This is a genomic window from Candidatus Binatia bacterium, assembly GCA_036563615.1.
Classification (GTDB): Bacteria; Desulfobacterota; Binatia; order UBA12015; family UBA12015; genus DATCMB01.
The window spans coordinates 400,427-458,097 of record DATCMB010000006.1; the positions used below are offsets into that span (position 1 = coordinate 400,427).

A 57,671-nucleotide genomic window follows, 5' to 3' on the forward strand; every position below is an offset into this window, starting at 1 on the left:
AGGAGGTCGCGTACCCGCTGCGCTCGCCCGCGCCCGGACGTCAAGAGCAGGATCCGGAGAGAATCGCGGCGGACGCGCGGCGGGCGCTCGCGGCGTGCGTGCGCGCGACCGACGGCGCGCGCGTCGCGGCGCTCGGCGTCTGCAGCGCGATGCACGGCCTCATCGGGCTCGACGCCGCGTGCCGTCCGCTGACCCCGCTCGTCACCTGGGCCGACGGACGCGCGGCCCAAGAGGCCGGCGAGCTGCGTGCCGCCGGCGTCGCGCAATCCGTGCACCGCGAGAGCGGGACGCCGGTGCACCCGATGTCGCCGCTCGTCAAGCTCCTCTGGTTCGCGCGCAACGAGCCCGAGCTGTGGCGGCGCGTCCGCTTCTGGATCGATCTCAAGGCGCACCTGCTCCTCGACCTGACCGGTCGGCTCGCGACCGAGCTCTCGTCCGCGTCGGGCAGCGGGCTTCTGTCGCTCGCGACGCGGAGCTGGAGCACGACGGCCCTCGACGTCTGCGGCGTGGCGGCGGATCAGCTGCCCGAGATCCTGCCGACGACCGCGCAGCTTCGGCTCCGCCCCGAGGTGGCGCGCGAGGTCGGTCTGCCCGAGGGCACACCGATCGTCGTCGGCGCAGGCGACGGTCCGCTCGGCAACCTCGGCACCGGCGCGATGCGTCCGGGCGAGGTCGGGCTGTCGCTCGGCACGAGCGGGGCGGCGCGCATGATCGTGCGCGCGCCGTACGTCGACGAGCGCGGCGCGCTCTTCTGCTACGCGCTCACGGACACGCACTGGGCGGTCGGCGGCGCGGTGAGCAACGGCGGCAACGTCGCGCGCTGGATCGCGGACGCGGTCGCGCCGGACCTCGCGGGCGACACCGACGCGCTGCTCGCGCTCGCCGCGAGCGCGCCGCCCGGCTGCGACGGCCTCGTCATGCTGCCCTACCTGCTGCCCGAGCGCGCGCCGCTCTGGGATCCCGATCTGCCGGGCGCGTACCTCGGGCTACGCACCGAGCACGGCCGCGCGCACCTCGTGCGCGCGGCGCTCGAGGGCGTCTGCTTCCAGCTCGCGGCGAGCGTCCGCCTGCTCGACGCGATCGAGCCGGTGCGCGCGCTGCACGCGACCGGCGGCGCGTTTCGCGCGCCGCTCTGGCGCGAGATGATGGCCGCGGTGATGAACCGGCCGCTGCGCGTCGTGTCGTCGGCCGGCGGCACGGCGCTCGGCGCCGCGGCGCTCGCGCTGTACGCGCTCGGGCGGGTCGGCGATCTGACGGACGCGCCGACGCTGCTCGGAGCGCACGCGCAAGAAGCCGCGACCGTGACGCCCGATCCGGCGCTTGCTGCGCGCTATGCCGAAGTACTTGCGCAGCTCCCCGAGCGCATCGAGGCGCTGCAGCGCGTGGCCGCGTTCCTGCGCGGCTGACGCGCGTCTGCCGAGCGAGAGAGCGCGGTAGCGCGTTCGCGACCGCGTCTTATTCGTCGCATGAAGAAAATTCCCGCGACGCTTCGTCGCGGGCGAGTGATCGGGAGTCGGTCAAGTCGAAGCGCGTTTCGGCCGATCAATGGCTCAGTGTTTCCTCTGAGCGCCCGAAACGCGTTCCACCTCCGAGCCCTGCGATGACCGACTTCCTGTCAGCGTTCGGGCTCGGCACGCAGACGATGCTCGTGGTCACCGTCGTGCTGTTCACCCTGAGCGGCATCGACGACCTGATCTTCGACGTCTACTACGTCTGCCGGCAGCTCTACGTGCTGCTCTACGTGCGGCCGCGCTGGCCGCGCCTCAAGGAAGAGCAGCTTCTCAGCGCGGTCGAGAAGCCGATCGCGATCATCGTTCCCGCATGGCAGGAGTCGCCGGTCATCGGGAAGATGATCGACAACACCGTCCGCACGCTGCGCTACAGCAAGTACGTCATCTTCGTCGGCACGTACCCGAACGATCCCGACACCCAGCTCGAGGTCGAGCGCGCGCGCGAGCGCTACCAGAACGTCGAGCGCATCGTCTGCCCGAAGGACGGTCCGACCAACAAGGCCGACTGCCTGAACTGGATCATCCAGGGCGTCCGCCACTACGAGAACCGCACCGGGACGCGCTTCGAGATCTTCGTGATGCACGATGCCGAGGACATCGTGCACCCGCTGTCGCTGAAGCTCTTCAACTACTTGATGCCGCGCTTCGCGATGATCCAGATCCCGGTCTTCTCGCTGCCGCGGCGCTGGTACGAGTTCACCGCCGGCGTCTACATGGACGAGTTCGCCGAGCTGCACTCGAAGGATCTGATCGTGCGCGAGCGCCTCGGCCACAACGTGCCGAGCGCCGGCGTCGGCACCGCGTTCACGCACGAGGCGGTCGAGGCGCTGGGCATGGCGAACGACAACCAGCTCTTCAGCCTCGACTCGCTGACCGAGGACTACGACTTCGGCTTCCGCCTGCGCTCGGTCGGCTTGAAGTCGATCTTCGTGCGCTTTCCGTGCGAGCGCGAGGCCGTGCGCAAGAGCCGGTGGACCGGCCGCGAGCGCAAGGTGGTCGTCAAGGACTGGATCGCGACGCGCGAGTTCTTCCCGAGCGAGTTCTGGCTCGCGGTGCGTCAGAAGACGCGCTGGATCATCGGCATCGCGCTGTAGGGCTGGGCGAACCTCGGCTGGAAGGGCAGCTGGCGCACCAAGTACGTGCTGTTCCGCGACCGCAAGACGCTGTTCACGACGCAGCTCAACGTCATCGGCTACATCCTCGTGCTGCTCGTGCTGGGCTTCTGGATCGGCGAGAAGCTCGATCCGGACGGGCACCGCTACGTCTCGCTCTCCGAGCTGCAGCCGTGGGTCAAGCAGCTGCTCTGGCTGAACGGCGGCTTCCTCGTCCTGCGGCTCGTGCAGCGCTTCATCGCCGTGACCCGCATCTACGGCCCGCTGCAGGGACTGCTCAGCGCGCCGCGCCTGGTGTGGGGCAACCTGATCAATTTCTGCGCTTGCTGGCGCGCGCTCAAGCAGTACGCGACCTACCTGCGCACGGGCAAGCTCATCAAGTGGGACAAGACCGACCACGTCTATCCCAACGAGGAAGATCTGGTCGCGTACCGGCGTCGGCTCGGCGACCTGCTGCTGGAGCGCCGCCTGATCACCGTCGAGGCGTTGAACCGCGCGCTCGAGCAGCAGAAGCAGGAGCACCGTCCGCTCGGACGCATCCTCGTCGAGTCGGGTCTCGTGCGCGAGGAGGAGATCGTCCAGGTGCTCGGGGCGCAGCTGCAGCTCGCGGTGCGCGAGGTCGACCCGTACGCCGTTCCGCAAGAGGTGCTGCGCCTCGTCCCGCGCGACGTGGCGCGCGAGTTCGGCATCGTGCCGGTTGCGGTGAACCCCGGCGGCCGCATCGAGATCGCGTCGAGCAACCTTCTCACCCGCGCGCAGCTCGACGAGATCGAGGCGCGTCTCGGTCATCCCGTCGACCTATGCTTGACGACGGCGAGCGACATCGCGTTCGCGATCAACCGCTGCTACCCGCCGGAGTCCGAGGGGCCCAAGACGAAGCAGTCGCGACCGCTCGGCCAGAAGCTGATCGACGCGGGCCTGCTGACCCGCGAGCAGCTCGACGCGCTCCTGCGCGAGCAGCGGCGGGGCTACCGTCGCCTCGGCGACGTCCTGCTCGACAAGGGCTGGCTCACGCGCGAGCAGCTCGACGAGGCCGTGCGCGAGGCGGCCCGCAAGGGTCGCTACATCGGCGACTGCCTGATCGACCGCGGCTGGATCACGCGCGAGCAGCTCGACGAGGCGCTGCGCGAGCAGCGCGCGAGCAACCGCCACCTCGGCGAGCTGCTCCTCGAGCGCAACCTCGTGTCGGCGAAGGCGCTCGACGAAGCGCTGGAGCCGCCCGCCGACTGAGCGCAGCGTGCACGCTTTCCGGAAGCATTGCGTCGCCGCGCTGGCGGCGTTCGGGGTCGTTCTCGCCGCGGGCGTCGCCTTGCGCACGGCGGACGCGCAACCGTCTGCGCCGTCGCCGACCGTGCCCCCGCCTTCCACGCCGTCGTACGCCGACCTGCTGACGGTCGACCGCTCCGGCGAGGGCTTCGTCGCGCGTCAGCTGCGCGAGAGCCGGACGTACCCCTACCTCGACCGCGGCAACCGCCTGCTCGCGCAGGGCCGCAACGCGGAGGCGCGCGTCGAGCTCGAGGCCTACCTCGAGCGCGACCCGGTGGACGTCAAGGTGCGCTACCAGTACGGCGTGCTGCTCGCGTCGCTCGGCGACGCTGCGGGCGCGGCGCGCGCGATGACGCAGGTCCTCGAGCAGCGTCCGGGCTTCGCGCCTGCGCTGCTCTATCGTGCCGAGGCACGGCGCAAGCTCGGCGACGACGCGGGCGCGCTCGACGACTTCCTCGCCGCGGCGCGCGGCGGCGAGCTGACGAATGCCGACCGCACGCGGGCGCTCGACTCGGCGGCGGTGGTCGCCGTCCAGCTCGGCAGGAACGACGTCGCGCGGCGCGCGCTCGCGGAGCTCGAGGGCTCGCCGCGCGTTCCGGCGCGCGACCTGATGCACGCGCAGGTCCTCGCGGACGACGGCGACGTCGACGGCGCGCTGGCCCTGCTCGCGCGCGTCGCGCAGAGCGACGCTTCGCTGGAAGAACGGCGCGAGGCGCTGTCGCGCGCTTCGGTGCTGGCCGCGGAGCGCGGCCGGCTCGACGAGGCGCGGAAGGCGGGGGAAGAAGCGCTCGCGCTTCGCCCCGACGATCCGGTGCTGCTCCGCAGGCTCGCCGAGATCGCGAGCCGTCAGGGCGACGACCGCGCGGCGGTCGCGTACCTCGAGCGCGCGGCGCGCGTCGAACCGTCGGACGACGTGCTGCGCGCGGAGGTGTACGCGGCGCAGCGCGCCGGCGAGACCGCGCGCGCGGCCGAGCTGCTGCGCGACGTCGTCACGCGCGAGCCCGCGGGCACCGAGCAGGCGGCGCGCGACCGCGCGAGCCTCGCGATGCTCGAGGCGCAGCTCGGCCGGCACGGCGCCGCCGCGGATCTCTACCTCGCGGCCTACCGCGACGGCGGAGGCAAGGACGTGAGCCTGCTCGCGAGCGCCGCACGGGAGGCCGCCGCGAGCGGCGCGACCGCACGCGCGATCGATCTCTACGAGCAGGCGATCGCGGCGCGCTCGCTGCCGGTGCGCGAGCGCGCGCGCCTCGCCGAGGAGCTCGCGTACTTGAAGCTCAAGGCGGGCCAGCGCGCGGGGGCGCTGCAGAGCTTGGACCTCGCGCGACGGCTCGGCCGCGATGATTGGGGCATCGAGCAGACGCGCGGCGACCTGCTGCTCGCCGAGGGCGACGCGGCGGGCGCGCTCGCCGCGTTCCGCGCGGCGCAGGCGCGGCGCGACGAGCCGCGCAGCGCGCTGGGTGCCGCGTACGCGCTGGTCGCGCTGGGCAAGCCGGGGCTCGCGGTCGGCGAGGTCGAGCGCGCGCTCGACGGCACGCCGCCGCTGTCACCGTCTGCGCGCCGCGCCGCGCTGCGGACCCTCGGCTACCTCCGCGCGCAGCTCGACCAGCCGGCGAAGGCGGCGGAGGCGTGGGCCGCGGTGCTGCGCGAGGAGCACGATCCGGAGCTCGCGCTGAAGCTCGCGCGCGAGCAGCGTCTCGCGGGCGAGCTCGCGGATGCGAGCGCGACGCTCGCGTCCATCGACGCGGGCGCGCTGCCCGCGTCGTCGCGCGCCGAGCTGCTCGACGAGCGCGCGGCGCTCGCGCGCGCCGAAGCCGCGCGTCTGCCGGACGACGACGCGCGCGCAGACGAGCGCACGCGCCTCTTGCGCGCCGCGGCCTCCGACCTCGAGCAGGCGAACGCGCTCGCGCCCACCGCCGACCGCGAGTACCGTCTCGGTCTCGCGTACCTGGATCTCGGCGAGCCGGAGCGCGCGATCCCGCCGCTCGAGCGCTCGCTCAAGCAGGGCTTCGTCGCGAGCCACGCGGCGACGCTCGGCTACGCCTACCAGGACGTCGGCCGCATCGACGACGCGGGCAACGAGTTCGCGCGCGCGCTCGAGGCCGATCCCGACCTGCTGCCGCTCTACGAGGACCTGGGCAACATCCGCGTCAAGCAAGCGCGCAACGCCGACGCGATCCGGCTCTACGAGCAGGCGATCGACGCGGCGCCGCTCTATCCGTCGGGCGACGCCGCCGAGCGCGAGGACGTCGAGCAGCGCCGGCTGCGCATGCGACGTCAGGTGAGCGAGCTCTCGCGGCAGTTCTCGCTGCTCGCCTACACCTCGATCTGCTTCGGGACGAACAACTGCGAGATCGGCTCCACCGCGCCGCTGTCGGCGGGCGCCAGCAAGTCGCAGGGCGGCGTCGAGCTCGCCGTGCGGCCACCGGTCGTCGGCTACCGCGACGGACGCGTCTTCGAGGTGATCTCGCGCCTGCTCTTCGAGCAGGAGGTGAACTCGATCGAGCCGCGCTGGGACACGTCGGTGGTGACGCTCGGCGTGCGCTACAAGCCGCTGCGCACCGTCGACGGGTACTTGAGCGCCGAGCGCCTGTTCGGCGTCGGCGACGACGCGCGCGACAACGTCCTGCTGCGCGGCACCTGGGGCTGGCAGCGCGGCTACGCGATGCAGCCCGGCGTGCCGCACTGGTGGTACACGACGCTCTACGCCGACGTTGCGCGCACCATGGAGAGCCCGCAGGACTGGTTCTTCTACACCGAGGCGCGCCACGGCATGACCTTCAACCCGGGCGCGAACGACACCATGCTGACGCCGCACCTCTACGCGCGCGGACGCTTCCAGACCGGCGACGGCGAGGACTTCAACGAGGTCGACCTGGGTCTCGGCGTCGTGCTGCGCTGGCTGTTCCGCGAGGACCGCTACCACGACTTCCAGTCGAGCGCGGAGCTGCTGCCGCGCATCGGCTACGACGTCGTCAACTCCGACGGACGCGATCTGACGGTGTCGCTCACCGCGATCGTGCGCTTCTGACGACGATGCGTGCTGTGAAGAAAGGGATCGTGCTCGTCGCGCTGATGCTCGCGTCGGCGTTGCTGTCGTTGCTTGACGTACTCGACGCGCCGGCGGCGGCGCTCGCGGCGGAACGCGAAGCCCGCGCGGGGGCGAGCGAGACGGCGCGCTGCGCCGACGTCGCCGCGCTCGACGGCACCTTCGTGCAGCTCACCACCGCGGCGGCGACGCGTCCGCGCGAGGAGTGGGAGCGGCTGTTCGCGGATCTCGCCGCGCTCGGCATCGAGGAGATCTTCCTGCAGTGGACGAGCGCCGACGGCGTCGCGTTCTACGAGGCGTCGGCCGCGAGCAACGCGTCCGGCGCGGACGACGCCGCCTGCGGCTCCGACGCGCCGAGCACCGGCGGCGCCGCCGGCGCGAGCGACCAGCTCGCTGCGCGACACGCGGTCGGCACGCCCGGCGGCGCCGTCGACCTCGTGCTCGAGCTCGCCGAGCGGCACGGACAGCGCGTCTGGCTCGGGCTCGCGCACGACGCGGGCTGGTGGGCCGGCATCGATCGCGCGCGTCCGGCGAACGAGGTCGAGGTGTTCCTCGCGCGGCGCCGGCTCGCGAACCTGGCGGTCGCGCGCGCGCTCGCCGCGCGCGCGGCGCGGACGCCGGCGTTCGCCGGCTGGTACGTCCCCGACGAGGTCGACGACAAGAACTGGCTCGGCGAGGAGCGCGGGTCGCTGCTCGCGACGTACTTGACGCAGCTCGCGGACGGGCTGCGCGAGCTCGTGCCGGGCGCGCCGGTCGCGGTGTCGGGCTTCGCGCAGGGCTGGGCGACGCCGGAGCAGCTCGCGCACCTGTGGTCGGCGGCGGCGAGCCGCGCCGGTCTGTCGCTGGTGCTGCTGCAGGACGGTGTGGGCGTCCGCAAGCTGACGCTCGAGGACCTCGAGGTCTACCTGCCGCCGCTGCGCGCGGCGCTCGCCGGCACGACGGCGCGCCTCGGCGTCGTCGTCGAGCTCTTCACCGAGCGCACGGGCGAGGGTGGCGCCGAAGCGAAGACGTTCGTCGCGGTGCCGGCGCCGCTCGAGCGCATCGAGCGCCAGCTCGCGGTCGCGCGTCGCTTCGCGACGGGTCCGCTCGTCGCCTTCAGCGCGCCGGACTACATGAGCCCGTTCGGCGGCGCGGAAGCGGAGCGGCTCTTCGAGGACTACCGCGCGCTGCGCGAGCGCTGCGCGTCGTCGCGCTGAGCCGGCGCGCGTGCTGCGTGCCGCCGACGGCACGCGACGCAGCCCTTTCAACGATGGAGAGAAACGCGACCTGAGCCGGCAAAGACGAAAAAAAGGTCCTTGACGGCCGGGTCTGGTGCTCGGATACTGGGCTGCTCGTTGGCAACCGGCATCGTGAGCATTCGCAGGACGGGCTCGGCACGGTCGTGCCGCCGTCCGTTGCCGCGGTGACGCGGCTGGCTGCTGGCGACCGGCAGCCGCATCGCATCGGGAAGGCGCGGCTGCGGCGAGGTTTCCGGGGGAGGCGAGCGAAGATGAGCCAGCCGTTCGAGCGCGCACGTGTCGTGCGCGTCGATGCTTTGCACGGCGTCGCGTACGCCCTTCTCCCGTGTCTGCTGCTGCTCGCCGCGGCGCAGCCATCCCGCGCGCAGGCGCTCGACCCGGACGCGGTGCGTGCCGAGGCGTTCAAACCGAAGGGCGCGGCGGCCGCGGCGGCGCGGGTCGCCTCTGCGACGTGGCCGAGCGCGGCGAATCCCTTCCTGAGCTTCCTGCCCGTCGGCGAGAAGCCGGACTACGCCGCCTGGCAGGCGTGGCTGCGCGAGCAGAGCGCGGCGAAGCGCAGGACCGATCCTGCACCGCGGCCGACGAGCCTGATCGCCGCCAGCGAGTCCGAGCCGAACGACACGCGCGCCGAGGCGGCGCCGATCCCCGGGCTCGGCAGCGGGGTCGGCAAGGACGGCGCGGCGGACCTCACGGGCGTCATCTCGCCGCCGCCGGCGCCGACGATCGTCGGACCGTTCGCCGAGGACGACGGCTCGATCCCGCTCGCGGCGGCGGTCGGCGTGAGCAGCGGGAAGACGGTGCGGGTCAGTGGCACGATCGGCGACGGTCCGCACGGCGGCGGGGGCAGCGCCAAGGGCGACTACGACTTCTTCGCGCTCGGCGTGCTCGCGGCGGGCGACGAGATCCTGGTCGACGTCGACACCGGGGAGCCGTTCTGCTGCTTGGACTCGTGGGTGACGGTCTGGGACGAGGCCGGCAACCTCGTGGCCTTCAACGACGACGATCCGCGCGGCGGGACGTTCGACAGCTACCTGCTCTACACCGTGCTCGCGGCCGGGACGTACTACGTCTCGATCGGCGCCTACCAGTCGCCGTTTCCGAGCGACCCGTTCGATTCGTCGACCGGCAACGGCGTGGCGACCGAGGGGACGTACGAGGTCACGCTCGGGGTCAACGCCATCGACCGCGATCACTTCTTGCTCGAGCTCGAGCGGGGCGACGTCGTCGCGGCAAACCTGCTCGGGGCCACGGGGACGCGAATCAGCCTGATCGATCCGGACGGCGCCGAGCGCGTCGGCACGGTCTTCAACCTCAACTTCATCTCGCCGGGTCCGGTGCCCAACGGCGGGACCGCGGGCTTCGCGTACGTCGTCGAGACCGGCGGAACGTACGCGGTGCGCGTCGGCGGCGTCGAGGGCGCCTACACGCTCGAGCTGCGCGTCCTGCGACCGGCGTTCGAGCGCGCGCTCACCGGCACGGTGCAGAAGCTGTTCATCGACTTCGACGGCGCCACGCTCGATCGATCCATCTTCGGCGTGCCGGGAGGCAGGGTGAAGCTGTCGCCGCTCGCGAGCTTCCTCCCGAGCTTCGGCCTCACGCCCGCCGACGAGGACGCGCTGATCGACGTCATCCTCGCGACCATCGAGGAGAACCTGTCCTCCGACATGCGCGTCCTGAGCGCGAACGGCGACTACGACGCCTCGCAGATTCCCGGCGAGTTCGACGTCGTGCTGCTCAACAGCCGCGACCACGCCGATCCGTTCGGCGAGCCCTACGTGAGCCGCGTGATCGTCGGCGGCACGATGGCCGAGCTCGGGATCTTCACGATCGGCATCGCGCAGTCGATCGATCCCGGGAACTTCGCCGGCGAGGAGACCGGCGTCGTGCTGCTCGACCTGCTGAGCGGGCCGAGCTTCGACCCGAACTCGCTCAACCAGTTCCCGCTGGGACCCGGCGCGAGCAAGATCGAGCTCGTCGGGCGCGGGATCGGCAACGTCGCCGCGCACGAGGCGGGGCACCTGTTCGCGAACTTCCACACCGACCAGTTCAACGACGTCCCCAACATCATGGACCAGGGCGGCAATCTCGCCGGGCTCGTCGGCGTCGGCCCCGACTTCGTCTTCGGCACCGAGGACGACGTCGACGTCGACTTCGGTGCCGACGTCTACGCGCCGAACGAAGGCCTGAGCGGCACGGAGGACACGCTGAACGCGGTCGCCTTCGGTCTCTCGACCGGAACTTTCGATTGTCCGCCGGTACCGCTCGGGAGCTGCCGCGCGGCGGGCGCGACGAGGCTCGTGATCAGCGACAAGCCGAACGACCGGCAAGACGCGCTCACGTTCTCCTGGACGAAGGGCGAGGCCACGTCGTTCGCCGAGCTCGGCGATCCGCTGGGCGGCTCGTTCTACCGCGTCTGCGTGTACGACGCGGGCGGTCTCGTGCGCCGGGCCGCGGCGCCCGCGGGCGATCTGTGCAAGGTCCGCAACTGCTGGAAGCGGACGGGATCGACGAGCAACCCGAACGGCTTCGTGTACCGCGACACGAAGGTGGCGCCGAGCGGCACCAACTCGGTGATGCTGCGCGCCGGCGCGACGAACAAGGCGAGGGTGCAGTGGCGTGCGAGAGGCGTCGAGCTCGAGGACGGACCGCTCGCCGTGGTGCCTCCGGTCGTCGTCGAGGTGAGCGCGAACGACAGCCCGGTCTGCTTCGGGCAGACGTTCGCTGCGAGCGACATCACGCGCAACACGAGCAAGGAGCTGCGGGCCAAGGCCAAGTGAGCCGACGTCGGCGCGCCCCGCGAGTGCGCCGGCGTCGTTGACACGCGCGGTTCGGGATGCGCCAATGCGCGACCGGCGATGAAGGTCGGATGTGCGCTGGTGCTTGCCCTGGTCCTGGTCCTGGCCCTGGTCGGTCCCTCGGTGCCGGGCTCGACCGCGTCGGCCCAGGACAGCCCGTACGCGCTCGACGACACCGGCGCCACGAGCCCGTACGCCGTCGAGCAGAAAAGCCGCTTCTCGCTGCGCGCGCTCGTCGACCTGCGCGTCGCGCGCGGCAGCGAAGCGCCGAGCTGGCAGGAGCGCGGTCCGGGCAAGCTGCGCTACGGCGGCGTCGTGGACGACGGGCGCTTCGAGCGCGTCACGCGCTTCGCGATCTCGCAGCTCGCGCTGCAGCCGTCGCTCGAGCTGCCGTGGGGCTGGCGCGCCGAGGCGCAGGTCAACTGGGACGGCGACCTCGACGACCGCGGCGACACGAGCCCGGACCACGACCCGGTGCGCATCGTCGAGGCCTTCCTGCGCCGCGACTGGAGCCACGAAGACGGCGGCTTCGGCCTCCTCGTCGGCCTCTCGAACCCGCCGTTCTCGCTCGAGCACGTGGGTCCGGCGCGCACGCCGGCGTTCTCGCTGACGCCGTCGGCGCTCAACTCGTGGCTCTGGGAGGAGGGTCGGGTGGTCGGCTTCGAGGGCCACTGGTGGCACGCGGAGCGGGGCGGTCCCGAGGTCGCGGCGTTCGCCGGTGCGGGCTGGGGACCGGATCAGGCGGGCATCCTGCTCGCGCGCCGCGGCTGGGTGCTGAGCGACTTCCTCTCCGGCGCGAACAGCAAGCTGCCGCTGCTCGACGGCGGCGGCTTCACCGAGGTGTTCGACGAGCGCGACGGGCGCCCGGCGATCTACGTCGGCGGCAGCATCACCGATCCGTGGAGGATCGGCAGCGCGCACGCCGGCTACTATGACAACCTCGGCGACCTCGACGTGATGGGGGTGTGGGAGACGCGCTTCGGCGTCGCGGGCGTCTCGCTGCAGCCGCTCCCCGGGCTCGACGTCGTCGTGCAGATGCTCTACGGCAAGACCGCCGTCCGTAGCGCGCCGCTCGGCAGCACGGTGCACGCGTTCTACCCGCTGGTCTCGTACCGCTGGCGCGAGCACCGGATCACGTTCCGCTACGACGACTTCCGCGTGCGCGACGACGACGGCGGCGCCGACACCAACGAGAGCGGCCACGCCTACACCGTCGCCTACCTCTTCGAATTTTGGCTGCGACATCGTCTCGCGTTCGAGTACGTGTGGGTCGACAGCGACCGGCCGCGCACCCGGACGCCGGGCGACGACGGCTGGCAGGTGAGCTACCGCTTTCGCTACTGAGCGACGGGACGATGAGGTCGCGAGCGTCCGGTTCGACGCGGACTACGGGCACGCTGTCCGCGCTCGCCGCACTGCTGCTGATGGCGGCGCCGGGTCCCGCGTGCGCGCTCGAGCTCACGGGAAAGGTCACGGACGCGTCCGGCCAGCCGCTCGACGAGGCGGTGGTGTTCGTCGAGCGCCTTCCGGAGGGCGTCGAGGCGCCCCCCGGTCCGGGCTCGGCCGCGATGGATCAGGTGCAGAAGCAATTCGTGCCGCACGTCCTGCCGGTGGTGGTCGGCACCGCGGTGAGCTTTCCCAACCACGACCAGATCCACCACCACGTCTACTCGTTCTCGCGCACCAAGACCTTCGAGCTGCCGCTCTACAAGGGCGAGGACGCGCCGGCGGTGGTCTTCGACCAGCTCGGCGCCGCCAAGATCGGCTGCAACATCCACGACTGGATGGAGGCCGTGATCCTGGTCGTGCCGAACTCCTTCTACGCCGTGACCGACGCGCAGGGGCTGTTCGTGCTGCGCGATCTGCCTCCGGGCACGTACGACGTGCTGGCCTGGCACGAGCGGCAGAAGGGCGGTCCCGAAGCGACCCGCAAGACGATCGAGCTCACCGAGACGACCGCGCCCGTCACCTTCACCATCGATGCTGCCCCGCCGCGCCCGCGACCCGCTCCGCGTGGCGGCGCGCGCAGCTACGAGTAGAGGCTTCGCCGAACGAGCTTCACCCGAACGATCGGCCGATCCGTGGAGCGCAGCGCGGCGACGCCGCGTGAGCCCCGCAGGGCGGCGAAAGGAAGGACGCCCGAGTGAGGGGCTGGCTACGTCCGAGTCTGCGCGCGCGCATCCTGCTGCCGTACGCCGCGCTGCTGCTCGCCGTCCTGCTCGCGACGCTGTGGGTGCTCGGCGCCGCGGTGAGCGGCTGGGTCGAGGCGAGCCTGCGCCGGCAGTTCGACGCCACCGGCCACGTCTTCCGCGCGCTGCTCGGCGAGCGCGCGCGACGTCTCACCGGCGAGACCGAGCTGCTCGCGGCCGACTTCGCGCTCAAGCGCGCGATCGCGACCTACGACCCCGGCACGATCGCTTCGGTCGCCGTCAATCAACGCGAGCGGCTCGGCGTCGAGCTGCTGTGGATCACCGACGAGCGCGGGCGTCTCCTCGCGGCCGCGGGCGGCGAGGCGGTCGTCGGCAGCGAGGTGCGCGCGATCGAGCCGCTCGCGAGCGTCATGCGCAGCGGAGTGGCGCGTGTCGCGGTCAACGAGCTCGGCGGCGGGCTCAAGCTGCTCGTTGCGACCTCGGTGCTGGCGCCCGATCCGATTGGCTACCTGCTCGCCGGCGTGCCGATCGACGACGCGAGCGCGCGCCGGCTCGCGACCGCGACCGGCACGCAGATCAGCTTCGTCACCGCGCAGCGCGTGCTCGCGTCGTCGCTGCCCGCGGAGCGTCGCACGGCGGCGCTGCCGGCGATCCGCGAAGCGCTCGAGCGGTCCGACGCGCACGCGACGCTCGGTCGTGCGGACGCTCCTGAGGCGCTCGGTCGAGCGGACGCGCTTGCGGAGCCGGCGTCGGCGGCTGCGTCGGACGAAGCGCGCGACACCTTCCTCGTCTCCGTCGACGGCACGCGCCTGCTCTCGATCCTGCTGCCGATCGAGGCCGCGGTGCGCGAGCCGGTCTTCGTCCTCGTGCAGGCGTCCTACGACGGGGCGCTGGGTCCGCTGCGGCGGCTGCCCGCGCACGTGGCCCTGATCGGCGCCGCGGCGCTGCTCGCGGCGCTGGTCGTCGGTGGGCTCATCGCGGGCGGCATCGCGGCGCCACTGCGCTCGCTCGCGGGCGCGATGCGCGCGGTGCTCGCCGGCGACCTCTCGCAGCGCGTGACGCTGCGGCGTGACGACGAGGTCGGCTTCCTCGCGCGCGCGTTCAACGAGATGGCCGAAGGACTCGAGGAGCGCGAGCGGGTCAAGGCGACGTTCGGACGCTTCGTGTCGCGCGACATCGCGGCGGCGGTGCTGAGCGACGCGCCGGCGCTCGCGGGCGAGCGTCGCGAGGTGACGATCCTCTTCCAGGACGTGCGCGGCTTCACCACGATCGCCGAGCGCACGCCGCCCGACGTGCTGATCCGCGTCGTCAACCGGCTGTTCACCGAGATGGTGGCCGCGGTGGAAGAGCAGGGCGGCGTCGTGCGGCAGTTCGTCGGCGACGGCGTGATGGCGCTCTTCGGCGCGCCGGTCGCGCACGCGGACGATCCGGACCGCGCGGTGCGCGCCGCGCTCGCCATGGTGGCGCGCCTGCCGGCGTTGAACGAGGCGATCGCCGCGGACGGCATTCCGCCGATCCGCATCGGGGTCGGGATCCACACCGGAGAGGTGGTCGCCGGGTGCCTCGGACCCGACGAGCGCAGCGAGTACGGCGTCGTCGGCGACGCGGTGAACCTCGCGAGCCGCATCGAGGGTCTGACGCGCGAGCTCGGCGCGACGATCCTCGTCTCCGCCGACACCGCGCGCCGCCTGTCGCCGGGCTTCGTGCTCGGACGGCGAGAGGTGCTCGCCGTGCGCGGCAAGCAGGAGCCCGTCGAGGTGGTCGAGGTGCTCGGCTGAGCGCCGAGCCGGGCGCGATCTTTTACCCTTATTTTACGATCCTCTTATGACTGCCCGCGGCGAGGCGCGCTAACCCCGCCCCCGTGCCGGCGGCCGTGTCGGCCGCTCGGCGACCACCAAGAGGGGGCAGCCATGGACCATGCGTCTCGATCGTTCCGCGCGCGCGCCACGGTGACGCTCGCGGTGTCTCTCGTCGCGCTCACGCTCGCGTGCAAGCCGCCCGCCGAGGTGCGGATCACCTCGCCGGCGCACGGGACCTTCTTCCCGCCGACCACGAGCTCGATCGTCGTCGACGGCTCGATCCACGAGGTCGATCCCGCGAACGTGCAGGTCTCGGTGAACGGCGTCCCGGCGGCGGTCGACGTCGAGAGCAAGACGTTCCGCGCCACCGTCCCGACGGTCGCGGGCGAGGTCTTCCAGCCGCTCGTCGCGGAGATGACGAACCTGAGCTCCGGCAAGGTGTCGCGCAGCCGCGTCGTCGTCGTCACCGGCGACATGCGGCCGGACGCGTTCACCATCGCGAACGGCTTCGGGCTGCGGGTCGTGCAGTCGGGGCTCGACGACATCGCGCCGGTCGCGGCGGCGCTGATCGAGCAGCAGCTCGACCTCGCCGCCTTGCTGCCGTCGAGCTTCGAGGACGACGGCGCGACGATCACCATCGTGCAGAACCCGCCGCCGAGCTTCCGCGGTCTCGCGCTGGTGCTCGACGCCAACACCAACCGCCTCGACGTGACCGGGATCATCGACGACGTGTCGGTCGACCTGCGCATCGACAAGCCGGGGATCTTCGGCGGCGTGCACTGCGACATGCAGCTCGACATCGGCGAGGTGCGCGTGACGACGCACCAGCAGCTCTCGCCGACGTCGGACGGCTCGTCGATCGCCGTGCGTCAGGTGAAGGTGAACGGCAAGGAGGTCACGGTGGCGTTCAGCGGGCTCGCGTCACAGGTCGACTGCTCGGGCTCCGGCCTCTTCGAGAAGAAGAAGGAGAAGCGCGTGCGCGACAAGGTGCAGGAGAGCCTGACGACCGCGCTCGAGCGCTTCCTCGTCGACCCCGACGGCTTCGGTCCGGAAGACGCGCCGATCGCGGCGGCGATCGAGGAGCAGCTCGCGGCGCTCGACATCGGCAGCGTCGAGGTGCCCGGGCTGCGGTCGGAGATCGAGGCCCGCTTCGCGACGGTCGACGAGCTCGCGGTCGGGCTGCAGGCGTTCCTGCACGTCGACGTCAACCCAAGAGTGATCGTGCGGCCCGGGCTGCCCGGCGGCGTGCTCAGCCTTCCCGCACGTCCCGACCCCGACCTGCCGGGCTCGCTGCTCGTCCCGTCGGGCACGCCGACGCTGCACGACATCGTCCTGCACGACGCGGCGTTCGCGGTGTCGCTGTCGGCGATCAACCGGCTGCTGATGAGCGAGACCGAGGCGCGCCGCTTCGCGCTGACGCTCGACGAGGTGAAGGGCGAGCCGCTGACGGCGGCGACCTTCGCCGCCATCCCCGAGTTCGCCGCGCTGCCGCCGGACACGCCGATCCGCGTCAAGACCAAGGCGACGCTGGCGCCGGTCGTCACGGCCGATCCGGGACCGCACGGCGAGATCCTCGATCTGCAGATCGCGCACCTGCTGGTGACGCTCGCGAAGCTCGTCGACGCGAACGGCGCCGTGCGCGAGGAGGAGCTGCTGCGCGTCGCGATCGACGCGCGCGTCGGCGTCGACCTGCTGGCGCGAAACGGTCAGGTCGAGGCCTTGCTCGGCCCGATCGACGCGCAGAGTCTCCGCCTCTTCGTCGTCGACAACCCGATCGGCACGAGCGCGGACCTGATCGAGGCGGTCGGTCCGATCGTGCTCGCGACGCAGATCCCGGACCTGATCGGGACCACGTTGAGCTTCCCGCTGCCGAGCTTCCTCGACCTCGATCTCAAGGCGGCCGCGGTGCGCCGTCAGCCCGGGCACCTGGTGCTCTTCACCCAGCTCGTTCCCGCCACCTGATCCCCGCCTGACTGAGTCCCGCCCCGTGAACGCGCGGCGCCGGACGGAGGTTTCCGTCCGGCGCCGCGCGCGCGTTTCGCGCGCGTGGTGTGTGCGCGGAGTCCGGCTCCGCGCGCCCGTGTGCGCGCAGCCGGGTCCGTGTGCGCGCGGCCTGGCTCAGGTGCCGCTGCGCGACTGGCGGCGCGGGCTCTGCCGCGCGCGCGACGCGGCGCGCGGATCGTCGTCGTTGTCCGGCGCGCGGCGCGTCTGCTCGCGCTGGTTGCGCTGCGCTTGCGCACGCTGGGCCTGCTCGCGCTGTGCGCGCTGGGCCTGGGTGCGCTGCTGCTGGGCACGCTGGGCTTGCTCGCGTCGTGCGCGCTCGGCCTGGGCACGCTGCTGCTGGGCGCGCTGCGCCTGCTCGCGTTGCGCGCGCTGCGCCTGGGCGCGTTGCGCCTGCTCACGCTGGGTGCGCTCGGCCTGCGCGCGTTGCGCTTGCTCGCGTTGTGCGCGCTCACGCTGTGTCCGCTCGGCTTGCGCACGCTGTGCCTGAGCTCGCTGCGCCTGCTCGCGCTGTGCGCGCTCGCGTTGCGCACGCTCGGCCTGTGTGCGCTGCGCCTGCTCGCGTTGACGCCGCTCGACCTGCGCGCGCTCCGCTTGCTGTCGCTGCTGGCTCTCGACCCGGGTGCGCTCGCGCTGCTGCTGCTCGCGCTGCTGGCGCGCCGCGGCGTCGCGCTGACGGCGCTCCGCCTGCTGACGCTGCTGGCGCTCGACCTGCTCGCGCTGCTGGCGCTCGACGGCCTCCTGCTCGCGACGCTGCGTCTGCGCGCGCTCGGTCTGCTGACGCTGCGCCTGCTCGCGCTGCGCGCGCTCGGTCTGCTGACGTTGCGCCTGCTCGCGCTGCGCGCGCTCGACGCGCGTCCTCTCGGCCTGCTGGTTGCGCGTGCGCGCCGCTTGCTCGGCGCGCGTCCGCTCGGCTTGCTCGCGCTGACGGCGCTCGCTCTGCGCGCGGTCGCGCTCGACCGCGGCGCGCTGCTCGCGCGCGGCGCTCTCGCTCCGCGTGCGCGCCGCCTCGCGGTCGGCTCGGCCACGCTCGGCGCTCGACGTGCGGGCATCCGAGGCCGTGCGCGCGTTGGGCGACGTGCGCGCCGCCTCGCGGGTGTCGGCGTCCGGGCGGCTCGCCCGGGCGCTCGGCGCGCCGCGCTCCGGCGTATCGAGCGCCTGGCGCCGCTGCGTCGAATCGGGCTGTCGCCGCTCGGCGGTGACGCTGCCCGGACGATCGCTCTGCCCATCGCGAGTGCCGCGCTCGCGCGTCGTCGAGCGCGCACGCGCGCGCTCGGTCGGCGCGCCTTGCGCGCCGCCCCGTGCGGCTTGCGCGCCGTCGCGGCTCACGTCGCGGTCCGCACCCGTCTCGCGTCGCGGCACCGTCGCGGTGCGCGACTCGCGCTCGGACATCCCGCGCTGCGCGCTCGCACGGCGCTCGATCGGACCGCGCGCCTGCTTCGGCGCCTCCGCCGTGATCGCCGGCCGGACGACGCGCTGGCCGCGCGCCGCCACGGTCTGCACCTGCGACCGCTTGCCGTCCTCGGCGCGAGCCAGACGCCGCAGCTCGCGCGGCTCGACCGGCTGACCCTTCGCCTGCTCGATCAGCGGACGCTTGCTCTCGAACGCGGGACGCGACGCCGGCACCGCACGCGTCGTGACGGCCGCGCGCTGCAGTGCTTCGCGCGGCGGCTCGACGCGCCGACCCTCGCGCAGCTTCGCCGGCCGCGTCGCGAACAGGCTCTCGCGCTGCGGGACGATCTCCGGCGCGCCGCGCAGCGGACGGGCGATCTCGCGGATGCGGTCGTGCGGCAGGTCGAGGCGGCGTAGATCGCCGCGCACGAACGCGTCGCGCTCGACCGCGGTGAAGCCGCGCGGCCGCTCGAGGTTCGCGTAGCGGATGTTCGTCACGTCGATGTTGGTGATGTTGGTCTCCTTGATGATGGTGTTGTTGACGACGCGCGGGCCGCCCCAGCCGCCCCACCACGGACGGCCCGGCACGACGCCGCCGACGCCACGCCACCACGGCAGGATCGGCTCGCCCCAGCCGAGCGGCACCCAGCCGACCGACGGTCCGGAGCCGATGCCGATCGACACCGAGAGGCTCGGCGTGTTGACGCTCACGCCGAGGAAGCCGACCGTCGCCGGCGCGTACACCGGTCGCGCGACGACCGGACCCGGCGCCCACGCCCAGTAGTCCTGCACGTAGACCCAGCGGCCGTAGTGCGACGGCGCCCAGCCCCACGGCTCGTAGTCGACCCAGGTCCAGCCCCACGGGTCCTGCCAGACCCAGCGGCCGTTGCTGAACGGCGCCCAGCCGGACGCGACCTGACGCGGACGCCAGATCGGTCCGTACTCCTCGTGGCGCTGCCAGTCGCCGTAGTGGTCGAGGTCGGCGACGCCGTAGACGTCGTCGTCGACGTACTGGTAGCTCACCGCGTTGCGCACGCGCGCCGCGCGCTCGCTCTCCCACTGGTCCCAGCGATCCGGCTCGACGTAGCTCGCGTCGAAGACCTCGACCGGCTCGTACTCGTCGTCGCCCTCGCCGTAGGCGACGAAGCGCGCGCCGCGGTTCTCGCCCAGACGGTAGCGATCCTCGCCGAGGTACGCGTCGACCTCGCCGTCGCGCACGAGCACCGTGGTGACGCCGTCGGCCTCGACGTCGACGCGGTAGACGCCGCGCGTGCGCGCGACCACCGCGGTCGCCGGCGTCGAGAGCTCGACGTGGTGCCCGACCGGGACGTCGCGCACGCGGAAGGTCGCGGTGCCGAGACCGACGCGGACGTGCACCGCCCGGTCGGAGAGCTCGAGCAGGTCGAGCTCGGTCTCTTCGTCGACGCGCGCGTGGATGCCACCCGGCAGCTCGAGCTCGGCCTTCGCGCCCGGTCCGCTGTAGAAGCGGTCGCCGGTCACGAGCGGCGCATTGATCTCGACGGGCGCCCACTCCTCGGCGTCGGCGTTGAGGTAGGAGACGTCGCCCTCGGTCCAGGCGACGCGCGCGACGCGCGGCTCCCAATCGTCCTCGGCCGCGGTCGCAGCGCCCATCGACAAGAATAAACTCAAGACGAGCGTCAGCGCCGCGCTCGCGGTGCGCCCGAGGCGCTCGAGCCAGGCGGCGCCGCGTGACGCCGAATCTCGTCTGCCGTCTTCGTGAAGATGCACTTCGACCTTCCCTTTCGTCGTCGGGGGCGAGGATCGAAGCGCGCGCTTGCTGCGGGAATCGCGAGAAGCGTGCCAGGCGCGGGTTCAGGGACGCGCTCCGGACGACGGTCCGCGGAGCGCGCGATGCCGGTGTTTCCTCAGCCCATGCAGCTCCAACACGCGGGGCACGAGAAGGTCGCGCGGTCGTGCGCGTGTAGAATCCACAAAAGCGCGCCGGCCGTGCGATTTGCGCTTTTCCTGCGCGCTTCGGGTCACGCGCACGACGGCCCGTCGCATTGCGCCTTGAACCGGGCAAAGAGGCGCTCGTATACAAGCTCACGACGGAACGGATGCACCAACGGAGGGCGTGCCGCGTGTGGATTGCTGACAGATCTCTTCCGGGCCGCGGACGCGGCTCCCGCGCCGTGCGGGTTTCGTTCTCGGCCCTGGCCCTCGCCGTCGCGCTGGTCGCGAGCCTCGGCGTGCCGCGCGCCGTCGCGCACGTCGCGCACGACGGCGTCGACGAGCGCACCGCGCTGGTGAACGGCGTCTGCGAGGGCGGCGACCCGATCACGCCGACGCAGGTGATCGAGGGCTCGTTCCCGCACGAGCTGCAGGGCTCCTACGTGATGGTGCCGTTCGTGGTGCCGCCGGGGACGACCCAGCTGCGCGTCAAGTATTGCTGGGACCGCCCGGAGGGCGACGTCTCGGTCGGACACACGATCGACCTCGGCCTCTGGGAGCCGCGTCCGCCGGGCGGCACGTGGGGCGTCGAGCAGTTCCGCGGCTGGGGCGGCTCGAGCCATCCGGACGTGACGCTGACGCCGCAGGGCTTCTCCACCGAGGAGGAGTACCTCGAGGATCCGAAGGGGCACGTCCCGGGCCGCACGACGCGCGGCTTCCTGCCGGGTCCGATCCCGCCCGGCGAGTGGGCGGCCGAGCTCGGCGTCGCGGCCGTCGTGTCCGCCGAGGAGGGCGACGCGGACGGCCGGGTGCGCTGGCGTCTCGAGATCGAGCTGTCGAGCAACCCGGAGTTCGCGGCCGAGCCGTACCGCCCCGCGCTCTACGACCGCGCGCCGGCGCGTCGCGGTCCCGACTGGTTCGCGGGCGACATGCACGTCCACGCCGAGCACTCGGCGCTCGGCGACGCGACCATGCGCGAGGTGTTCGACTACGCCTTCCGTCCGCTCGCCGAGGGCGGCGCCGGGCTCGACTTCATCACGCTGTCCGACTACGTGACGCCGTCCGCGTGGGGCGAGATCGGCCGCTACCAGGACGACTACCCGGGGAAGCTCGTCATCCGCAGCTCGGAGATCATCACCTACACCGGACACACCAACAACCACGCGAGCCTGACCTACGTCGACCATCGCACGGGTCCGGTCTACGAGTGGCTCGGTGACGACGAGGTCGAGCTGCTGCGGCCCGCGCGTCCGGCGCGCGATCTGTTCCGCGTCGTGCGCCAGCACCGCGGCTGGACGCAGATCAACCATCCGACGATCTTCCCGTCGTCCGACCCGACGCTGCGCCGCTTCTGCCGCGGCTGCCCGTGGGACTTCACGGTCGCGCAGACCGACTTCTCGCTGGTCGACGCGATCGAGATCCAGACCGGTCCGGCCGCGTTCGGCGACGCGCCGAACCCATTCACGCTGACCGCGATCGAGTTCTGGGAGGCGGCGCTCGACCGCGGCCACAAGATCGCCGCGGTGGGCTCGAGCGACTCGCACCACGCCGGGCGCACGCGCGACGTGACGCAGACGCCGATCGGCCGTCCGACGACGGTGGTCTACGCGCGTCACCTCTCGGAGCAGGGCATCCGCGACGGCGTGCGGGCAGGCCACACCTACGTCAAGCTGCTCGGTAACGATGGTCCCGACCTGCGCTTCGAGGCGCGCGCGACCGGCGGCAACCGCGCGATCATGGGCGACACGCTCTACGCGCGCTCGGCGGAGCTCACGGCGCGCGTCTTCAATCTCCCCGAGGACGCGCCGCCGCACACGCTGTACCTCGTGCGCAACGGCAAGGTCGTCGAGTCGTTCCCGGTGGACGCTCCCGACGTAACGTTCACCGTGCGCGCCACCGGACCCGCGCGCTATCGCCTGCAGCTCCAGCGCGGCGAGGTGATCGTCGCGGTGACGAGCCCGATCTGGCTCGAGTCGCCGGGCGCGACCGAGCCGACGCGGCTGCCCAAGCTCGGTCGGTAGACCGACTCTTTCGCGCGGACGTATTGCTCCGCGCTCGCGCGCCGGACTACAGTCGAAGGCACATGAGCGGGGGCGCCACGCGGAGGCTCGACCTCGCATGACCGTGACCGAAGGCGCCGGGCGCGGGCTGCGCGCCGACCTCGAACGCCTTCGGGTGATCACGCAGCTCGCCGGCGTACCGATCGCGCAGTTCGACGCGCGACGGCGCTACGTCTGGGCGAACGAGGAGTACGGCGCGCTGGTCGGACGTCGCGTCGACGACCTCGTCGGGCGCGAGCTCGCCGAGGTCGTGGGCGCGCGCGCGTACGAGGTGATCGAGCCGTTCGTCGCGCGCGTGCTGCGCGGCGAGCGCGTCGAGTACGACGTCGAGCTCGATCTTCGGACCGGACGTCGCGCGGTGCACTCGGTGCTCGCGCCGACGCTCGACGACGACGGCGCGGTCACCGGCTGGATCGGCATCGTCCGCGACCTCACCGAGCGCAGGCGCTTCGAGGAGACGCAGGCGCGTCTCGCGGCGATCGTCGCGAGCTCGGACGACGCGATCGTCGGCAAGACGCTCGACGGCGTCGTCACGAGCTGGAACGAGGGCGCGGAGCGGCTCTTCGGCTTCGCCGCCGACGAGATGATCGGCCAGCCCATCCAGCGCATCATCCCGCCGGACCGCATCGACGACATGGCGCACATCCTGAAGCAGATCCGCGCCGGGCGACGGGTCGACCACTACGAGACCGAGCGGGTGCGCAAGGATGGCCGCCGCATCCACGTGTCCTTGACGGTGTCGCCGATCAAGGACGCGGCCGGCCGGGTCATCGGCGCCTCCAAGATCGCGCGCGACGTCACCGAGCGGAAGCGCAACGAAGCGGAGATCCGCGAAGCGCTCGGGCTGCTCGCGACGCTGCACCGCACGAGCGCGCGGCTCTCCGCGGAGCTCGACCTGCGCAACCTCGTCCAGGTCGCGGTCGACATCGCGACCGAGGTCACGCACGCGCGCTTCGGCGCGTTCTTCTTCGCGGCGCACGACGAGTCCGGCGCGTCGCACGTCCAGGTCGCGCTCTCCGGTAACGCGCACGACGCGTTCGGCGCGCTGCCGATCCCGCGCGAGAGCTCGCTCCTCGGCGCGACCTTTCCCGGCGGCGAGACCATCCGGCTCGCGGACGTACGCCGCGACCCGCGCTACGGGAGCAACGCACCGTACGAGGGCACGCCGCCCGGGCATCCGGCGATCGTGAGCTACCTCGCGACGCCGATCGTCCTGCGCGAGGAGGTGCTCGGCGGTCTCTTCCTCGGCCATCCCGAGCCCGACGTGTTCAGCGAGCGCGACGAGCGCTTCGTCAAGGCGTTCGCCGCGCAGGCGGCGGTCGCGATGGAGAACGCGCGCCTCTACGAGCTCGAGCGCAAGTCACGCGCGCGCGCCGAGGCCGCGAACCGCGCGAAGGACGACTTCCTCTCGATGGTGTCGCACGAGCTGCGCACGCCGCTGCAGTCGATGCTCGGCTGGGTCGCGGTCATGCGCCAGGGGCTCGTGTCGCCGGAGCGCATGGCGCGCGCGATCGACGCGATCGAGCGCAGCGGCCGCGTGCAGGCGAAGCTGATCGACGATCTGCTCGACGTCTCGCGCATGGTCCACGGGACGTTCGAGATCGAGCGTCGGCCGGTCGCGGTGCGCACCGTGTGCGAGGCGGCGGTCGAGGCGATCCGTCCCGAGGCGATCCGCAAGGGGGTCACGCTGGAGGCGACGATCGAGGACGACCTGGTCGTCGTCGGCGACGCCGTGCGCATCGAGCAGATCATCACCAACCTCTTGCGCAACGCCGTGAAGTTCACGCCCGCCGGACGCGGCGTGTACGTGTCGCTGCGGCGTCAAGGCGACAGCGCGTGCGTCGTCGTGCGCGACGAGGGCGAGGGCATCGACGCCGAGTTCCTGCCGCACGTCTTCGAGCGCTTCCGGCAGGCGGAGGAGGTCCGCAAGCGCACGACGAGCGGGCTCGGGCTCGGTCTCGCGATCGTCAAGAGCCTGGTGGAGCACCATCACGGCGAGGTGGAGGCGCAGAGTCCGGGACGCGGCCAGGGTGCGACGTTCACGGTGCGGCTGCCGCTCGCCTCGCAGCACGTCGCCGGCGCGGGCGAGGGGGCCGGCTCGTCCGGCTCCGCGCGCGCGCGGTGAGCGACGGCGAAGAGCGGGGGAGGCGATGTTGCACGGTCTCGGCATCCTGATCGTCGAGGACGAGGACGACATCCGCGAGGCGATGACGGCGTTCCTCGAGGGCGAGGGCTACACCGTCGTGCAGGCGCGCGACGGCGACGAGGCGTTGCGCCTGCTGCGCTCCGAGCAGCGCTTCTGCCTGGTGCTGCTCGACCTCTTCATGCCGGTCAAGGACGGCTGGGAGTTCCGCGCCGAGCAGCTCAGCGACCCCGCGATCGCCGACGTGCCCGTGATCGTCCTCTCGGCCGACCGCAGCGCGCCGCAGAAGGCGCGCATGCTCGGCGCGATCGAGTGCATGGTGAAGCCGATCGACTTCGCGCACCTGCTCGACACGGTCGCGACGCACTGCTGACGCGCCGCGCGCGGTCGGTCGTGCGCCTTCACGCTCCTTCCAGCGGCTCCGACGGTACGCTAGTCAGGACGCTCGGAAGGAGACACCGATGATCGACCTCTACACCGCGCCGACGCCCAACGGGCACAAGGTTTCGATCGCCCTCGAGGAGCTCGGGCTGCCCTACGAGGTGCACACGATCAACCTGATGGCCGGTGAGCAGAAGCGGCCGGAGTACCTGAAGCTCAACCCGAACGGCCGCATTCCGACGATCGTCGACCGCGACGAGGACGACTTCGCCGTCTTCGAGTCGGGCGCGATCCTGATCTACCTCGCGGAGAAGACCGGCAAGCTCATGCCGACGGACCGCAAGGGCCGCTCGCGCGTCATCCAGTGGCTGATGTTTCAGATGGGCGGCATCGGCCCGATGATGGGGCAGGCGAACGTCTTCTTCCGCTACTTCCCGGAGAAGATCCAGCCGGCGATCGACCGCTACCAGAACGAATGCCGGCGGCTGTTCGAGGTGCTGAACACGCGGCTCGGCGAGAGCGAGTACCTCGCCGGCGACTACTCGATCGCCGACATCGCGAACTGGGCCTGGGTGCGCACCTACAAGTGGTCGGGCGTGTCGATCGACGGCCTCGAGCACCTGCAGCGCTGGATGGCGGCGCTCGCCGCGCGACCGGCGTGTCAGCGCGGCATCGAGGTGCCGTTCAAGATGCCCGACCTGACCGGCGACCCGAAGGCGACCGAGGAGTTCGCGAAGGGCGCGCAGACGATCCTCCAGCGCTGACCTCGTGGCGGCCGATCGGACCCACGATCGCGCGCTCGGCCGGGTCACGGTGCTCGGCGCGGAGCGCGGCGGACGCTACCCGTACGGCAACTCGCTGCTCGTCACGGGCAGCGAGGAGTCGCTGCTGGTCGATCCGTCGCTGTCGCTCGTCACGCGCGCCGAGCGCCCGCACGCCGACCGCGTGCTGAACAGCCACTGCCACGAGGACCACGTCGCCGGAAACCATCTCTACCCCGACGTGCCGTGGCTGCTGCACGAGGCCGACGCGCCCGGCATCCGCTCGCTCGACGCGATGCTGGGGATCTACGGCGGCTCGCCGGCGAGCCAGGCTGCGCTGCGCGAGATGCTGGTGCGCACCTTCCACTTCCAGGCGCGCCCGGATCCGACGACGTTCGCGGACGGCGACGTGTTCGATCTGGGCGGCGTCCGCGTGCGCGTCATCCACGCGCCCGGCCACACGCGCGGCCACTGCGTGCTGCACGTCGAGCCGGACGACGTGCTCTACCTCGGGGACATCGAGCTCTCGAGCTTCGGTCCGTACTACGGCGACGTGTGGTCGTCGCTCGCCGACTTCGAGCGCACGCTCGCGATGGTGCGCGATCTGCGCGCGCGCTGGTACGTGACCTTCCACCACGTCGGCGTGCTCGAGGGCTACGACGCGTTCCGCGACCGCCTCGACCGCTTCGCCGCGGTGATCGCGACGCGCGAGGCGCGGCTCCTCGAGTTCCTCGCCACACCGCACACGCTCGACGAGATCGTCGCGCACCGCTTCATCTACCGTCCGCAGGACACGATGGCGTTCGTCGACGACGTCGAGCGCCGCAGCATGTCGCAGCACCTCGAGCGGCTGCTCGCCGCGGGGCGCGTGCGCGAGCTCGAGCCCGGGCGGTACGTCGCCTGCTGAAGCGCGCTACGGCGTCCGCGCCGTCTTCGCCGCGGCCGTCGTGCTCGTCGCCTTGGGCTTGCGCCCGATCTCGTCGAGGAACGGACCCGAGTAGAGGATGCGCCCCGTGCAGCTCCTCGGCTCGCACGTGACGAGCGCCAGCACCGCCTCGGCGAGCCACTCGACCGGCTCGACGAGCTCGGGGTGCTCGTCCAGCAGGCGTCCGACCAGCGCCTCGGCGCCCGGCGTCCGCACCGCCGCGACCGGCGCGACGCTGTTCACCGCGACGTTCTCCTCGTAGAGCTCTGCGGCGAGCCCGGTCGTGATGCGCTCGAGCGCCGCCTTGCTCGCGCCGTAGAGCGTGATCGTGGTCTCGGTCTTCTGCGGCGGCGGCTTCGGGTGCACGCTGCTCGCGCTCGACAGGTGGACGATCCAGCCGCGTCCCTTCGCGCGCATGTCGGGCAGCACCGCCTGCGCGAGGTCGACGGCGGCGTGCACGTTGACCTCGAAGGTGACTTGACGGCGGCGCAGCGGCATCTCCGCGAGCGGCGCGTAGATCGCGGCGGCGGCGTTGTGCACGAGGATGTCGATCGGTCCGAGCGCCGCGCGCACCTCGGGCACGATGCGCGCGCGGTCGGCGGGGCTCGCGAGGTCGGCGACGACCGGCACGGCGCGCGCGCCGCGCGCTTCGACCCGCGCCACCGTCTCGGCGAGCGAGCCCGGCAGGCGCGCGTCGGGCGCGGCGTGCAGCGTGCGCGCGACCAGCCCGAGCGCCGCTCCCTCCTCGGCGAGACGCTCCGCGATCGCGACCCCGATGCCGCGGCTCGCGCCGGTCACGATCGCGACCTTGCCGGCGAGGCTCTTCGTGCCCGTCACGCCCATCGCCGGCCGCGCGCGTGCGTCCTCAGCGGGTGAGGACGCTCTCGCGGAAGCGCGTCGTGCGGTGCTTCGGGTCGCGATCGAACTCCGGGATCACGTGCTTGCCGAAGAGCTCGATGGTCTCGAGCGCTTCCTCCTGCGTCAGGTTGTTCGGGAAGCCGAACACGAGCTGGTCGACGCCGGTGCGCACGTAGTGCTGGAGCTGCTCGCAGACCTCCTCCGGCGTGCCGCACAGCAGCGCGCCGATCTCGATCGCGCGCTCGACCATCTCCTCGTTCAGCACGATCGGCTTCTCCGGCCACACCGGCGCGCCGGGCGGCTTCGGGAAGGTGTCGTGGTAGAGGCAGACGAGCGAGAACAGGTAGCCGCGGTCGGGACGCATCGCCGCGGCGCGCGCGCGCTCGCGATCCTTCAGGCAGACCACCGCGTTGGTGATCATGACGTTGTCGTTGACGTAGTCGCCGAGCGGGTTCGTGCACTTCGCGACCGCTTCCTTGTAGGCGTCGATCAACGGCTTCATGTCGCCGATCGGCGAGAAGTTGAAGCCGAGCGCGCCGATGCCGAGGCTGCCCGCCTTGGTGTAGGTCGCCGGGTTGCCGCACGCGACCCAGAGCGGCGGATGCGACGGTCCGTACGGCTTCGGCAGGATGTTGTGCGGCTTGTCGATCGCGAACGACTTGCCCTGGAAGGTGTACTCGGTCGTCTTCCACATGCGCAGGATTTCTGGCGCGACCTCGTCCCACTCCGCCTTGGTCGACGAGGTGTCGTGGATGTTGAACGTCCCGACCTCGTGCGAGCCGGCGCCGCGTCCGGTGCCGAACTCGAAGCGTCCGCGCGTGAGCTGGTCGAGCATCGCGGCGCGCTCGGCGTTGCGCACCGGGTGATTGACGCGCGGGCTCAGGTTGAAGATGCCCGAGCCGAGGTGCAGGCGCTCGGTGGCGTGCGCGAGGTAGCCGAGGAAGACGTCGCTTGCCGAGATGTGGCTGTACTCGGTGAGCGCATGGTGCTCGGTCACCCAGACGTACTTCCAGTTGTTGCGGTCGGCGTGCACGCACAGCTCGACCTCGTTCATGAACGCGGCGTGCTCGAGACGCGGGTCGTGGGCGTTGCGGCCCGGGCAGAATCCCTGGATGAAGAGTCCGAACTCCATGCGTCCTCCGTCGTGAAGTCCCGGACACTACGAGAGATCGCGCTGGATTTCGAGCGCTCGAGCGCTCCGGACGCTCAGGCGGCGTGGCGGGGCGCCGAGGCCGCCGGACGGGGCGTCGCGCCGGGCAGCGGCGCCCCGTGCCGCGACGGGTCGCGCGGCAGCGTCACCGTGAAGCGCGAGCCCTGGCCGGGCTCGCTCGCGACCGTGATCGAGCCGCCGAGCCGGTGGGTGAGCTGGCGCACGATGTAGAGCCCGAGGCCGCAGCCCTCGAACCGCCGCGTCTCGGAGCTGTCGGCCTGGCGGAACATCTCGAACACCAGCTCCTGGTCCTCGTGGCGGATGCCGATGCCGGTGTCCTCGACGATCAGCGCGACGCGCTCGTCGTCGCCGACCAGGCTCACCACGACGTGCCCGTGGTCGGTGAACTTGAGCGCGTTGCTCAGCAGGTGGCGCACGATGACCAGCAGCTTGCCCGGGTCGGTGCAGATCTCGCCGGGCGGCAGCTGGTCGTTCCAGAACAGCTCGACCTCGCCGCGCGGCAGAAGGTCGCTGCAGCCGTTCTCGAGGTCCGACCACAGCGTCGCGAGATCGATCGGGCGGTGCTCGACCCGCGCGCGGCCGGACTCGAGCTCGCCGGCCTCGAGCGTCCCCTCGATGAGCTCGAGCAGACGAATGCCGGCGCGCTGGATGCGCTCGAGCATGTCGTCGCGCTCCGCGGGGCTGAAGTCGGGGTCGCGCGCCATCTCGGCGAGCCCGAGCATGACGTTGAGCGGCGTGCGCAGCTCGTGCGACATCGTCGACAGGAACTCCGCGCGGATGCGGTTCGCTGCTTCGAGCGCCTCGATCAGACGCCGGTTGGCGTCGACCTCGCGACGCAACCGCGCCTCGCTCTCGCACTTGTCGCCGTAGGTTCGCTCGAAGGCGAAGCGGTGCTTGAACTCGCGCCAGCGCAGGCGCTCGCGCACGCTCGTGCTCACCGCACCGATCACCGCCGCGGCGGAGAACAGCACGACGTTGTTGATGAAGACGCGGAAGTTCCCGACCGGCTCGCTCACCCCGTAGTAGGCGGCGTACGCCGCGACGAGCATCGCGCCGGAGAGCACCGACCACGCGGGCGACCACGGCATCAGCAGCGCCATGCCGAGGATCAAGAGCCCCATGCCGTTGACGTGCGGGCTCGCGTGCCCGCCGGTGAACGCCATCGACGCGAAGATCAGCAGCCCGCCGCACGCGGTCGCGACGAGCGCGATCTCACGTGGACGCTCCGCGCCGATGCGCGATGCGAGCAGCGCGAGCAGCGCGACGTTCGCGCCGACGTAGAGCGTGCGCAGCGCGAGGAGCAGCGGCGCGACGTCCGGAAAGCGCGCGAAGTCGATCAGCACGAACGCCGGCGTCACTGCGATCCACAAGAGACACGCAGTCCGCGCGGCTCGTCGGCAGAGATCCAGGGTTTCCGATCGGTAGGTGGCGCGAAGATCCGATCCCCGCGTGGACGGCACGACCTCGGGGGAAGCCGAGATGGTCGCGACCACGACGGCGACCGGAGCAAGCGACATACCACCGACGCCACGAGCAGTCGGGCGCGATCGTCGCGTTCGATCGTGCAGCGCTGCGAGCCGTTGCAAATGGTTGCAACGCAGTCGGTTCGCTCAAGACACGAGCCGTGGACGCATGACGGGACATGCTCCGTAGCGCTCGAGCAAGGCGTCAAGCGCCTCGAGCACCGGCTCGAGCGGAAGCGACGCGAGCGACTGGTCGGGGCTCGCGAGGCTCCACCCAGGCGCGCCGTAGAGACCCCAGAGCGGCGGCTTGCCGTCGAGGAACATCACCACCGCAGGCTTGCCGAACGCGGACGCGCCGTGACCGATGCTGGTGTCGGGCGTGAACACGAGGTCGGCGGCGGCGAGCAGCGCGAGCGCGTCGCGGATGCCCGGCGTCGCGACGTGCTCGACGCCGGTGCGCAGTGCAATCGCGAGTGTGCGCTCGCGCTCGTCGGGTGCGCCGATCAAGCCGATGCAGGCGTCTGGCGCGCGTCGGCGCAGGTGCTCGATCGCGGCGACGAAGCGCTCGTCCGGCCAGTGCCGCGCGGCCTTGCCCGAGGACACGTTGACCAGGATGCGCAGGCGCGTCGTCTCGGGCGCGAGCGCGCGCCAGCGCTCCTCGCCGGTGCGCAGCTCGTCCTCTGTGAGCACGATGCGCGGCTCGAGCTTCGCGCGTGCGGGCTCGATCCCGAACGCGGCGAGCAGGGCGGAGAGGTGCTCGACGATGTGGCGCGCGTCCGCGCGCGGCGGCAGCGGCACCGTGTAGAAGGAGCGGTTGTCGTCGCGCGCGACGCCGATCCGCTCGCGCGCGCCGCTCGCGAGCATCAGCAGCAGCGTCGTCAGCGACGGCGCGGTCACCATGCAGTCGACCACCGCGTCGTAGCGCGCGCGCCGCAGGCGACGCAGCACCGCGGGATAGGTCCACGGCCGCGTGCGGTCGAGCACCACGACGTCGCCCACCGCCGGCTCGGCGCGCAGGATCGGCGCGTTGATCGGCGACGCGAGGACGTCGAGCGTGAGCTTCGGGTGCGAGCCCGCGATCGCGCGGATCAGGCCGGTCGAGAGGATCATGTCGCCGATCCGGTCGTGGCGCAGGAACAGCACGCGGTGCGGACGCTCGTCCCAGGCGAGCGCGCCCGGCGCCGCGTGGCGCGCGACGAGCCATTCGAGGACGCGCAGCGCGAGCCGCTTGCCCGCGCGCTCGAGTCGCTTCAGCAGACGCCGCACCGCCGCCGCGTGTAGCGTATTCTTCGCCGTTCGCGCTATGTGCGGGCGCGTGCCGATGCGGTCGCGACGCGCGCTCCGCCGCTGGATTTCGATCGCGCTCTGCGCGCTCGCGCTGCCGTCGTGCGCGGACCGCGCCGGCTGTCCGAGCGACACTGTGAGCAACGAGGGCGGGCCGATCCTCGTGCTGGCGGCGTTCCCGGGCGAGCTCGCGGCGCTGCTCGCGCACGCGCAGGTGACCGAGGAAATCCCGCTCGGTGCGTTGGTCCTGCGTCCCGCGACGCTCGGCGGCGTGCCGGTCGTCGTCGGCATGACCGGCATCGGGCTCGCGAACGCGAGTCGCACGACGCGCGAGGCGGTGCGGCTGTTTACGCCGCGCGGGATCGTGATGGCGGGCGTCGCCGGCAGCCCGCACCGCATCGGCGACGTCACGGTGCCGGAAGCCTGGCAGCTCGCAGGCGAGGGCGTCTACCCGGTCGACGCCGCGTGGCTCGAGCTGGCGCGCGCGGTCGCGGCGCCGGGTGGTGTCGTGCTCGAGCGGTGCACCGCGGTGCCGTCGGAGGTGGCGAGCGGGATCGTGTGCATGCCGGAGCCGCTCGCGGTGTGGGTCGGCGGCGTCGGGCAGAGCAGCGATCCGTTCGTCGGTGGCGCGCCCGAGTGCTCGCCGGACGGGCATCCGGTGTTCGGCTGCGACGCCGGTGGTGCGAGCTCGGCCGCGCTGGGCTCGGGGGACGCCCGTGCCGCGTCGAGCGCGAGCGACCGCGCCGCGCTCCGCGTCGCCGCGGACGCCACGCTCCCCGCGCGCCCCGCGCAGGACGACTTCGTCGCCGTCGACATGGAGACCGCGGCGGTGGCGCAGGTCGCGGCCGAGCACGGCCTGCGGTTCATCGCGTTTCGCGCCGTGTCCGACGGCGCCAACGACCCGCTCGGGCTACCGGGCTTCCCGGCGCAGTTCTTCGCGTACTACCCGCTCGCCGCGCGCAACGCCGCGGCGGCGGTGGCGGCGTTCCTCGCGCGCCTCGGCGCGTGCTCGTGAGCGCGCGCGAACGCGCGGCTACTTGCCGTAGCGCACGACGCGCTCGGTCTCGAAGATCTCGTCCGGGATGTCGAGCCACACGTCGGTGTCGGCGACCGGCAGCCCCGACACCGTCGCGCGGTCCTGCTTGATGTTGTTGATGATCGCGACGCCGCCCGAGTAGCTGATGCGCATGTAGCCCGGCGGCCCGTCGATCTTCTGGATGAGCGACTCGGGCACCTGGTAGTTCATCAGCACCTGGCCCTTCCAGTCGTACTTGCCCTTCCAGTAGCCGCGAAAATTTTCCTTGTCGAAGTACATCACCTGCTTGCCGTACAGGTAGTACGGGTTCTTCGGCACCGCCTCGACGATCCACACCGGACGCGGCACGAGCGCGATCTGCCGCGGCGCCCACGCGACGAGCCCGCTGCCGGGCTGCCAGCCTTCCTCCTGCGCGGCGATCAGGTTGGTCTTCGGGTAGCTGAGCCGCCAGCCCATCTCGCTGCCGTCGATCAGCGGCGAGATGCGCGTGTCGGGGGTGAGCTTGATGGGCGTCAGCGGCTCGGTGAGGCCGCGGTCGTCGAAGGTGCCGAGGATCCAGCCCTCGCCGACGAGCTTGGTCTCGAACTCCTCGGGCTTGCCGTCGAAGTAGGGGCCGTCGTCCTGCGACAGGTCCGAGCCGAGGAAGCCGTCGGCGCGGTTCGCGGGATTGATCGGACGCACGCGGCGCAGCGCGGGCACGTAGGTCCAGGCCTGGTCCTGCTTGTCGCCCTCGCGGTAGCGCCAGTTGAGGCTCACGATGCCGTTGACGTCCGCGGGCTCGGTCGCGACGCCCATCGTGCGGTTCAGGATGTTGAGCGGGTTTGGGCCGATGCGCTCCTGGATCTCCGGCGGCTGGCCGTCGTAGTACTTGAAGTGCACGTCGACCGAGATGCGGCGCTGGATGCCGTCGTCGCGCGTCACCCAGTTGAGCGGCGACGTGGTGTGGAACGAGCCCGCCCAGTGCAGCGTGTAGAGGTAGTTCCACAGCACCTTGGCGCCGGCTTTCGGGTCGTTCGGGTCGATCTGCGGGAACGGCCAGCCGATGATCACCGGTGGGCGGGTGCCGGTGCTCTTGTCGACCACCGTGCCCTTGTCGTCGACGTCGAAGCGGCCCGCGTTCTTCTGCGAGATCTCGACGAGCCGCGGGTCGGCGACGGTGCCCTTCTTGCCCTCGAGGTGGCGGATCGGGTTGGCGTAGTCGCCGCGCTTGTAGAGCTCGAGGATCTCGTCGGGCAGGAAGCCCTGCGCGATCTCCCAGTTGTCCTTGGAGAGGATCGTGCCCTCGGGGATCTCGAGCAGCGCCTTGGGCGACGCGCCGGGCTGCACCGCGCCGTACGCGGGCGCCGTCGTCAAGATCAAGAACGCGAGCCAGAACGTCCAGGTTCGCCGTACCGTCTCCATCGCTCCCTCCACGGCGATCGGTGTCGCGCCTCGCTTCTACAACCGTCCGGCGACGGGACGAAACCCAGAATTGCGCGGTCTCGACGCGACGCGCAGGCGCGGGAGCGCCCGCCGCGAGCGCGGGACGGGGAAGGTGGGTCGCGCGCGTGGCGACCGGTCACCGGATGCGTTGTGCAAGACTTCGCGAGGCGATAGCGTGCCTCTGCTTGGTCGCCGACGGAGTGGATCCTCAGCGCTCGCCGTTCGAGGAGGTCGTCGTGGCGGACGACGTCGCGCGTGCGGTCGTGCGACGCGCCCACGCGCACGAGCTCTGCGCCGGCCACTTCCCCGGCGACCCGCTGGTGCCGGGCGCGTACCTGACGGGGCTGATGGCCGAGCTCGCAGCGCTCTACGTGCAGCGCACGCGGCCGCGCGCGCGTCTCGTGGCGATCGATGAAGCCGGCTTCGCCCGCCGGGTCGTGCCCGACGAGCCGATCGTGATCGAGTGCCGCGCGCCGCGCGGGGACGACGACCCGCTGCGCGCCGACGCGGTGGTGTACAGCGCCGGGGTGCGCGCCGCGCGCGCCCGGCTGCGCTTCGGAGAGCCGTCGTGAGCGTGCCCGGCCTCGGCCTGCCGTCGCCCGCAGACCTCCTGCGCCACGCGCCGCCCGCGGTGCTGGTCGACGCCATCGTCGAGCGCGGCGAGGGGACGCTCGTCTGCACGGCGGCGCCGCGTGCCTGGACCTGGCCTCGGATGCTCGAGGCCGCCGCGCAGACCGCGGGGCTCCTCGCCGGGCTCGACGCCGAGGGGCCGCGCAGCGCGGTGATCGCGCAGTACCGCGGCGTCGAGGTGCACGCGCTCGAGCACGACGGCGCGCTGCGCATCCGCGCCACGCTCGAGCGCAAGGTGCTCGGCTTCTGGCGCTGCCGTTTCGAAGTCCGCGACGCCGCCGCGCGTCTCCTGCTCGCGGGCGGCGTCGCGCTCGCATCCGACGTGGGTGAAGGCTCATGAGCGCGTCGACCTCCTTCGAGATCCCACCTCCCGACCCGCGGCTGTTCGAGCTCCTTGGCGACGAGGGCTTCGGCGACGAGCTGTTCAACGAGCGCCAGCACAGAAGCTGCGCGTACGTCGAGATCTACGTCGTGCAGCTCGCCGTGCGCTTGATCACCGAGCTCGGTCTTGCGAGCGCGCTCGAGCAGCCGCGGACGGTGCACGAGCTCGCGCGCGCGCAGGGCTTCGTCGACGCCTTCCGCGCGCCGCTCGCCTGGCTGCTCGCGCTGCTCGCCGACGCGGGCGTGCTCGAGGTCGGTGAGGAGACGGGCAACGGCACGGACGCGGCCGCGCCGACCTACCGTCTCGCCGCGCCGCTGCCCGCGGTGGATCCCGACGCCGTGCGGGCGGCGGCGCTCGAGGTCGACCCGTCGTACGCGGCGACCTACGCGCTGCTCGACCGCGCGGCCGAAGCCTACGCCCGGATCGCGCGCGGCGAGGACAACGCGGAGCACGCGCTCTTCCAGAACGTCTCGCTCTGGATCGGCTACTTCAACAACGCGAACGGCTACTACGCGATCAACAATCGCGTCGCCGCGGCCGCAGCGGCGCCGTGCGTCGGCGACGGCGCGCGCGTGCTCGAGATCGGCGCCGGGCTCGGCAGCGCGACCGAGGCGCTGCTCGAGCGACTCGGTCTGCGCGCGAGCGCGATCGCGTCCTACCGCGCCACCGAGCCGGTCGCGTTCTTCCGCCGTCGCGCGGAGCGCACGCTGCGCGCGCGCTTCCCGGAGCTCGCGCTGCAGGCGGACGCGCTCGACCTCGAGCGTCCGTGGGGCGAGCAGGGCGTGGCGCCGGGGTCGTACGACCTCGTGTGGGGCGTCAACGTGTTCCACCTCGCGCGCCGGCTCGACGACGTCCTCGCCGAGGCGCGCACCGCGCTCGCGCCCGGCGGCGCGCTGGTGGTGGGCGAGGGCATGCGGCCGCGGCCGCACGCGCCGGTCGCCGCGGAGATGCCGTTTCAGCTGCTCGCGGCCTACGTCGGCGTCGAGACCGGACCCGAGCGCTCGCAGCCGGGCTTCCTCACCGCCGCGCAGTGGCGCGCGGCGCTCGAGCGCACGGGCTTCGCGGAGGTCACGCTGGTGCCCGACGTGGAGCGCATGAACGCGATCCGCCCGGGCTTCTACGCGGCCGGCGTCCGCGGCCGGCGCGTCTGAGAGCGCGCGCAGGCGAGCGCACGGACTTACCGCGCGCGTCACCGCCGCGCCGCGCCTCGCTCCGACGCACGGCAGCGCGCAAGTCGCGCGCGCTTCGTCCTCAGGACGCTTCGAGCCGCCGCACGCCGGTCGGACGCTCGGCGGGCGCGCTCGTCTGCTCCTCGCGCAGCATCGGCTGGAACATCAGCCACTGGTGCGGCAGCTCGCGGACCACGGCCTCGTAGGCGCGCACCGCGCCCTCGAGGGCGGCGATGCTCTGCGCGCGCGTCTTCGGGTCGAAGCGCGCGACGACGCGCAGCTCGTGCTTCCGGATGCCGCGCCGGATCGCGAACACGACGAGCACCGGCGCCTGCGCGAGGCGCGCGACCGTGAAGGGGCCGAGCTGGAAGCGCGTCGGGCGGCCGCAGAACTCGACCGTATGGCTGCCCGGCAGCGGGCCCCAGGGCTCGATCTGCATGCCGACGATCTCGCCGCGGCGCAGCGCCTGCACGATCGGCACGCCGGAGAACGCCGTGCCGCCGGAGTAGATGACGTTGAAGCCGTAGCGCGTGCGCTGCTCGTGCACGATCCGGCGCGCCGTCGCGTTGAGCTCCTGCGCCGTCACCATGTTGACCTTGCGTCCGAACTGCCCGAGCGCGCGCGTGGCGACCGCCCACGAGCCGAAGTGCCCGGTGACGATCACCAGCCCGCGCTCCTCGGCGAGCGCCGACTTGAAGATCTCGTCGCCGACGACGTGGATGTCGAGCGGCTTCGGGCGCGGTCCCCACTGCTCCATGGTCTCGGTGATCGAGCGCGCGAACTCGGCGAACACGCGGTAGGCGTCGCGGTGCTCGCGCAGGCGGTCGCGCTCGCCGTGCACCAGACGCTGGTTCGCCTGCACGATCGCGCGCTGCTCGCGGGCAATCGCATAGATGATCCCCGCGATCACCGGCGGTGATCCGCGCTTCCACCACTCGGGGCCGTAGACGCAGCCGAGCTCGGCGAGTCGCCGCCAGAAGGCGCCGTCGAAGCGCAGCGCAGCGCGAAGGGTAGCGAGGCGGCTCATCGGTCGTCGGCTCGGGTCCAACACTAGCGGACGAAGCGACGAATCCGAACCGGATGCGTCGCGGCGCGCAACTTTTCTCGCGAGCCGAGCATCGACCGACGGCACGCTTTGCCGTGTAGAACGTACAGGGTTTGCAAAACGCTCCCGTAGATCCGCGCCCGACGCCTCGCGCGCGCGCTGAGGGGTGGGCCGGGAAGACGGCGATTTGCGGGGGCGCCATCTTCCCGGCCGAGAGGTCGCGGGTGGACGACCTGATGGGTGACGCGGACGTTCCGCAAGACGCATGCCTGCGTTCGCTTGCAGCGGGTTCGCGTCGCGGCAGCGCTCCGCCGCGCGAGCTGGCGCGCCGCTGCGCCCCTCAGACGCCTGGGCAGGCGCGCGTTGCACGCGACGTTTCGCATGCGATGCTGGGGCCCCCGAGGAGGACGCATGAGCGAGCGCAAGGACACCCCCGAGCAGGCGGAATTCCGCGAGTACTGCCGTCGCTGGCTGGCCGAGAACCGGCCGCCGGCGCCGAGCTTCCGCCTACCGCTGTCGCCGATCGAGGTATCGACCGAGGAGCAGCGCGCCTACCTCGCGGCCTGGCAGAAGAAGTGCCACGCCGCGGGCCTGGTCGGCGCCGACTACCCGAAGGAGTACGGTGGCCACGGCCACAAGGGCTTCCAGACCATCGCGTCGCAGGAGATGTCGCGCGCCGGCGTGCCGTTCATGCTCAACGTGATCGGCCTCTCGATGGCGGCCCCGACCATCCTGGTGCATGGCACCGAGGAGCAGAAGCGCCGCTTCCTGCCGCCGCTCCTGTCCTGTGACGAGATCTGGTGCCAGGGCTTCTCCGAGCCCGGCGCCGGCTCCGACCTCGCGAGCGTGCAGACCTCTGCGGTCCGCGAAGGAGACAACTGGATCATCAACGGCCACAAGGTGTGGACGAGCCTCGCGCACTTCGCGAGCTGGATGATCCTGCTCGCGCGCCACTCGCGCGACCACAAGTACGAGGGCCTCACGTACTTCATCGCGCCGATCAAGGGCGCGAAGGGCGTCACCGTGCGGCCGCTCGTCAAGATGACCGGCGAGACCGGCTTCAACGAGGTGCTGTTCGAGGACGTCGTCATCCCCGACGCGCACCGGCTCGACGAGGTCGGCAAGGGCTGGACGGTCGCGATGACGACGCTCACCTACGAGCGCGGCGCCGCCGAGGGCGCGGGCAGCGGCGGTGGCGCGTCGTTCGAGGATCAGATCAAGGCGCTCGTCGCGCTCGCCAAGCGCACGCCGCGCAACGGCGGCACCGCGTGGGACGACGCGGTCGTGCGCGACAAGATCGCGCAGCTCGCGATCCGCGCGGAGGGGCTCAAGCAGAACGCGCGGCGCGCGCGCGTCGCGGGGCTCAACGAGCACCCGATGCGCCTGCCGCTGCAGAGCAAGGTCGTGATGACCGAGCTCACGCAGGACATCGGTGCGGTCGGCGTCGAGATCGCGGGTCCGCACGCGAGCCGCTACCTCGGCGATCCCAACGCGCCGGACAACGGCCACTGGCCGCACGCGTACATGAACTCCTACGGCATGACGATCGCGGCGGGCTCGAACGAGATCCAGCGCAACATCCTCGGCGAGCGCGTCCTCGGGCTGCCGAAGTCGAAGTAGGCGAGCAGAAGCAGGGAAGGGCGAACGATGGCAATCAGCAAGGACTTCGGCTTCGGTCCCGACGAGCAGATGGTGCGCGACCAGGCGCGGCGCTTCCTCGCCGACAACGTCCCGGTCGACAAGCTGCGCGCGATGGTCGCGCGCGACCACAAGGAGGCGTACGAGACGGACGTCCAGCCCGCGAGCTGGGACGAGGACCTCTGGCGGCAGATGGTCGAGCTCGGCTGGACCGGGCTCGGGGTGCCCGAGTCGGCGGGCGGGCTCGGCATGAAGCAAATCGTCAGCGTCGCGCTCGCCGAGGAGGTCGGACGCGTCGCGCTGCCCTCGCCGCTGCTCGCGACGATGCTCGCGACCGCGGTGCTGCGCGCCGCCGGCGCGAGCGCCTGGCTCGAGCGCATCGCGGGCGGCGAGCCCGCGACGCTCGCGATCACGCCCGAGTCCGGCTCCTGGGAGCCCGGCGATACGGACGTGACGGCGAAGGCTGCGGACGGCGGCGTGGTGCTGTCGGGTCGCGCGGCGTTCGTTCAGGACGCGCGCAAGTGCCGGCTGTTCGTCGTGTCGGCGCGCGGCGCGAACGGCATCGGGCTGTGGGTCGTGCCGGCCGACGCGCCCGGCGTCGAGATCATCCCGGACCGCATCGTCGACCTGACGCGCGACCAGGCGACGGTGGTGTTCGAGAACGTGAAGGTCGACGCCGCGGGCTGCGCGGCGCCCGAGGGCAGGGGGCAGGCGGCGCTCGAGCAGGCGCTGCCGGCGATCCTCACGCTGCTCGCCGCGGATCTCTGCGGCGCTGCCGAGTGGCAGCTCCAGACGACCGCCGAGTACGCGCGCACCCGCGTGCAGTTCGAGCGGCCGATCGGCTTCTTCCAGGCCGTCAAGCACCCGCTGGTCAACGTCATGCTGGCGATCGACCGCGCGCGCTCGCTGACCTACGCCGCGGCCTGCGCGCTCGACGAGGATCCCGCGGACGCGCTGCGGCTCGCGCGCATGGCGAAGGCCGCCGCGTCGGATGCGGGCGCGTTCGCGTCCGACCGCTCGGTGCAGCTGCACGGCGGCATCGGCTTCACCTGGGAGAGCGACGTGCACATCTGGTTCAAGCGCCAGAAGCACACCGAGCAGCTCTTCGGGAACGCGACCCAGCAGCGCGCGAAGCTCGCGGCGCTGCTCGACGCCGCCTGAAACGTCGTCGATGCGGGCGCTGCGCGCGGTTCTGGCTGCGGTCGTTCTGACCTGCGCCGCCGCGTGCAGCGACCGCGACGGCGTGTCGGACGTCGCGAGCCGTCCGAACGTCGTCTGGATCGTCGCCGACGACGTGAGCCGCGAGATCGGCGCGTACGGCGACCCGCTCGCGCGCACCCCGAACGTCGACCGGCTCGCCGCCGAGGGCACGCGCTTCGAGAACGCGTTCGCGACCTCCGGCGTCTGCGCGCCGAGCCGCGCCGCGCTGATCACGGGCATGTACGCGACCTCGATCGGCGCGCACCACATGCGCACGCTCGACCGCGGCTACCAGCCCGTGCCGCCGCCGGAGGTGAAGACGTTCACCGAGCACCTGCGCGCGGCGGGCTACTGGACGAGCAACTGGGGCAAGCTCGACTACCAGTTCAGCGGCGCGCTCGACGGCGCGCCGATCAGCAACTGGGACGAGCCGAACGGCGACTGGCGCGGGCGCGCGCCGGGTCAACCGTTCTTCGCCTACGTGACGATCCTGGTGACGCACGAGAGCCAGCTCTTCGGCGACGCCGGGGTCACCGAGACCGATCCGGACGCGGTGCGCGTCCCGCCGTACTACCCCGACACGCCGGTCGTGCGGCGTGACTTCGCGCGTCACTACGACAACGTCGCGCGCATGGACGCGCGGGTCGGCGAGATCCTGGCGCTGCTCGAGGAAGACGGCGTTGCGGACAACACCGTCGTCTTCTTCTTCCCGGACAACGGGCGCGGCTTCCCGCGCGACAAGCGAACGATTTACGACGGCGGCATCCACGAGCCGCTCGTCGTCCGCTGGCCGGGACGCATCCCTGCGGGTGCGGTCGACCCGCAGCTCGTGAGCTTCGTCGATCTCGCACCGACGGTGCTCGCGCTCGCGGGCGTGCCCGTGCCCGCGCACATGCTGGGCCGCGTGTTCTTGGGCCCCGAGCCGGATCCCGAGCCCGACTACGTCTTCGCCGCCGCCGACCGCCACGACGAAGCCCACGACCACATCCGCGCGGTGCGCGACCGGCGCTACAAGTACATCCGCAACTACCGCCCCGATCTGCCCTACGGTCAGCCGATCCGCTTCCGCGAGAACCTCGCCACCATGCGCGAGATCTTCCGCCTGCACGACGAGGGTCTGCTCGCGCCGCCGGCGGATTGGTACTACCGCGCGACCAAGCCGGTCGAGGAGCTCTACGACACGCTGGTCGATCCGCACGAGCTCGAGAACCTCGCCGCGAGCCCGCAGCACCAGGACGTGCTGCTGCGCATGCGCGCGGCGCTCGATCAGTGGGTCCAGCGCACGCGCGACCTCGGCTTCGTGCTCGAGGAGGAGCTCGCGGAGCGCTACTGGCCGGGCGGCGTGCAGCCGCAGACGCCACCGCCGCTCGTGTCGCCGCAAGGCGGCACGTTCGTCGATGCGGTGACCGTCGTGCTCGGCGCGCCCGTCGACGGTGCTTCCATCGTGTGGACGCTCGAGCAAGGTGACGACGTCCACTGGCGGCTCTACCACGAGCCGATCGTGCTCACGACGAGCGCGACGCTGCGCGCCCGCGCCGTGCGCTACGGCTGGGCGGAGAGCGAGGAGGCGCGCGCGTGCTTCGTCATCGGAGCCGCGCCGTCGAGCTGTCCGTGAGGGAACACGGGTCGGGCTCGCGGCGCGGCGAGCGCTGAAGCAGGAGCGGGAAAGGATCCGGACGCGGCGGTGCCGCAGCACCGCCGCGCACCGCGCTCACTGCGGCGGGTTGTCCGCCTTCTCTTGCTCCATCGCCTCCTTCTTCAGGCAGGCGTTGATGCGCTCGACCGGCACGTTGAGCTTCTTCGACAGCTCGTCGACGCTGGTGCCGCCGCCGGTCTCGTCCATGGCGGCCTGGATCTGATCGCAGGTCATCTCCTTGCCGCCGGCTGCTTGATGCTGCTCCGCGAGGGCTGCGGTCGCGGAGCCGAGCAGCAGCGCCGCGCCGAGCATGATCGCCGTGTGCTTGCGCATCTTCCCCTCCTTTCCGAGCGTCGGCTCGGTCGGCGGCGTTTGTGCACCAGGTGCACGGCGGTCGCAAGCAGGGCGCGATGTTCAGGCTTGGCGGCGCTCGTCCTCTTGCTTGGCGGCGACGCGCTCGAGCTCGCCGGTCTCGCGCAGATAGAGCTCGTGCACGCGCGCGGTCAGCTGCTCGACCGTGAGGTGCGCGAAGCTCTCGTACGGGATCTCGGGCAGCACACGGACGCCGATCTCGTGGTGGCCGCGCAGCACGAAGCCGTGCTTCGGCAAGGCGTCCGCCGTGCCGGAGATCACGATCGGCAGGATCGGCACGCGCGCTTCGAGCGCGAGCTGGAAGGCGCCGGGCTTGAACGCGCGCAGGCGGCCGTCGGGCGAGCGCGTGCCCTCGGGAAAGATCATCAGCGAGCTGCCCTCGGCGAGCGTCTTGCGGCAGGTCTCCATCATCTGGCGAATGCTGTTCTTGTCGCCGCGCCGCAGCTTGACGTAGCGGTTCAGACGCATGTTCCAGCCGATCGCCGGGATGCGGAACATCTCCGCCTTCGACACCCACTTGAAGTGCCGCTGCAGGCGGAAGAGCACGAGGATGTCGAGGAACGAGAGGTGGTTCGCGACCATGACGTAGGTCGCACCGGGGCGGATGTTCTCGCGCCCGACCACGTGCACCCGCCAGATCGGGTTGAGCCAGGTGTAGAGCGACGCCCACCAGCAGGTGAAGCGGTGCAGCAGGCGCAGCCGCCGATCGAACGGCACGGTGACGAGCCAGATCAGGAGCGCGATCGGGAAGAGCAGGAGCGAGGTCACCCCGATCCCGACCCAGAAGAGCACGGACAGAACTGCGGCGAGCACCCTCGACGCCTAGCAGGCGACGTGCGCCGCGGCACGGCCACCGCGCTAGCCGCTTGGCCCACCGCTCGCTTGCTCGCCGTCACGCGTATTCCGTCGCTCCGTGGCAGCGGTCGCGGCGCGGCGGACGTCGTCCTCGACCGCCGCGGCGACGATCTCCGCGAGCAACCGGTTGCCGCGCGCGTTCAGGTGCCAGTCGCGCGCGAAGAAGACCGCGCGTCCCTCGCCCCCGCGCTCGCGCATCGCGGTGCCGGCGTCGATCGCGCGCACGCCGCGCTCGCGGAGCCGCTCCACCAGGTCGCCGTAGATCTCGCGGTCGCCGCCGACCAGGTCCTGCTTGCACGGCATGACCACCGCGCGCACGACGAATCCTGCGTCGCGCCCGCGGCGCTCGAGGTCCTCGAGCTGGGCTACGATCTTGGCGCGCTGCCAGATGCCGAGCGCGGCCTCGTCGAGCTGCGGCAGCCGTCGGAACGGGTCCGCGCGGTGCAGCGTGCCGAGCACGGCCTGCACGCTCTTCAGCTTGCGTACCGGACGCGGCAGCGCGGCGAAGAGGCGTCCTTGCAGCAGCACCCAGCTGCTCCAGGTCGGCAGCTCGACGAGACGCCCCGCCTCGAGGTCGTAGAGCGACATGTCGGCGTCGTAGCCGACGTCGGAGCAGTGGATGCCGAACAGCACGACGTCCGGGGAGAGCGCGAGCCAGCGCTCGACGAGCGCGCGGTAGGTCTGGTCGCTGCCGTAGCCCGGGACGCCGGCGTTCAGCACGGTCGCGGCGAGCCCCCGCGCGCCGAGCTCCGTCTGCAGCAGCGCCGGGTACGTGCCGTCGTCCGGCATGCCGTGGCCGTAGGTGAAGGAGTCGCCCGCGGCGAGCACCGTCACGTCGCCCGAGCTGCGCGCTCCGGGCGCCGCGCCGCGCAGGCCGAGCGCATCGATGGTCGTCGTCTCGGTGAACTCGTCGGTGCCCCAGGCGCCGCTCGCGCCCGGCTCGAAGGTCCACAGGAGACGCTCGTCCAGGCGACAGCACGCGCTCTGCCGGGCGGCGAAGTGGAGACCTGCCGCCGGGTCGGCGACGAGCGCGCGCACGCCGAGCTCGAGCGCCGCGACCAGGAGCACCGTCGCGACGAGCAGCACGAAGAGCCGGCGTCGCATGGTCGCGCTCGCGTACCAGCTCGCGCGCCGGGAGACGAGCGTCAGCGACGGAGAGGCTGGCAACCAGCGCCGAGCGGACTTACGCTGCACGTGTGACGAAGCGCGAGCAGCTCCGCCCCGGCGTGGTGCGCGGCAGCTGGTGGCGCCGCCTCGACGACGGCCGCCTCGAGTGCGTTCTGTGCCCGCGTCGCTGCCGCCTGCACGAAGGCCAGCGTGGCTTCTGCTGGGTGCGCGAGGCCGGCGCCGACGCGATCTACTTGACGAGCTACGGACGCGCGTCCGGCTTCTGCATCGACCCGATCGAGAAGAAGCCGCTCGCGCACTTCTACCCGGGCACGAGCGTGCTCTCGTTCGGCACCGCGGGCTGCAACCTCGGCTGCCGGTTCTGCCAGAATTGGGACATCTCGAAGGCGCGCGACGACGACCGGCTGCTCGACAGCGCCTCGCCCGAGGCGATCGCCGAGGCCGCCGTGCGCACCGGCTGCAAGAGCGTCGCCTTCACCTACAACGACCCGGTGATCTTCGCGGAGTACGCGATCGACACGGCGATCGCGGCGCACGAGCGCGGCGTCGAGACGGTCGCGGTCACCGCGGGCTACGTCACCGCCGAGGCGCGCCCCGAGTTCTTCCGGCACGTCGACGCGGCGAACGTCGACCTCAAGGGCTTCACCGAGGAGTTCTACCGCAAGCAGTGCCTCGGCCACCTCGAACCCGTGCTCGAGACGCTCGCATGGCTGCACCGCGAGACCGACGTCTGGCTCGAGGTGACGACGCTGCTCATTCCCGGGCACAACGACTCGGACGCCGAGATCGACCGCCTCGCGGCGTGGTACCTCGACCATCTCGGAGCGGACGTGCCGCTGCACTTCACGGCCTTCCATCCCGACTTCCGCATGCGCGACGTGCCGCGGACGCCGGCCGCGACGCTCGTCCGCGCGCGCGAGCGGGCGCGCGCCGCGGGCCTGCACCACGTCTACACCGGCAACGTTTCGGATCCGGCCGGGCAGTCGACGTACTGCGCGGGCTGCGGCGCGCTCGTGATCGAGCGCGACGGCTACGAGCTCGGCGCGTGGCGGCTCGACGAGCACGGACGCTGCCGCGCCTGCGGCACGCCGCTCGCCGGACGCTTCGATGCGGTCCCCGGCACGTGGGGCGCGCGACGCGCGATGGTGCGGCTCGCGAGCTGAGACGATGTCCGTCTGCTGCGCAGCGCTGATGTGTCACGCGCCGATCGTCGTGCCGCCGATCGGCGGCGCGGAGGGTGCCGCGTGCCGTCGCACGACCGAGGCCATGGCGCGTCTCGCGGAGCGCGTGGTCGCGCACGAGCCCGATCGCCTGGTCCTGATCAGCCCGCACGCGCCGCGCGACCCAACGCGCTTCGGCGTCGTCTGCGACGAGCGCATCGCCGGCAGCTTCGCGCGCTTCGGCCACAGTGACGTCGCGCTCGAGCTGCCGGGCGCGCCGGACGCGGCGCGCGCGGTCGTCGAGCAGGCCGCGCGTCGGGGCGTCGGCTGCGTCACACGCAGCGGAGCGGACCTCGACCACGGCAGCATGGTGCCGCTCTGGTTCCTCGTGCAGGCCGGCTGGCGCGGCTCGACGCTGAACGTCGCGCTGCCGTACGACGAGGACCCCGACGGCGAGGCCGAGCGCGCGCTCGGCGGGGCGCTGCGCGCGGCGTCGGACGCGCTCGGCGAGCGCTGGGCGGTGGTCGCCTCGGGCGACATGAGCCACCGGGTCACGCCGGGCGCGCCCGCGGGCTTTCACCCGCGCGCGTCCGAGTTCGACCGCTGCTTCGTCGCGGCGCTCGAGGCGCGCGACTACTCCGCCGCTTGCCGTCCGGACCCGGTGCTGCGCGAGCTCGCGGCGGAGGACGTGGTCGCGTCGACGACGGTCGCGCTCGCGGCCGCAGGATTCGCGAGCGACCGCGGCACGGTGCTGTCCTACGAGGCGCCGTTCGGCGTCGGCTACGCCGAGGCCCTGCTCTACAGCGACGCGAGCGGCGCGCCCTGACCCTCGGCGCCGGCGTTTGGAGCCGGGCGCGGAGGTGTGCGAGGACTGGACGGCGAAGCCACGTGCGCTTCGCACGAAGGAGGGAGAGAGTTGGCCGTCTTGTCGGGCGACGTTCCGTTTCGCGTCCTGCCGCAGCTCAACGACCACAACCGCGACTTCTGGACCGCCGGCGCGCGCGACGAGCTGCGGCTCTGGCGCTGCGGCGACTGCCGCTACTGGATCCACCCGTGGCAGCCGATCTGCCCGCAGTGCCGCTCGAAGAACCTCGCCACCGAGGCGACGTCGGGCCGCGCGCGGCTTGCGACCTACACCATCAACCACCAGCGCTGGATGCCGGGTCCGGAGATTCCCTACGTGGTCGCGATCGTCGAGATCGTCGAGCAGCCATCGTTGCGCTTGACGACCAATCTCGTGAACTGCCCGCACGACCAGATCCGCATCGGCATGCCGCTGCGGGTCGTCTTCGAGCATCACCCCGATCCCGACGGCGACGTCTACATCCCACTCTTCGAGCCGGAGGTCGCGTGATGGGTGCCGCGGAGAGAACGAGCTGCATCAGCGGCGTCGGACAGTCCGACGTCGGGCGCCGCCTCGGACGCGATCCGCTCGAGCTGACGCTCGACGCCTGCCTCGCCGCGATCGCGGACGCGGGACTCGAGGTGCGCGACATCGACGGGCTCTCGACCTATCCCGGACCGATGGCGACGCCGCCGGGCTTCTCGGGCGCGAGCGCGTACGAGGTGATCGACGCGCTCCGGCTGAACGTCGGCTGGTACGACAGCGGCCTCGAGACCTCGGGCCAGCTCGGCTCGGTGATCAAGGCGGCGCTCGCGGTGTCGGCGGGGCTGTGCAACCACGTGCTGTGCTTCCGCTCGGTGTGGGAGGGCAGCGCGCAGGGCATGCAGGGCCGCGCCGCGGTCATGCCGGGCGGCGGCGGAGGCGGCTCGTTCAAGGCGCACGGCTTCCTGCAGTGGCAGCTGCCGTTCTCGGCGCCGTCGGCCGCGGTGTGGATCGCGATGTTCGCCCAGGCGCACTTCCACCGCTACGGCACGACCAAGGAGCAGATGGCCTGGATCGCGCTCAACGGACGGCGCAACGCGCAGCTCAATCCGAAGGCGATCTACCGCGACCCGATGACGCTCGACGACTACATGGCGTCGCGCATCGTCGCCACACCGTTCTCGCTCTTCGACTGCGACGTGCCGTGCGACGGCGCGACCGCGGTGATCGTCTCGCGCCTCGACCGCGCGCGCGACCTGCGCCATCCGCCGCTGCGCATCGAGTCGGTGGGCGCGGCGCTGCGCGGGCGTCCTTCGTGGGACCAGTACGAGGACCTGACGACGATGCCGAACCGCGACGCCGCGGCGCAAATGTGGTCGCGCACCGACCTCAAGCCGAAGGACGTCCAGATGGCGCAGCTCTACGACGGCTTTTCGTTCTTGACGATGTCGTGGCTCGAGGCGCTCGGCTTCTGCAAGGTCGGCGAGAGCGGGCCGTTCATCGAGGGCGGCCATCGCATCGCGCGCGACGGCGAGCTGCCGCTCAACACGCACGGCGGACAGCTCTCGGCGGGACGTCTGCACGGCTACGGCTTCCTGCACGAGGCGGCGCTGCAGATGTGGGGCGTGGCGGGCGAGCGGCAGCTCGCGCGTCCGCCGGAGATCGGCGTGGTCGCCGCCGGCGGCGGGCAGACGTGCGGCTGCCTACTGCTGGTGCGCGACTGACGGTCGCCCGGCAAGATCTCATTCTTGACGCAGCACGCACGCCCGGCGCATAAGGCCGAAGGTTCGCCCGCAGACCACGAGGGGCGGTCATGCTGCGACACGACGACTCGCCGATGGTGGCCGTCTTCAGCCACCCGAACCACGAGCTCGCGGTCTTCGGGCTCCTGCAGTCCGAGCGACCGGCGCTCGTCTATTTGACGGACGGGGGAGGCGAGCGGCGGGTCGAGCAGACGCGGCGCGGCCTCGCCGGCATCGGTCTCGCCGACAGCGCACGCTACCTCGGCTACGCGGAGCGCTCCTTCTACGAGGCGCTGCTCGAGCAGGACGTCGCCTTCTTCCTCGAGGTCGCGGCGCGCGTGCGCGACGCGCTGACCGAGGTCGCGCCGTCGCGCGTGCTATGCGATGCTGTCGAGTTCTACAACCCCGTCCACGACCTGTCGCTGCCGATCGTTCGCCGCGCGCTGCGCGGCGCCTCGCAGGCGGAGGTTTTCGAGGTGCCGCTCGTGCAGCAGAAGAACGACGAGATCGAATCCTATCGCGTGCAGCGGATGAGCGACGGCGACAGCGGTCCGCAGCTCGCGTGGCGGCTCTCGCTCCAGCAGGTCGAGGCGAAGCTCGAGGCCCGCGATCGGATCTACACGATCCTCACCGAGCAGATGGGCGACGTGCTCGCGAGCATCCCGCCCGCCGATCTCGCGGTCGAGATGATCCTGCCGGCGCGCTCGACGCTGCCGAAGCCGGGCGGCGAGCGCGTCCTGCGCTACGAGCGGCGCGCGCGGATGCTGCTCGCGCGTGGCGAGATCGAGCGCATGATCACCTTCGCCGGGCACTACCTGCCGGTGGCGGAGGCGCTGTTCTGAGTGCGCGCGCAGGACGCGGACGCCGAGGCTCGGGTACGAGAGGCTGATTCGCGGGTGCAGATCGTACAGCCGACGATCGACGTCTGCGTCGCGTCGTACAAGCGACCGCAGCAGCTCGAGACGCTCCTGCATTCGCTGGTGACGCAGGAGACCGATGGCGAGATCCGCTTCCGGATCGTCGTCGCCGACAACGACGCCGCGCGCACGGCCGAGCCGGTGGTGCGCGCGTTCGCCGCTTCGGGCATCGAGCTGCGCTACGACGTCGAGCCGCGGCAGAGCATCTCGCTCGCGCGCAACAAGGCGCTCTCGCTCGCCAGCGCGGGCCTGATCGCCACCACCGACGACGATCTCTACGTCGAGCCGCGCTGGCTCTTGACGCTCTACCGCGCGATGACGGCGTACGACGCGGACGTCGTGCACGGGCCGGTGATCCCGGAGTTTCCGCCGCGGACGCCCGCGTGGATCTGCGACTGCCCGATCTTCAACCGACCGAACCCGCCGACCGGGTCGACCGACGGCTACGTGTACAGCACCGCGAACGCGCTCTTCCGACGCAGCCTGATCGCGGATCGCGCCACACCGTTCGACCCGCGCTTCGGGCGGACGGGCGGCGAGGACAGCGCGTTCTTCAACGGCCTGCGGGATCGCGGCGCGCGCATGGTCTGGTGTCGCGAGGCGCAGGTGATCGGACCCGTGTCGCCGGCGCGCGCCAACCTGCGCTGGCTCCTGCAGCGACGCTTCCGCTACGGCAACCTGCACCCGCTGAACGGCGTGCGCCCGACCCGCCCCAGCGACGTCGCCGCGGTCGGGACGGAAGCCGTCAAGCACACGCTCGCGGCGCCGCTCTACCTCGCGGCCGGGCTCGTCGCGCGCCGCCATCGCGACCGGGGCATGAAGGCGCTGCTCGCGCTGCTGCTGCACGCTGCGTTCGTGCTCGGCGTCGTCTCGCACTACGTGGGCTACGTGTACGAGGAGTATCGGCCGCGGTAGCCCCGTCGCTTGCCAGGCCGGGGACGAGCGTGCGAAGCGAGCCGCCGGAGGCGAGGGACATGACGGACGACGACCTCCAGCGCACGCTCGTCGAGCTCGAAACCGCACGCACGCGCGCCTGGCTCGAGCGCGACCGGCAGCGGCTCGCGGAGCTGCTCGACGACGAGTTCATCGAGATCAACTACGTCGGCCGCATCACGAAGCAGCAGGTGCTCGACGAGCTGTTCGCGCGCGTGCGGCTCGTCGCCCTCGAGCCGGCGGACTACGCGCTGCTGCGCGCGGGGCGCGACGCGGCGCTGCTCAGCTACCGCTGCACGGAGACCGTCGAGATCGACGGGCAGAGGATCAGCGGCGCCTTCCACGTCGGCGCGCTCTACGTGCGCGCCGAGAGCGGCTGGCGGCTGCGGAGCTGGCAGATCACGCCCTGGCAGGGCGCGCCCGCCTAGCGACGACGGCGTCGCGGCGCCGCGCGTCGCGCGGCGCGGGCGCTCACCTGCGCGGGACCGATGTCCGCGGGGTCGGCGTGTGCGTGCCCGACGCACGTGCGTCGGCAAGCGGCGTCTTGCCGGCGGCGTTGCCGGCCTCGCGATCGAGCTCGAGGAAGCGCGCCGCCGCGGCGTCGAGGAACGCGCGCATCCAGCTGCTGCGCGCGAGCTCGCGGTCGAGCGCGCGGCGCTCGACGAGCAGCGCCGTGACGTCGGTCAGCGCCTCGACGTTGGCCGTGCGCGGCGCCGCCGAGAACAGCCCGACCTCGCCGAAGACCTCGCCCGGGCCGACGATCCGGATGACGTGCTTGACGCCGCTCGCCTCGCGGTAGATCTCGCAGTGTCCTTCGGTGAGCACGTAGGCGAAGCCGCCTGGCTCGCCGGCGCGCAGGATGAGCTCGCCCTTGCGAAAGCGTCGCACGGGGAACCAGCCGCCGCTGTGCAGGAAGGCCTCGAGGTCGAGCTTCAGCGCGGCGACGCTCGGGTAGCGGTCGTCGGGATGCGCGCTGAGCGCCCGGCGCGTGATGCGGCCGAGCTCCGCCGGCACGTCCTCGGTCGTCGCTTCCTCGGGCGGGGCGATCGCCGCGGTGCGGATGCGCTCCCAGACGCCGTCGTCGGCCTCGCGGCCGTGGGGCGGCCGGCCGGTGAGGATCTCGTAGAGAATGCCGCCGAGCAGGAAGACGTCGGTGCGCTCGTCGATCTGCGCCCGATCGCCCGCGGTCTGCTCGGGGGCCATGTAGGCGAGCGTCCCGCAGAGCGCGGTGCTGGTGTCGCTGTGCTCGACGGCGTCGGTCGGCGTCGCCGCCGCACGCGCGTCGCGGATCGCCGCCAGACCCCAGTCCATCACGTAGACCTGCCCGTGGCTGCCGACCATGACGTTGCTCGGCTTGAGGTCGCGATGGATGACGCCGCGGCTGTGCGCGTAGGAGACCGCGTCGCACACCTTGAGGACGATCTCGAGCAGCGGCTCGAGCCGACCCTCGACCAGCGGCACGCCGCGTTGCTCGTCGAGGATCGCAGCGAGCGTGCGACCCTCGACGAGCTTCATCAGGATGCTGGGGCCTCCTTCGTCGGCGCTGCTGACGTCGTAGACCGGCACCACGTTCGGGTGGTCGAGCCGGCTCATGACGCGCGCCTCGTCGAGAAAGCGCGCGAGCGCCTCGTCGGAGGCGTTGTCGGCCGGTCGCTTGAGCGCGGCGTGGCGGTGCAGGCGGCGGTCGAACACGCGGTGCACGAGTCCGCCGCCGCCCCGGGCGATCAGGCCGTCGTCGCGCAGCCGCGCGCCCGGGTCGTCGGTCTGCCGTGTGTCAGAGGTGTCGGGCATGACGGCTGCGTCCAGGTGAGGAAGCTCGCGCACCCAACCGCCTCAAGGCTCCTCGATCGGCTGCACGACGGCGTTGTCGCTGGAGTCGGGAAAGACCTTGCGGATCTTCGGATTCGGCTGTGTCGAAGGGGGCGGACCGTTGTAGGTCGGCACCGGGGTCACGAACAGCACCGTGATGTGCTTGACGCCCTCGGCGACGACGACCTCCCATCGCTTCGAGCCCATGGTGCGTCCGTTCACCCAGAAGTACTCGCATGGCTTCTGCGTGCCCGCGCTCGCCGCCTGCTGGAACGTCTCGCAGACGAGGCGCATGCCGGCGCGGAGCAGCTTTTCCGTCTTGATGCCCTTCCAGTAGTGGTTGGTGTCGTTTGGGTAGCCGAGCCAGTGCTCCTTGAAGTGCTTGCTCATGGCCGCCGGCATCTGCCCCGCGGATCCAGCCCCGTCGACCAGCGTTAAGATCGCATCCATGTCGCTGATCGACGTATCTTGCAGGATCTCGAGCGCACTCAGGAATTTCGAGTTGGTGTGCCACCCGGGCTTCTGGGATTGCTCCTCGAACTGAAGGAAGATCTTCGGCTTCTGGACGACGTCATTGGCGCCTGGCATGTCGACCTCCTTGTGCTGCCGTGCTCGACGCACGGGTCCTATGCTTGACGCGCCCGCGAGGGCGCTACCAGACCACCTCCAGCAGCTCGAACGGCTGTGAGAGCCCCCGCAGCGGGAAGCGCCCGAGCGGGCGCATCGTGACGCCTGCGTCGCGGCACAGCTCGGCGACGGCGGCGCTGACCAGGATCTGCCCCGGTCCCGCGAGCGCGCAGATGCGCGCGGCCGCGTTGACCACCACGCCGAAGAGATCCTGCGCGGCGGCGACGACGTCGCCGGCGTTCATCCCGATCCGGACCTGCAGACCGGCGCGTGCGCCGGGCGAGTCCGGTCGCGCGAGCGCGTGCTGGATCTCGGTCGCGCAGCGCACCGCGGCAGACGCCGACGAGAAGCTCGCCATGATGCCGTCGCCGGTGTGACGCACCTCGCTGCCGCCGGTGCGCGCGAGGCAGTCGCGGACCAGGTCGTCGTGCAGGCGCTGCAGGCCGTACGCGGGCAAGTCGCCGAGCCGATCGAAGAGCACGGTGGAGCCGCCGACGTCGGTGAACATCACGACCTGCGCCGGGACGCGGCGCGGCGCGCTCTGCGCGACCCGCACGAGCAGCAGCCCGCGCCGTCGCGCGATCTCGATGGCCTCGCGTCGCGTGCGCGCTCCGAGCCGCGTCAAGATCTGCTCGACGCGCAGCGCGACCGTCGCCGGGCTCAGCACGAGCTCGTCGGCGATCTCGCCGTCCGTTCTTCCCGATGCGATGCGCACCAGCACGGCGACGTCGAGCGGGCCGAGGCCGGCGTGCGCCGCGGCCTCGAGCGCCGGCGTCGGCAAGCGCTCGGCGTCGACGCCGAGCTCGACCGCGAACCGAGAGGCGCGCTCGAACGACGGCGTCATGCCGAGCTCCGCGAACGCGCGCAGCGCGGGGAGCAGCAGCGCGCGCGCCCGCTCGGCGTCGTCCTCGCGCCCCGAGCGCGCGAGCAGCGCCGCGTAGTCGGCGCGGGTCTGCGCGAGCGCCGCGTGCGCGCCGCATTCCCGTGCGGTGCGCAGCGCCGTCTCGAACCACTGGCGCGCGTCCTGCGTGCGCCCGATCCGAGCCGCGGTGAGCCCGAGGACGCGCGGGACGAGCGCCACCCAGCCGAGGCTGAAGACCATCCCGCGCGCCGCCGCGTGCTCGAGGATCGCGTGCACCTCGGGGACGAGCGCGGTCGTGCCGAGCTCGTCGCACGCCTCGCCGAGCGCGCAGTAGACGCCCATCGCATTCGCGTCGCTCGCGTCGTCGGGCTGCGGGGGCGGCAGGCTTTCGATGGTTTGACGCAGCGTCTCGCGCTCCGCGAGCGACGACTCCGAGGCCGCGCGGACCGCCAGGCGGTAGATGTACGCGGCGATCTCGATCGACGGACCGGGCTCCTCGAACACGGCACCCGGCTGCGCGAGCGTCGCGAGCGCGTCCTCGGCCTCGAGGAAGGCGCCGCGCAGCGTGCGTGCGCGCGCGAGCGCGGGCAGGAACAGCGGCCCGGCCCACGGATAGCCCGAGCGCTGCACGAGCTGCATGGCGTGGCTCGCCTCGCTCTCGACGCGCTCGAAGTCGCCGCGCGCGAGCGCCGCACATGCAGACGCGGCGCGCGCGAGCGAGTGGTCGCCCCAGTCGTGCACCGAGCTCGTCAGCGCCTCGGCCTCGCTGCACGCCGCGTCGACCCGGTCGAGGCGTCCACTCCAGAGAACCGGCAGCGGCAGGCGCTGCACGAGGTGGCTCAGCAGCCAGGCGTCCGACGTGCGACGGGCGGCGGCGATGCCGCTCTCGAGATGGCTCAGCGCGTCGCCGAGCCGCAACGACTGCATGCTGACGAGGCTCAGCGAGCGCTCCGCTTCCGCGCGCAGCCGCGCGTCGTCGAGCTCGTCGGCGATCCGCAGGGCGCGCGTCGCCATCTCCGCCGCGCGCTCGCTCCGCCGCGCGGTCCATTCCGCCTGCGCGATCTCGGCGAAGGCCGCGCTCGCGAGCGCGGGATCGTCGCTCGCCAAAGCGGACGCGGTCTGCTCGAGGGCGGCGGTGTCGATGTGCGTCCCGTACGGAACCGACGCGAGCGTGAACTGCGCGCGCGTCCAGCCGGCGAGCGAGGACACGACGCCGCGTGGATCTCCGCAGCGCTCGTAGAGCCGTCGCGCGCGGAGGAAGTTCTCGACGCAGGGTGCCGCGTCCTGATCGCGGTAGTGCGCTTCCGCCGCGCGGTAGTGCAGGCGGGCGAGCTCTGCTTCGGGGAAGTCCGGCAGCCGAGCCGCGGCGACGAGCGCCGCCTCGAAGAAGGTGGACGCGAGGTCCCACGAGGCGCACGCGAACGCGCGCTCGGCCGCGTCGCCGGCGCGGCGCACGACGCGCGCCGGATCCGCTTCTCGTCCGGCCGCGATCAGGTGGCGCGCGACGTCGAACGGATCCGGCTCGTGCCCGGTGTCGGTGCCCGCGTCGAGCGCGTCGGCGACGCGCAGATGGAGCCGTGCGCGCTCGCTCGCCGGCAGCTCGAGCTGCAGGGCCTGGCGGATGAGCGCGTGCTTGAAGCGGAAGCAACGGCCGTCACCGCGCAGCAGCCCCTCGCGCGTGCCCTCCGCGAGCGCGCTCGCGACGGCCGCCTCCGATACGTCGACGACCGCGCGCAGAAAGCTCGCCGACCAGCGGTCGCCGAGCACGGCCGCGGCGGAGAGGATCTCTCGGCAGCCGGCGCCGAGCTGGCGCAGTCGCTCGGACACCGCCTGCTCGACGTCCTCGGGCAGACGAAGCGTCGTGTGGTCGTCGGCGATCGTCCAGTGGCCGGCGCTCTGGTGCAGCGTCCCGTCGTGCAGGAGCTGCGCGACGAGCGTCTTGATGAAGAGCGGGTTGCCGCGCGTCGCCGCCGCGATCCAGCCGACGAGACGATGCGACGGGCGCTCGACGCCGAGCTGGCAGAGCATCTCGCGCGCGGCGTGCTCCTCGAGGCCGCGCAGCTCGAGCCGTCCGCAGATCGGCTCGCGCAGGATGCGCGCGAGGATGCGGGCGAGGATGCGCGCGCTCGGCGCCGTCGCGTCGAGGTCGCGCGTCGAGGCGACGACCAGCAGCCGGACGCCGCCCTCGAGCGCCGCGTCCGCAGCCGCGAAGACCAGGTGCGCGAGGAGCTGCAGCGAGCCCTCGTCCGCCCAGTGGAGATCGTCAAGCACAAGCGCGAGAGGCTCGGCGCGGGCGAGCCCGAGGATCGCCTGCGCCGCCGAGCGCAGCCAAACGGCCCGGTCGTTCGCTCCCGACTCGAGCGAGCGCTGCGTCTTGACGGCGGGCTGCGTCGCCGGGTCGCAGGGTCCGGCGGGTGAGGCGTCGTCGAGCGCGGGCACGCGCGACCCGAGCGCCTCCTTGAACAGCAGGTATGGCGCCGACACGTCGGCGTAGCCGCGCGCCGCGGCCCGCGTGAAGCCGCGCGCGACCGCGGCGTGCTGCAGCTCGCGCAGCAGCCGCGTCTTGCCGATCCCGGGCTCGCCGATCACCACCGTGACCTGCGGCTGCCCGTCGAGCGCGGCTTCCATGCAGCCGCGCAGCCAGCGCATCTCCTCCTCGCGGGCGACGAGGACGTTCGAGCGCGCGCCTTCGTGCGCCCGCAGGGGGGAAAGGCTGCCGCTGGAGACCATGATCGCCACTCCCGTCTCAGTGCGCCGCGGGGTAGGGGTCGGTGGTGAGGCAGCCGCTGCAGGAGAGGTCGGCGAGCGCCGCGAGCGCCGTCTTGCGCTCGGGAGTTTCGGTGAAGGTGCGCTGCGCGCCCGGCTTGAAGCAGGTGTCGATGTCGCTCGGGTCGGCGACGGTCAGCACGGCCTCCGTCAAGAACATCGACAGATCTGCCTGCTTGCCGAGCGGCGTGGTCGGGTCGACGTGCGACGCGCGCGTGGCGGTCTCGCCGCTGTGGCAGCCGTTGCAGGTGCTGCGCGAGAACGCGAAGCGGTGGTCAGCGTCCAGGCTGCCGTCAGCGGGTCCCGACCAGAAGAACCCGAGCTCCCGGTGGCAGTCGCTCAAGCGCGGGAACATCGTGGCGCTCCAGCCGAGGAAGCGCGCGCCGTCGACCTTCTCCGGCGCGCAATGCGTTTCGTTCTGGATCGCGTCGGCGTTGGCGGTCACGTACGCGCCGAGCTCGCTCGTGCGGTTGAGCGTCTCGAGCGGCGTCTGCTCGAGCGGCTTGAGCACGAGGGCGCCGTTCTCGACGGCGAACGAGCGCATCTCCCACGGTTCGACCTTGCCGGTTCCCGTCGGGGCGAGATCGAGCTCGCTCGTGCGGATGCGCTTCAGCGTGCCGGGCTTCGTCGTCACCTTGCTCGTGAGGTCGGCGAGCGCGGCGTTGAACGCGGTCGCGTCGGTCGCCGGATCGAGCTCGGCGAGCTCGATCCACTGCCTCGCCAGGTCGCGCATCTCGATCGGCGGAAGACCGCTCTGGTCGTACTCGAAGATGACCGACATCCCGCGCGGGGAGAGCTTCTGCTCCTCCTCGGAAACCAGCCCGAAGACGAAGCGCAGCTCGCCGCCGCTCGATGGACAGGCGCGCTGGCGCAGCTCCAGATCGAGGCGATTGACGATCGCCAGGAGCCGGAACGGCGCCTTGTCGAGATCGAGCGTCTCACCGCCGCTCGCGGTGAGCCACGGCAGCGTGATCAGGGCGTTGACCTCGTCGCGCGCGGCGACGTCGGCCCCGTCCATCGGCTGCGCCTCCTCCCAGTGTCGCAGCCAGCTCAGCACCGCGGCCGGAGCCTCCGCTCCGAGCGCCTCCTTCATCAGCGTGGCGAAGGTCCATTCGCCGCCCGGCGTGCCGTTCGAGTTGGTGTGGGGATCGAACGTCCGCGTCGCGTCCTGCACGACGTTCAGGTGCCGGATCAGGATCGAGCGCTCGGGATCGATCGAGCTCGAATCGGTCGGCAGCGACTCGAGAAGGAGGAACTCCTTGCCGGCGATATCGGGCGCCTCACGGAGCATCGCCCTGCCGGTATAGACGCCGTCGCGCGGCTCCCTGTCGTGCTCGCGGCCGAGGTCGTTGAGCCGCGCCGTCTCGACGAGCTCGTCGCGGAACAGCTCGAGGCGCGAAGGATCCGGCTCACGGTAGAGCGGCCCATCCGGCAGCTGCACCTCGACGAGCACCTGACGTGGGTCGGGCGCGCCTTCGAGCGGCCGGATCCTGATCGTGGCGGCCTTGATCGAGCCGGGCTGCGCGGGCTCGTCGTCCGCCGTCGCGACTCGTGGCGCCGATCCGAGCTGGACGGCCGCGGTCAAGAATACGAGCGCCGCGCAGCGTCGGGCGCAGCACCGCGAATGCTTCGACCGGACGCCGTGGGCGCTCGTGCGAAAGCGTACCTGCGAGAATTGCTTGTCGCCGCCCACGATCGAACCTCCGGGACCGGCCGGGTGCGAAGCGCTTCTCGGCGACTGCCACGAAAGCGTGACGCAAGTAAAGAGTTTTCTTTGATCGCCGATTCGCGAAAAATGCTTTACGCGGGCGAGTTGGGATCGGAAGGGTGGGGCTCGAGAGCGCCGCCGGCGTCAAGAAAAGGTGGCGGCGCTCGCGGCATTGGCGAGCCCCGGACGTGCGGCGTCCGGGGCTCGCGCGAGCGTCAAGCAGTCTGGGCGGCGGGGCGGCGCGGCAGGCGCCAGTGCGGCCGCGGGTAGTGGCAGGTGTAGCCGCCGGGGTTGCGCAGCAGGTAGTCCTGGTGCTCGGGCTCGGCCTCCCAGAAGGGACCGGCCTCCTGCACCTCGGTGACCACCGGACCGGGCCAGAGGCCCGACGCGTTCACGTCGGCGATCGTCTCCTCGGCGATCCGCCGCTGCTCGTCCGACAAGTAGAAGATGGCCGAGCGGTACGACGGGCCGATGTCGTTGCCCTGGCGGTTCTTGGTCGTCGGGTCGTGGATCTGGAAGAAGAACTCGAGCAGCTCGCGGT

The 57,671-nt window shown here is 72.1% G+C and carries 44 protein-coding genes (2 of these 44 running past the window's edge); 29 read left to right on the forward strand and 15 right to left on the reverse strand.

Features of this window, described 5'->3' with window-relative positions; genetic code table 11:
* The 10 genes from VIS07_04675 to VIS07_04720 all read left to right on the forward strand — a co-directional run.
* Positions 1-1,406: the 3' portion of a gluconokinase gene (locus VIS07_04675; GenBank protein ID HEY8514793.1), read on the forward strand. Its footprint begins 97 nt before the window's first position; the window shows 1,406 of its 1,503 coding nt (coding positions 98-1,503); its start codon lies beyond the left edge, outside the window; its stop codon occupies positions 1,404-1,406.
* A 194-nt stretch (positions 1,407-1,600) separates the two neighbouring features.
* Positions 1,601-2,605 (forward strand): glycosyltransferase, encoded by a 1,005-nt coding sequence (locus VIS07_04680; GenBank protein HEY8514794.1) that lies wholly within the window; start codon positions 1,601-1,603, stop codon positions 2,603-2,605.
* 45 nt (positions 2,606-2,650) lie between these two features.
* Positions 2,651-3,853, forward strand: coding sequence for a hypothetical protein (locus tag VIS07_04685; GenBank protein HEY8514795.1), 1,203 nt, complete (start codon positions 2,651-2,653; stop codon positions 3,851-3,853).
* Between the two features lie 121 nt (positions 3,854-3,974).
* Positions 3,975-6,917 (forward strand): tetratricopeptide repeat protein, encoded by a 2,943-nt coding sequence (locus VIS07_04690; GenBank protein HEY8514796.1) that lies wholly within the window; start codon positions 3,975-3,977, stop codon positions 6,915-6,917.
* Positions 6,918-6,931: 14 nt separating this feature from the next.
* Positions 6,932-8,131: a DUF4434 domain-containing protein gene (locus VIS07_04695; protein ID HEY8514797.1), complete on the forward strand. Its 1,200-nt coding sequence runs from the start codon at positions 6,932-6,934 to the stop codon at positions 8,129-8,131.
* Between the two features lie 293 nt (positions 8,132-8,424).
* Entirely contained in the window at positions 8,425-10,950 is a 2,526-nt protein-coding gene (locus VIS07_04700; protein HEY8514798.1) for a DVUA0089 family protein, read from the forward strand.
* A 99-nt stretch (positions 10,951-11,049) separates the two neighbouring features.
* The gene (locus VIS07_04705) at positions 11,050-12,312 is read left to right on the forward strand and encodes a hypothetical protein (GenBank protein ID HEY8514799.1); all 1,263 of its coding nucleotides are present in this window, start codon (positions 11,050-11,052) and stop codon (positions 12,310-12,312) included.
* 11 nt (positions 12,313-12,323) lie between these two features.
* Positions 12,324-13,007: a hypothetical protein gene (locus tag VIS07_04710; protein ID HEY8514800.1), complete on the forward strand. Its 684-nt coding sequence runs from the start codon at positions 12,324-12,326 to the stop codon at positions 13,005-13,007.
* A gap of 104 nt (positions 13,008-13,111) precedes the next feature.
* Entirely contained in the window at positions 13,112-14,896 is a 1,785-nt protein-coding gene (locus VIS07_04715) for an adenylate/guanylate cyclase domain-containing protein (GenBank protein ID HEY8514801.1), read from the forward strand.
* A 132-nt stretch (positions 14,897-15,028) separates the two neighbouring features.
* The gene (locus VIS07_04720; GenBank protein ID HEY8514802.1) at positions 15,029-16,879 is read left to right on the forward strand and encodes a hypothetical protein; all 1,851 of its coding nucleotides are present in this window, start codon (positions 15,029-15,031) and stop codon (positions 16,877-16,879) included.
* A 156-nt stretch (positions 16,880-17,035) separates the two neighbouring features.
* On the opposite strand, the gene VIS07_04725 is transcribed toward VIS07_04720, so the two are convergent.
* Positions 17,036-20,059 carry a DUF6600 domain-containing protein gene (locus VIS07_04725; GenBank protein ID HEY8514803.1) on the reverse strand — a complete coding sequence of 1,008 codons (3,024 nt, stop codon included), beginning with the start codon at positions 20,057-20,059 and terminating at the stop codon, positions 17,036-17,038.
* A gap of 404 nt (positions 20,060-20,463) precedes the next feature.
* On the opposite strand from VIS07_04725, the gene VIS07_04730 reads away from it, so the two are divergent.
* From VIS07_04730 to VIS07_04750, 5 genes are all read left to right on the forward strand, one after another.
* A complete protein-coding gene (locus VIS07_04730) occupies positions 20,464-22,242 on the forward strand; it encodes a CehA/McbA family metallohydrolase (protein ID HEY8514804.1) in 1,779 nt (592 codons plus the stop codon).
* Between the two features lie 97 nt (positions 22,243-22,339).
* On the forward strand, positions 22,340-24,406 hold the full coding sequence (locus VIS07_04735; GenBank protein ID HEY8514805.1) for a PAS domain S-box protein: 2,067 nt from the start codon (positions 22,340-22,342) through the stop codon (positions 24,404-24,406).
* Positions 24,407-24,431: 25 nt separating this feature from the next.
* Positions 24,432-24,797, forward strand: coding sequence for a response regulator (locus tag VIS07_04740; GenBank protein HEY8514806.1), 366 nt, complete (start codon positions 24,432-24,434; stop codon positions 24,795-24,797).
* An 88-nt stretch (positions 24,798-24,885) separates the two neighbouring features.
* The gene (locus VIS07_04745) at positions 24,886-25,569 is read left to right on the forward strand and encodes a glutathione S-transferase N-terminal domain-containing protein (protein ID HEY8514807.1); all 684 of its coding nucleotides are present in this window, start codon (positions 24,886-24,888) and stop codon (positions 25,567-25,569) included.
* A 4-nt stretch (positions 25,570-25,573) separates the two neighbouring features.
* The gene (locus VIS07_04750; GenBank protein ID HEY8514808.1) at positions 25,574-26,473 is read left to right on the forward strand and encodes an MBL fold metallo-hydrolase; all 900 of its coding nucleotides are present in this window, start codon (positions 25,574-25,576) and stop codon (positions 26,471-26,473) included.
* 6 nt (positions 26,474-26,479) lie between these two features.
* On the opposite strand, the gene VIS07_04755 is transcribed toward VIS07_04750, so the two are convergent.
* The 4 genes from VIS07_04755 to VIS07_04770 all read right to left on the reverse strand — a co-directional run bounded on the left by VIS07_04755 (position 26,480) and on the right by VIS07_04770 (position 31,249).
* Entirely contained in the window at positions 26,480-27,328 is an 849-nt protein-coding gene (locus VIS07_04755; protein HEY8514809.1) for an SDR family NAD(P)-dependent oxidoreductase, read from the reverse strand.
* A gap of 28 nt (positions 27,329-27,356) precedes the next feature.
* Entirely contained in the window at positions 27,357-28,481 is a 1,125-nt protein-coding gene (locus tag VIS07_04760; GenBank protein ID HEY8514810.1) for an LLM class flavin-dependent oxidoreductase, read from the reverse strand.
* A gap of 74 nt (positions 28,482-28,555) precedes the next feature.
* Positions 28,556-29,878: a HAMP domain-containing sensor histidine kinase gene (locus VIS07_04765; GenBank protein HEY8514811.1), complete on the reverse strand. Its 1,323-nt coding sequence runs from the start codon at positions 29,876-29,878 to the stop codon at positions 28,556-28,558.
* A 252-nt stretch (positions 29,879-30,130) separates the two neighbouring features.
* Positions 30,131-31,249, reverse strand: coding sequence for a glycosyltransferase family 9 protein (locus VIS07_04770; protein ID HEY8514812.1), 1,119 nt, complete (start codon positions 31,247-31,249; stop codon positions 30,131-30,133).
* A 154-nt stretch (positions 31,250-31,403) separates the two neighbouring features.
* On the opposite strand from VIS07_04770, the gene VIS07_04775 reads away from it, so the two are divergent.
* Complete coding sequence (locus tag VIS07_04775; GenBank protein ID HEY8514813.1) at positions 31,404-32,282, forward strand: hypothetical protein; 879 nt, start codon at positions 31,404-31,406, stop codon at positions 32,280-32,282.
* Positions 32,283-32,300: 18 nt separating this feature from the next.
* Here VIS07_04775 and VIS07_04780 read toward each other — a convergent pair whose 3' ends face one another.
* A complete protein-coding gene (locus tag VIS07_04780; GenBank protein HEY8514814.1) occupies positions 32,301-33,704 on the reverse strand; it encodes a DUF1329 domain-containing protein in 1,404 nt (467 codons plus the stop codon).
* 257 nt (positions 33,705-33,961) lie between these two features.
* On the opposite strand from VIS07_04780, the gene VIS07_04785 reads away from it, so the two are divergent.
* Genes VIS07_04785 through VIS07_04795 form a run of 3 tightly spaced genes read left to right on the forward strand, consistent with a single transcriptional unit; the run spans position 33,962 to position 35,888 of the window.
* A complete protein-coding gene (locus VIS07_04785; protein HEY8514815.1) occupies positions 33,962-34,297 on the forward strand; it encodes a hypothetical protein in 336 nt (111 codons plus the stop codon).
* The gene (locus VIS07_04790) at positions 34,294-34,695 is read left to right on the forward strand and encodes a hypothetical protein (GenBank protein HEY8514816.1); all 402 of its coding nucleotides are present in this window, start codon (positions 34,294-34,296) and stop codon (positions 34,693-34,695) included. Before VIS07_04785 ends, VIS07_04790 begins: the two co-directional genes overlap by 4 nt.
* Positions 34,692-35,888 carry a class I SAM-dependent methyltransferase gene (locus VIS07_04795; GenBank protein HEY8514817.1) on the forward strand — a complete coding sequence of 399 codons (1,197 nt, stop codon included), beginning with the start codon at positions 34,692-34,694 and terminating at the stop codon, positions 35,886-35,888. Before VIS07_04790 ends, VIS07_04795 begins: the two co-directional genes overlap by 4 nt.
* A gap of 100 nt (positions 35,889-35,988) precedes the next feature.
* On the opposite strand, the gene VIS07_04800 is transcribed toward VIS07_04795, so the two are convergent.
* Positions 35,989-36,933, reverse strand: coding sequence for a lysophospholipid acyltransferase family protein (locus VIS07_04800; GenBank protein ID HEY8514818.1), 945 nt, complete (start codon positions 36,931-36,933; stop codon positions 35,989-35,991).
* Positions 36,934-37,362: 429 nt separating this feature from the next.
* Between VIS07_04800 and VIS07_04805 the strand changes: the two genes are divergently transcribed.
* From VIS07_04805 to VIS07_04815, 3 genes are read left to right on the forward strand one after another with little or no spacing between them, the layout of a single operon-like run.
* Positions 37,363-38,571, forward strand: a complete 1,209-nt coding sequence (locus tag VIS07_04805) for an acyl-CoA dehydrogenase family protein (protein HEY8514819.1) — start codon at positions 37,363-37,365, stop codon at positions 38,569-38,571.
* Positions 38,572-38,598: 27 nt separating this feature from the next.
* Complete coding sequence (locus VIS07_04810; protein HEY8514820.1) at positions 38,599-39,750, forward strand: acyl-CoA dehydrogenase family protein; 1,152 nt, start codon at positions 38,599-38,601, stop codon at positions 39,748-39,750.
* A gap of 10 nt (positions 39,751-39,760) precedes the next feature.
* Positions 39,761-41,404, forward strand: a complete 1,644-nt coding sequence (locus VIS07_04815) for a sulfatase-like hydrolase/transferase (GenBank protein ID HEY8514821.1) — start codon at positions 39,761-39,763, stop codon at positions 41,402-41,404.
* A gap of 96 nt (positions 41,405-41,500) precedes the next feature.
* Here the strand turns inward: VIS07_04815 and VIS07_04820 are convergent, their stop codons facing one another.
* The 3 genes from VIS07_04820 to VIS07_04830 form a co-directional block, all read right to left on the reverse strand.
* Positions 41,501-41,758: a hypothetical protein gene (locus VIS07_04820; protein HEY8514822.1), complete on the reverse strand. Its 258-nt coding sequence runs from the start codon at positions 41,756-41,758 to the stop codon at positions 41,501-41,503.
* 81 nt (positions 41,759-41,839) lie between these two features.
* The gene (locus VIS07_04825; protein ID HEY8514823.1) at positions 41,840-42,610 is read right to left on the reverse strand and encodes a lysophospholipid acyltransferase family protein; all 771 of its coding nucleotides are present in this window, start codon (positions 42,608-42,610) and stop codon (positions 41,840-41,842) included.
* 45 nt (positions 42,611-42,655) lie between these two features.
* Complete coding sequence (locus tag VIS07_04830; GenBank protein ID HEY8514824.1) at positions 42,656-43,756, reverse strand: GDSL-type esterase/lipase family protein; 1,101 nt, start codon at positions 43,754-43,756, stop codon at positions 42,656-42,658.
* Positions 43,757-43,848: 92 nt separating this feature from the next.
* On the opposite strand from VIS07_04830, the gene amrS reads away from it, so the two are divergent.
* The 7 genes from amrS to VIS07_04865 all read left to right on the forward strand — a co-directional run bounded on the left by amrS (position 43,849) and on the right by VIS07_04865 (position 49,786).
* Entirely contained in the window at positions 43,849-44,943 is a 1,095-nt protein-coding gene (amrS, locus tag VIS07_04835; GenBank protein HEY8514825.1) for an AmmeMemoRadiSam system radical SAM enzyme, read from the forward strand.
* A gap of 4 nt (positions 44,944-44,947) precedes the next feature.
* The gene (locus VIS07_04840; protein HEY8514826.1) at positions 44,948-45,766 is read left to right on the forward strand and encodes a class III extradiol dioxygenase subunit B-like domain-containing protein; all 819 of its coding nucleotides are present in this window, start codon (positions 44,948-44,950) and stop codon (positions 45,764-45,766) included.
* 90 nt (positions 45,767-45,856) lie between these two features.
* Positions 45,857-46,294, forward strand: coding sequence for an OB-fold domain-containing protein (locus tag VIS07_04845; protein HEY8514827.1), 438 nt, complete (start codon positions 45,857-45,859; stop codon positions 46,292-46,294).
* The gene (locus VIS07_04850; GenBank protein HEY8514828.1) at positions 46,294-47,490 is read left to right on the forward strand and encodes a thiolase family protein; all 1,197 of its coding nucleotides are present in this window, start codon (positions 46,294-46,296) and stop codon (positions 47,488-47,490) included. The genes VIS07_04845 and VIS07_04850 overlap by 1 nt, the downstream gene beginning before the upstream one ends.
* An 89-nt stretch (positions 47,491-47,579) precedes the next feature.
* Entirely contained in the window at positions 47,580-48,350 is a 771-nt protein-coding gene (locus VIS07_04855) for a hypothetical protein (protein ID HEY8514829.1), read from the forward strand.
* Positions 48,351-48,404: 54 nt separating this feature from the next.
* Entirely contained in the window at positions 48,405-49,340 is a 936-nt protein-coding gene (locus VIS07_04860; protein HEY8514830.1) for a glycosyltransferase, read from the forward strand.
* A gap of 59 nt (positions 49,341-49,399) precedes the next feature.
* Entirely contained in the window at positions 49,400-49,786 is a 387-nt protein-coding gene (locus VIS07_04865) for a nuclear transport factor 2 family protein (GenBank protein HEY8514831.1), read from the forward strand.
* 43 nt (positions 49,787-49,829) lie between these two features.
* Here VIS07_04865 and VIS07_04870 read toward each other — a convergent pair whose 3' ends face one another.
* From VIS07_04870 to msrA, 5 genes are all read right to left on the reverse strand, one after another.
* Entirely contained in the window at positions 49,830-51,149 is a 1,320-nt protein-coding gene (locus VIS07_04870; protein ID HEY8514832.1) for a protein kinase, read from the reverse strand.
* 42 nt (positions 51,150-51,191) lie between these two features.
* The gene (locus tag VIS07_04875; protein ID HEY8514833.1) at positions 51,192-51,755 is read right to left on the reverse strand and encodes a hypothetical protein; all 564 of its coding nucleotides are present in this window, start codon (positions 51,753-51,755) and stop codon (positions 51,192-51,194) included.
* A 64-nt stretch (positions 51,756-51,819) separates the two neighbouring features.
* Positions 51,820-55,386 carry an AAA family ATPase gene (locus tag VIS07_04880; protein ID HEY8514834.1) on the reverse strand — a complete coding sequence of 1,189 codons (3,567 nt, stop codon included), beginning with the start codon at positions 55,384-55,386 and terminating at the stop codon, positions 51,820-51,822.
* 16 nt (positions 55,387-55,402) lie between these two features.
* Positions 55,403-57,007 (reverse strand): hypothetical protein, encoded by a 1,605-nt coding sequence (locus tag VIS07_04885; protein ID HEY8514835.1) that lies wholly within the window; start codon positions 57,005-57,007, stop codon positions 55,403-55,405.
* 338 nt (positions 57,008-57,345) lie between these two features.
* Positions 57,346-57,671, reverse strand: partial view of a peptide-methionine (S)-S-oxide reductase MsrA gene (msrA, locus tag VIS07_04890; protein ID HEY8514836.1) — the 3' portion only. The gene runs 193 nt beyond the window's last position; 326 of the gene's 519 nt are visible here — the last part of the coding sequence; the start codon falls outside the window, past its right edge; the stop codon is at positions 57,346-57,348.

Coding starts and splice junctions, on each gene's coding strand:
- VIS07_04820 (HEY8514822.1), bottom strand. CDS start 41,758: ATGCGCAAGCACACGGCGATCATGCTCGGCGCGGCGCTGCTGCTCGGC.
- VIS07_04700 (HEY8514798.1), top strand. CDS start 8,425: ATGAGCCAGCCGTTCGAGCGCGCACGTGTCGTGCGCGTCGATGCTTTG.
- VIS07_04880 (HEY8514834.1), bottom strand. CDS start 55,386: ATGGTCTCCAGCGGCAGCCTTTCCCCCCTGCGGGCGCACGAAGGCGCG.
- VIS07_04810 (HEY8514820.1), top strand. CDS start 38,599: ATGGCAATCAGCAAGGACTTCGGCTTCGGTCCCGACGAGCAGATGGTG.
- VIS07_04865 (HEY8514831.1), top strand. CDS start 49,400: ATGACGGACGACGACCTCCAGCGCACGCTCGTCGAGCTCGAAACCGCA.
- VIS07_04740 (HEY8514806.1), top strand. CDS start 24,432: ATGTTGCACGGTCTCGGCATCCTGATCGTCGAGGACGAGGACGACATC.
- VIS07_04720 (HEY8514802.1), top strand. CDS start 15,029: ATGGACCATGCGTCTCGATCGTTCCGCGCGCGCGCCACGGTGACGCTC.
- VIS07_04795 (HEY8514817.1), top strand. CDS start 34,692: ATGAGCGCGTCGACCTCCTTCGAGATCCCACCTCCCGACCCGCGGCTG.
- VIS07_04815 (HEY8514821.1), top strand. CDS start 39,761: ATGCGGGCGCTGCGCGCGGTTCTGGCTGCGGTCGTTCTGACCTGCGCC.
- VIS07_04710 (HEY8514800.1), top strand. CDS start 12,324: ATGAGGTCGCGAGCGTCCGGTTCGACGCGGACTACGGGCACGCTGTCC.
- VIS07_04830 (HEY8514824.1), bottom strand. CDS start 43,756: ATGCGACGCCGGCTCTTCGTGCTGCTCGTCGCGACGGTGCTCCTGGTC.
- VIS07_04745 (HEY8514807.1), top strand. CDS start 24,886: ATGATCGACCTCTACACCGCGCCGACGCCCAACGGGCACAAGGTTTCG.
- VIS07_04855 (HEY8514829.1), top strand. CDS start 47,580: ATGCTGCGACACGACGACTCGCCGATGGTGGCCGTCTTCAGCCACCCG.
- VIS07_04780 (HEY8514814.1), bottom strand. CDS start 33,704: ATGGAGACGGTACGGCGAACCTGGACGTTCTGGCTCGCGTTCTTGATC.
- VIS07_04870 (HEY8514832.1), bottom strand. CDS start 51,149: ATGCCCGACACCTCTGACACACGGCAGACCGACGACCCGGGCGCGCGG.
- VIS07_04800 (HEY8514818.1), bottom strand. CDS start 36,933: ATGAGCCGCCTCGCTACCCTTCGCGCTGCGCTGCGCTTCGACGGCGCC.
- VIS07_04875 (HEY8514833.1), bottom strand. CDS start 51,755: ATGCCAGGCGCCAATGACGTCGTCCAGAAGCCGAAGATCTTCCTTCAG.
- VIS07_04680 (HEY8514794.1), top strand. CDS start 1,601: ATGACCGACTTCCTGTCAGCGTTCGGGCTCGGCACGCAGACGATGCTC.
- VIS07_04850 (HEY8514828.1), top strand. CDS start 46,294: ATGGGTGCCGCGGAGAGAACGAGCTGCATCAGCGGCGTCGGACAGTCC.
- VIS07_04735 (HEY8514805.1), top strand. CDS start 22,340: ATGACCGTGACCGAAGGCGCCGGGCGCGGGCTGCGCGCCGACCTCGAA.
- VIS07_04840 (HEY8514826.1), top strand. CDS start 44,948: ATGTCCGTCTGCTGCGCAGCGCTGATGTGTCACGCGCCGATCGTCGTG.
- VIS07_04760 (HEY8514810.1), bottom strand. CDS start 28,481: ATGGAGTTCGGACTCTTCATCCAGGGATTCTGCCCGGGCCGCAACGCC.
- VIS07_04805 (HEY8514819.1), top strand. CDS start 37,363: ATGAGCGAGCGCAAGGACACCCCCGAGCAGGCGGAATTCCGCGAGTAC.